The sequence below is a fragment of the Streptomyces sp. NPDC050416 genome (assembly GCF_044458845.1).
Classification (GTDB): Bacteria; Actinomycetota; Actinomycetes; order Streptomycetales; family Streptomycetaceae; genus Streptomyces.
The window spans coordinates 1-55,976 of the sequence record NZ_JBITII010000005.1 but is presented as its reverse complement, the minus strand read 5'-3'; the positions used below and the strand labels follow the sequence as shown (position 1 = coordinate 55,976).

The 55,976-nt window shown below is 71.1% G+C and carries 49 protein-coding genes and 4 pseudogenes (1 of these 53 running past the window's edge); 27 read left to right on the top strand and 26 right to left on the bottom strand.

Going from position 1 to position 55,976, the window contains the following annotated elements; genetic code table 11:
* Positions 1-115, top strand: the final stretch of a protein-coding gene (locus ACIBL4_RS16930; protein ID WP_399410690.1) for a helix-turn-helix domain-containing protein. It extends 800 nt beyond the left edge of the window; the window shows 115 of its 915 coding nt (coding positions 801-915); the start codon falls outside the window, past its left edge; the stop codon is at positions 113-115.
* Between the two features lie 51 nt (positions 116-166).
* Here the strand turns inward: ACIBL4_RS16930 and ACIBL4_RS16925 are convergent, their stop codons facing one another.
* Positions 167-994, bottom strand: a complete 828-nt coding sequence (locus ACIBL4_RS16925; protein WP_399410688.1) for an SAM-dependent methyltransferase — start codon at positions 992-994, stop codon at positions 167-169.
* Positions 995-1,231: 237 nt separating this feature from the next.
* Here ACIBL4_RS16925 and ACIBL4_RS16920 point away from each other — a divergent pair, with 237 nt between their 5' ends.
* From ACIBL4_RS16920 to ACIBL4_RS16910, 3 genes are all read left to right on the top strand, one after another.
* Complete coding sequence (locus ACIBL4_RS16920) at positions 1,232-3,622, top strand: molybdopterin oxidoreductase family protein (protein WP_399410686.1); 2,391 nt, start codon at positions 1,232-1,234, stop codon at positions 3,620-3,622.
* Positions 3,619-4,110, top strand: a complete 492-nt coding sequence (locus tag ACIBL4_RS16915; RefSeq protein WP_399410684.1) for a hypothetical protein — start codon at positions 3,619-3,621, stop codon at positions 4,108-4,110. Before ACIBL4_RS16920 ends, ACIBL4_RS16915 begins: the two co-directional genes overlap by 4 nt.
* A gap of 139 nt (positions 4,111-4,249) precedes the next feature.
* The gene (locus ACIBL4_RS16910) at positions 4,250-5,932 is read left to right on the top strand and encodes a hypothetical protein (protein WP_399410682.1); all 1,683 of its coding nucleotides are present in this window, start codon (positions 4,250-4,252) and stop codon (positions 5,930-5,932) included.
* A 45-nt stretch (positions 5,933-5,977) separates the two neighbouring features.
* On the opposite strand, the gene ACIBL4_RS16905 is transcribed toward ACIBL4_RS16910, so the two are convergent.
* Positions 5,978-6,148 (bottom strand): hypothetical protein, encoded by a 171-nt coding sequence (locus ACIBL4_RS16905; RefSeq protein WP_399410680.1) that lies wholly within the window; start codon positions 6,146-6,148, stop codon positions 5,978-5,980.
* A 376-nt stretch (positions 6,149-6,524) separates the two neighbouring features.
* Between ACIBL4_RS16905 and ACIBL4_RS16900 the strand changes: the two genes are divergently transcribed.
* Positions 6,525-9,686, top strand: a complete 3,162-nt coding sequence (locus ACIBL4_RS16900; protein ID WP_399410678.1) for an RICIN domain-containing protein — start codon at positions 6,525-6,527, stop codon at positions 9,684-9,686.
* 67 nt (positions 9,687-9,753) lie between these two features.
* Here the strand turns inward: ACIBL4_RS16900 and ACIBL4_RS16895 are convergent, their stop codons facing one another.
* Positions 9,754-11,199, bottom strand: a complete 1,446-nt coding sequence (locus ACIBL4_RS16895; RefSeq protein ID WP_399410676.1) for a glyceraldehyde-3-phosphate dehydrogenase — start codon at positions 11,197-11,199, stop codon at positions 9,754-9,756.
* 169 nt (positions 11,200-11,368) lie between these two features.
* On the opposite strand from ACIBL4_RS16895, the gene ACIBL4_RS16890 reads away from it, so the two are divergent.
* Complete coding sequence (locus ACIBL4_RS16890; protein ID WP_399410674.1) at positions 11,369-12,271, top strand: hypothetical protein; 903 nt, start codon at positions 11,369-11,371, stop codon at positions 12,269-12,271.
* Between the two features lie 36 nt (positions 12,272-12,307).
* On the opposite strand, the gene ACIBL4_RS16885 is transcribed toward ACIBL4_RS16890, so the two are convergent.
* On the bottom strand, positions 12,308-13,747 hold the full coding sequence (locus tag ACIBL4_RS16885; RefSeq protein WP_399410672.1) for a CitMHS family transporter: 1,440 nt from the start codon (positions 13,745-13,747) through the stop codon (positions 12,308-12,310).
* Between the two features lie 173 nt (positions 13,748-13,920).
* Here ACIBL4_RS16885 and ACIBL4_RS16880 point away from each other — a divergent pair, with 173 nt between their 5' ends.
* The 6 genes from ACIBL4_RS16880 to ACIBL4_RS16855 all read left to right on the top strand — a co-directional run bounded on the left by ACIBL4_RS16880 (position 13,921) and on the right by ACIBL4_RS16855 (position 21,078).
* Positions 13,921-14,844, top strand: a complete 924-nt coding sequence (locus tag ACIBL4_RS16880; protein WP_399410670.1) for a LysR substrate-binding domain-containing protein — start codon at positions 13,921-13,923, stop codon at positions 14,842-14,844.
* 141 nt (positions 14,845-14,985) lie between these two features.
* A complete protein-coding gene (locus ACIBL4_RS16875) occupies positions 14,986-16,191 on the top strand; it encodes a CaiB/BaiF CoA transferase family protein (RefSeq protein WP_399411544.1) in 1,206 nt (401 codons plus the stop codon).
* Between the two features lie 121 nt (positions 16,192-16,312).
* Positions 16,313-17,221 (top strand): HpcH/HpaI aldolase/citrate lyase family protein, encoded by a 909-nt coding sequence (locus tag ACIBL4_RS16870; RefSeq protein WP_399410668.1) that lies wholly within the window; start codon positions 16,313-16,315, stop codon positions 17,219-17,221.
* A 179-nt stretch (positions 17,222-17,400) separates the two neighbouring features.
* Positions 17,401-17,838 (top strand): Fur family transcriptional regulator, encoded by a 438-nt coding sequence (locus ACIBL4_RS16865; RefSeq protein ID WP_010038222.1) that lies wholly within the window; start codon positions 17,401-17,403, stop codon positions 17,836-17,838.
* A gap of 51 nt (positions 17,839-17,889) precedes the next feature.
* Positions 17,890-20,115, top strand: coding sequence for a catalase/peroxidase HPI (gene katG, locus ACIBL4_RS16860; RefSeq protein ID WP_399410666.1), 2,226 nt, complete (start codon positions 17,890-17,892; stop codon positions 20,113-20,115).
* Positions 20,116-20,298: 183 nt separating this feature from the next.
* Complete coding sequence (locus ACIBL4_RS16855) at positions 20,299-21,078, top strand: carbonic anhydrase (RefSeq protein ID WP_399410664.1); 780 nt, start codon at positions 20,299-20,301, stop codon at positions 21,076-21,078.
* A gap of 46 nt (positions 21,079-21,124) precedes the next feature.
* On the opposite strand, the gene ACIBL4_RS16850 is transcribed toward ACIBL4_RS16855, so the two are convergent.
* Complete coding sequence (locus ACIBL4_RS16850; RefSeq protein ID WP_399410662.1) at positions 21,125-22,540, bottom strand: Tat pathway signal sequence domain protein; 1,416 nt, start codon at positions 22,538-22,540, stop codon at positions 21,125-21,127.
* Positions 22,541-22,667: 127 nt separating this feature from the next.
* Complete coding sequence (locus tag ACIBL4_RS16845; protein WP_399410660.1) at positions 22,668-24,395, bottom strand: VanW family protein; 1,728 nt, start codon at positions 24,393-24,395, stop codon at positions 22,668-22,670.
* A gap of 218 nt (positions 24,396-24,613) precedes the next feature.
* Here ACIBL4_RS16845 and ACIBL4_RS16840 point away from each other — a divergent pair, with 218 nt between their 5' ends.
* From ACIBL4_RS16840 to ACIBL4_RS16830, 3 genes are all read left to right on the top strand, one after another.
* Positions 24,614-25,882 carry a glycosyltransferase family 4 protein gene (locus ACIBL4_RS16840; RefSeq protein ID WP_399410658.1) on the top strand — a complete coding sequence of 423 codons (1,269 nt, stop codon included), beginning with the start codon at positions 24,614-24,616 and terminating at the stop codon, positions 25,880-25,882.
* Positions 25,879-26,715, top strand: coding sequence for a transferase (locus tag ACIBL4_RS16835; RefSeq protein WP_399410656.1), 837 nt, complete (start codon positions 25,879-25,881; stop codon positions 26,713-26,715). Before ACIBL4_RS16840 ends, ACIBL4_RS16835 begins: the two co-directional genes overlap by 4 nt.
* A 161-nt stretch (positions 26,716-26,876) precedes the next feature.
* Entirely contained in the window at positions 26,877-27,539 is a 663-nt protein-coding gene (locus ACIBL4_RS16830) for a YceI family protein (protein WP_399410654.1), read from the top strand.
* A 24-nt stretch (positions 27,540-27,563) separates the two neighbouring features.
* On the opposite strand, the gene ACIBL4_RS16825 is transcribed toward ACIBL4_RS16830, so the two are convergent.
* From ACIBL4_RS16825 to ACIBL4_RS16800, 6 genes are all read right to left on the bottom strand, one after another.
* A complete protein-coding gene (locus tag ACIBL4_RS16825; protein ID WP_399410652.1) occupies positions 27,564-28,064 on the bottom strand; it encodes a molybdenum cofactor biosysynthesis protein in 501 nt (166 codons plus the stop codon).
* 57 nt (positions 28,065-28,121) lie between these two features.
* Positions 28,122-29,132: an MASE1 domain-containing protein gene (locus ACIBL4_RS16820; RefSeq protein WP_399410650.1), complete on the bottom strand. Its 1,011-nt coding sequence runs from the start codon at positions 29,130-29,132 to the stop codon at positions 28,122-28,124.
* A gap of 51 nt (positions 29,133-29,183) precedes the next feature.
* A complete protein-coding gene (locus tag ACIBL4_RS16815; RefSeq protein ID WP_399410648.1) occupies positions 29,184-30,014 on the bottom strand; it encodes a PP2C family protein-serine/threonine phosphatase in 831 nt (276 codons plus the stop codon).
* Between the two features lie 56 nt (positions 30,015-30,070).
* Complete coding sequence (locus ACIBL4_RS16810) at positions 30,071-30,901, bottom strand: DUF817 domain-containing protein (RefSeq protein ID WP_399410646.1); 831 nt, start codon at positions 30,899-30,901, stop codon at positions 30,071-30,073.
* A 27-nt stretch (positions 30,902-30,928) separates the two neighbouring features.
* Positions 30,929-31,444, bottom strand: a complete 516-nt coding sequence (locus ACIBL4_RS16805; protein WP_399411542.1) for a hypothetical protein — start codon at positions 31,442-31,444, stop codon at positions 30,929-30,931.
* Positions 31,445-31,565: 121 nt separating this feature from the next.
* Entirely contained in the window at positions 31,566-32,564 is a 999-nt protein-coding gene (locus ACIBL4_RS16800; RefSeq protein ID WP_399410644.1) for an anion permease, read from the bottom strand.
* A gap of 149 nt (positions 32,565-32,713) precedes the next feature.
* On the opposite strand from ACIBL4_RS16800, the gene ACIBL4_RS16795 reads away from it, so the two are divergent.
* The 4 genes from ACIBL4_RS16795 (at position 32,714) to tpg (ending at position 36,781) form a co-directional block, all read left to right on the top strand.
* Entirely contained in the window at positions 32,714-33,316 is a 603-nt protein-coding gene (locus ACIBL4_RS16795; RefSeq protein ID WP_399410642.1) for a DUF998 domain-containing protein, read from the top strand.
* A 1-nt stretch (position 33,317) separates the two neighbouring features.
* Positions 33,318-33,860 carry an AAA family ATPase gene (locus tag ACIBL4_RS16790; protein WP_399410640.1) on the top strand — a complete coding sequence of 181 codons (543 nt, stop codon included), beginning with the start codon at positions 33,318-33,320 and terminating at the stop codon, positions 33,858-33,860.
* Between the two features lie 98 nt (positions 33,861-33,958).
* Complete coding sequence (gene tap / locus ACIBL4_RS16785) at positions 33,959-36,214, top strand: telomere-associated protein Tap (protein ID WP_399410638.1); 2,256 nt, start codon at positions 33,959-33,961, stop codon at positions 36,212-36,214.
* A 12-nt stretch (positions 36,215-36,226) separates the two neighbouring features.
* Positions 36,227-36,781, top strand: coding sequence for a telomere-protecting terminal protein Tpg (gene tpg / locus ACIBL4_RS16780; protein ID WP_399410637.1), 555 nt, complete (start codon positions 36,227-36,229; stop codon positions 36,779-36,781).
* Between the two features lie 33 nt (positions 36,782-36,814).
* On the opposite strand, the gene ACIBL4_RS16775 is transcribed toward tpg, so the two are convergent.
* A complete protein-coding gene (locus ACIBL4_RS16775; protein WP_399411540.1) occupies positions 36,815-37,810 on the bottom strand; it encodes a phosphotransferase enzyme family protein in 996 nt (331 codons plus the stop codon).
* A gap of 189 nt (positions 37,811-37,999) precedes the next feature.
* Between ACIBL4_RS16775 and ACIBL4_RS16770 the strand changes: the two genes are divergently transcribed.
* Positions 38,000-38,359: a hypothetical protein gene (locus ACIBL4_RS16770; RefSeq protein ID WP_399410635.1), complete on the top strand. Its 360-nt coding sequence runs from the start codon at positions 38,000-38,002 to the stop codon at positions 38,357-38,359.
* A 111-nt stretch (positions 38,360-38,470) separates the two neighbouring features.
* Here ACIBL4_RS16770 and ACIBL4_RS16765 read toward each other — a convergent pair.
* The 6 genes and pseudogenes from ACIBL4_RS16765 to ACIBL4_RS16740 all read right to left on the bottom strand — a co-directional run.
* A pseudogene (locus ACIBL4_RS16765) lies at positions 38,471-38,831 on the bottom strand (ATP-binding protein); the annotation flags it as partial.
* Between the two features lie 110 nt (positions 38,832-38,941).
* Positions 38,942-39,535, bottom strand: a pseudogene (locus ACIBL4_RS16760) (hypothetical protein); the annotation flags it as partial.
* A gap of 164 nt (positions 39,536-39,699) precedes the next feature.
* Positions 39,700-40,092 carry a DUF2267 domain-containing protein gene (locus tag ACIBL4_RS16755; RefSeq protein ID WP_399410633.1) on the bottom strand — a complete coding sequence of 131 codons (393 nt, stop codon included), beginning with the start codon at positions 40,090-40,092 and terminating at the stop codon, positions 39,700-39,702.
* Positions 40,093-40,201: 109 nt separating this feature from the next.
* Positions 40,202-40,744: a nucleotide exchange factor GrpE gene (gene grpE, locus ACIBL4_RS16750; protein ID WP_399410631.1), complete on the bottom strand. Its 543-nt coding sequence runs from the start codon at positions 40,742-40,744 to the stop codon at positions 40,202-40,204.
* A 2-nt stretch (positions 40,745-40,746) separates the two neighbouring features.
* Complete coding sequence (dnaK, locus tag ACIBL4_RS16745; protein WP_399410629.1) at positions 40,747-42,615, bottom strand: molecular chaperone DnaK; 1,869 nt, start codon at positions 42,613-42,615, stop codon at positions 40,747-40,749.
* Between the two features lie 60 nt (positions 42,616-42,675).
* The gene (locus ACIBL4_RS16740; RefSeq protein WP_399411538.1) at positions 42,676-43,032 is read right to left on the bottom strand and encodes a J domain-containing protein; all 357 of its coding nucleotides are present in this window, start codon (positions 43,030-43,032) and stop codon (positions 42,676-42,678) included.
* 123 nt (positions 43,033-43,155) lie between these two features.
* Here ACIBL4_RS16740 and ACIBL4_RS16735 point away from each other — a divergent pair, with 123 nt between their 5' ends.
* The gene (locus ACIBL4_RS16735) at positions 43,156-43,305 is read left to right on the top strand and encodes a hypothetical protein (RefSeq protein ID WP_399410627.1); all 150 of its coding nucleotides are present in this window, start codon (positions 43,156-43,158) and stop codon (positions 43,303-43,305) included.
* Positions 43,306-43,383: 78 nt separating this feature from the next.
* Here the strand turns inward: ACIBL4_RS16735 and ACIBL4_RS16730 are convergent, their stop codons facing one another.
* The gene (locus tag ACIBL4_RS16730) at positions 43,384-43,806 is read right to left on the bottom strand and encodes an Hsp20/alpha crystallin family protein (RefSeq protein WP_399410625.1); all 423 of its coding nucleotides are present in this window, start codon (positions 43,804-43,806) and stop codon (positions 43,384-43,386) included.
* Positions 43,807-44,008: 202 nt separating this feature from the next.
* Here ACIBL4_RS16730 and ACIBL4_RS16725 point away from each other — a divergent pair, with 202 nt between their 5' ends.
* Together ACIBL4_RS16725 and ACIBL4_RS16720 are read left to right on the top strand one after the other, a co-directional pair.
* Complete coding sequence (locus tag ACIBL4_RS16725) at positions 44,009-44,428, top strand: Hsp20/alpha crystallin family protein (RefSeq protein ID WP_399410623.1); 420 nt, start codon at positions 44,009-44,011, stop codon at positions 44,426-44,428.
* Between the two features lie 149 nt (positions 44,429-44,577).
* The gene (locus ACIBL4_RS16720) at positions 44,578-45,417 is read left to right on the top strand and encodes an endonuclease/exonuclease/phosphatase family protein (RefSeq protein WP_399410621.1); all 840 of its coding nucleotides are present in this window, start codon (positions 44,578-44,580) and stop codon (positions 45,415-45,417) included.
* A gap of 25 nt (positions 45,418-45,442) precedes the next feature.
* On the opposite strand, the gene ACIBL4_RS16715 is transcribed toward ACIBL4_RS16720, so the two are convergent.
* On the bottom strand, positions 45,443-46,042 hold the full coding sequence (locus ACIBL4_RS16715) for a dihydrofolate reductase family protein (protein ID WP_399410619.1): 600 nt from the start codon (positions 46,040-46,042) through the stop codon (positions 45,443-45,445).
* A pseudogene (locus ACIBL4_RS16710) lies at positions 46,039-46,852 on the bottom strand (metalloregulator ArsR/SmtB family transcription factor). Before ACIBL4_RS16710 ends, ACIBL4_RS16715 begins: the two are co-directional and overlap by 4 nt.
* 234 nt (positions 46,853-47,086) lie before the next feature.
* On the opposite strand from ACIBL4_RS16710, the gene ACIBL4_RS16705 reads away from it, so the two are divergent.
* Positions 47,087-49,249, top strand: coding sequence for a SpoIIE family protein phosphatase (locus tag ACIBL4_RS16705; protein ID WP_399410617.1), 2,163 nt, complete (start codon positions 47,087-47,089; stop codon positions 49,247-49,249).
* Between the two features lie 64 nt (positions 49,250-49,313).
* Here the strand turns inward: ACIBL4_RS16705 and ACIBL4_RS16700 are convergent, their stop codons facing one another.
* The gene (locus tag ACIBL4_RS16700; RefSeq protein WP_399410615.1) at positions 49,314-50,501 is read right to left on the bottom strand and encodes a type III polyketide synthase; all 1,188 of its coding nucleotides are present in this window, start codon (positions 50,499-50,501) and stop codon (positions 49,314-49,316) included.
* A gap of 277 nt (positions 50,502-50,778) precedes the next feature.
* Between ACIBL4_RS16700 and ACIBL4_RS16695 the strand changes: the two genes are divergently transcribed.
* Both ACIBL4_RS16695 and ACIBL4_RS16690 read left to right on the top strand, forming a co-directional pair.
* A complete protein-coding gene (locus tag ACIBL4_RS16695; protein ID WP_399410613.1) occupies positions 50,779-52,338 on the top strand; it encodes a hypothetical protein in 1,560 nt (519 codons plus the stop codon).
* 217 nt (positions 52,339-52,555) lie between these two features.
* On the top strand, positions 52,556-53,662 hold the full coding sequence (locus tag ACIBL4_RS16690) for an FAD-dependent oxidoreductase (protein ID WP_399410611.1): 1,107 nt from the start codon (positions 52,556-52,558) through the stop codon (positions 53,660-53,662).
* A gap of 115 nt (positions 53,663-53,777) precedes the next feature.
* Here the strand turns inward: ACIBL4_RS16690 and ACIBL4_RS16685 are convergent, their stop codons facing one another.
* The gene (locus ACIBL4_RS16685; RefSeq protein ID WP_399410609.1) at positions 53,778-54,398 is read right to left on the bottom strand and encodes a pyridoxamine 5'-phosphate oxidase family protein; all 621 of its coding nucleotides are present in this window, start codon (positions 54,396-54,398) and stop codon (positions 53,778-53,780) included.
* A 295-nt stretch (positions 54,399-54,693) separates the two neighbouring features.
* Complete coding sequence (locus tag ACIBL4_RS16680) at positions 54,694-55,074, bottom strand: RidA family protein (protein WP_399410607.1); 381 nt, start codon at positions 55,072-55,074, stop codon at positions 54,694-54,696.
* Here ACIBL4_RS16680 and ACIBL4_RS16675 point away from each other — a divergent pair.
* Positions 55,055-55,548 (top strand): annotated as a pseudogene (locus ACIBL4_RS16675) (helix-turn-helix transcriptional regulator); the annotation flags it as partial. The gene ACIBL4_RS16680 and the pseudogene ACIBL4_RS16675 overlap by 20 nt on opposite strands.
* 180 nt (positions 55,549-55,728) lie before the next feature.
* Here ACIBL4_RS16675 and ACIBL4_RS16670 read toward each other — a convergent pair.
* Positions 55,729-55,976: integrase core domain-containing protein (locus ACIBL4_RS16670; RefSeq protein WP_399410605.1), on the bottom strand; the 248-nt coding region annotated here is incomplete at its 5' end.

The window sequence follows — 55,976 nt, the reverse complement described above, 5'->3', positions numbered from 1 at the left end:
CCGCGACGAGACGGAGGAGTACCGGATCGCGCTGGACCGCCTCGCGGACGAGGCGCTCAAGCCCCGTGACTCCCTGGAACTGCTGCGCACGACGATGGCACAGCGCTACGCCTGACACACGAGTGCCGCGCGCGGGACGACCGGCGTCCCGCACGCGGCAGCTGCGTCACTTCTCCAGGGGAATCCGCCCCACACCGCCGAACTCGATCCACTCGTGCGTGAGCTGACGGGGTGCCACCTCGGTGTCCGGGCGCCACGTGGACACCTCCACCAGCCCGGGCTCCAGGATCTCCAGACCCTCGAAGTACGCGGCGACGTCCTGCTCCTCACGCACGCGTCCCCAGTGCCCCTGGGTCGCCTGGTCCATGAAGTTCGTGACGAAGGCACGGACCTCGGGATCCTCGCTGACCAGCTGGCACATCACCATGAAGCTGCCGGGCGCGAGCCGCTCCCGCACGCGGCGGGCCACCGCCAGCGGCCCGTCGGTGTCGCTGTCCGGGATGCAGTGGAACACCGAGTTGAACAGCACGCACACCGGCTCGGAGAAGTCGATCAGCCGCTTGGTGTCGGGGTGGTCGAAGATCAGGTCGGTCTCGCGCATGTCCGCGTGGATGACGCTGGTGCGCTCGTCCTGCTCCAGCAGCGCACGGCCGTGGACCAGCACCATCGGGTCGTTGTCGACGTACACCACGTGGGTCGAGGGGTCGATGCGCTGGGCGACCTGGTGCACGTTGTCCTGAGTCGGCAGGCCGGATCCGTGGTCCAGGTACTGCCGAATGCCGTACTCCTCGGACAGGGTCCGCACGACCCGCTGGAGGAAGCGCCGGTTGTTCAGGGCCAGGCGGCGCGTGCTGGGCACGACCTTGTCGAGCTCCTCGCACGCCGCACGGTCGGCCGCGTAGTTGTCCTTGCCGCCCAGGTAGTAGTCGTACATGCGCGCTGCCGTCGGCACGCTCGCGTCGATCTCGGTGGACAACTGCTTCTCGGAGTGCATCGTTCCCCCTGCGTGATGCCGCGCCAACGAACTGGCCGGACAGGAAGTACATCCTAGGGAGGGGGAGTTGGCGGCTGCCAGCCCAGTGGCGAAGGTGCCCACGATCGAACGACCGGGTGATCGTCTCCCGCGACGGTGCGTGCCCTCTGTGGCATGCTCGTGTACGCAGCGTCACCGGACTTGCGGGGTCACGGCGGGGTACTCGTCACGGGACGTTCTCCTGTGGGAGGTGGGACCATGGACACCTCGGCCGACCGGATCGCGGATCCCTGGGGTGTGCGCACCCCCTACGCCCCCGGCACTCCCTGGCCTTCCCGGACGGACACGCACCTGCGGGCCGGGGTCGACGAGCAGGACGTGGAGCGGTGGGTGCAGTCCGCCTCGCTGCTGCATTCCAACGGCGACGCCATGGACATCGCGGTTCGCGAGGGCCGCATCGTGGGAGTGCGGGGCCGGACCGCGGACCGGGTGAACCGTGGACGCCTGGGCCCCAAGGACCTCTACGGCTGGCAGGCCAACGCCTCCCCGGACCGGCTCACCCGGCCCTTGGTCCGTGAGCACGGCCGGCTCGTGGAGTCCGACTGGGACACCGCCATGGACCGGATCACCACCCGGACCCGGGACCTCCTGGACGACAAGGGCCCGGGGTCGATCGGCTTCTACACCACCGGGCAGCTGTTCCTGGAGGAGTACTACACCCTGGCTGTCCTCGCCCGCGCCGGCATCGGCACCAACCACCTGGACGGCAACACCCGGCTGTGCACGGCGACCGCCGCCGAGGCGCTCAAGGAGACCTTCGGCTGCGACGGACAGCCCGGCTCCTACGAGGACATCGACCACTCCGACACCATCGCCCTGTTCGGGCACAACATGGCGGAGACGCAGACCGTTCTCTGGATGCGGCTCCTGGACCGCCTGGAGGGAAGCGACCCGCCCCGGCTCGTATGTGTCGATCCGCGGTACACGCAGGTCGCCCGGCGCGCCGACGTCCACCTGGCCCCGCGCGCGGGCACGAACGTCGCCCTGCTCAACGCGCTGCTGCACGAGATCATCCGCACCGGCCGCGTCGACCGGGCCTACGTCGACGCGCACACCGTCGGCTTCGAGGAACTCGCGGCCATGGTCGAGGAGTGCACGCCCAGGTGGGCGGCCGGGATCTGCGACGTGCCGGCCGCGCAGATCGAGCGGGCCGCCGAGATCCTCGGCACCGCCGAGCGGCTGCTGTCCACGGTCCTCCAGGGCGTCTACCAGTCCCACCAGGCCACCGCTGCCGCCGTCCAGGTCAACAACCTGCACCTGATCCGCGGCATGCTGGGCCGCCCCGGCCGCGGACTCCTCCAGATGAACGGGCAGCCCAGCGCCGAGAACACCCGCGAATGCGGCGCGGACGGCGACCTGCCGGGCTTCCGCAACTGGCAGAACGACCAGCACGTGGCCGAACTGGCCGCCGTGTGGAACGTGAAGCCCGAGACGATCCCGCACTACGCACCGCCCACGCACGCCATGCAGCTCTTCCGGTACGCCGAGCAGGGCTCGATCCGGATGCTGTGGATCACCGGCACCAACCCGGCCGTGTCCCTGCCCGAGCTGTCCCGCATCCGGTCGATCCTCGCCCAGGAACGGCTGTTCGTGGTCGCGCAGGACGTGTTCCTCACCGAGACCGCGCAGCTCGCCGACATCGTTCTGCCCGCGGCGACCTGGGGCGAGAAGACCGGCACCCTCACCAACGCCGACCGTACCGTGCACCTGTCGGAGAAGGCCGTCGAACCCCCCGGCCAGGCCAGGGCCGACCTGGACATCTTCCTCGACTTCGCCCACCGCATGGACTTCCGCGACAAGGACGACGGGCCGCTGATCACCTGGCACGACCCGGAGTCGGCGTTCGCGGCCTGGCAGCGGTGCAGCGCCGGCCGCCCCTGCGACTACACGGGCCTGAGCTACGACCGGCTGCGCGGCGGCAGCGGCATTCAGTGGCCCTGCACCGAACAGGCTCCCGACGGCACCGCGCGCCTCTACACCGACGGCATCGCCTACGCCCACCCCGACACCTGCGAGAGCTACGGCAAGGACATGGTCACCGGGGCGAGCGTGGAACCCGTGGAGTACCGGTCCCTCAACCCGGACGGCAAGGCCGTCATCAAGGCCGCGGAGTACCTGCCGCCCCACGAGGAAACCTCCGCCGACTACCCCCTCCAGCTGATCACCGGCCGGACCGTGTACCACTTCCACACCCGTACGAAAACCGCCCGGGCCCCCGAGCTGAACGCCGCCGCGCCGGACGTCTGGGCGGAGATCTCGCCCGCCGAGGCGTCGGCCCAGGGACTCGCCGACGGCGACCTGGTGCAGGTCACGACGCCGCGCGGGGCGGTGCGCGCCCGCCTGCGCACCACCGCGATCCGCGACGGCATGGTGTTCCTGCCCTTCCACTACGGCTACTGGGACACCCCGGCCGGCCACCGCCCGCCCGACGACGGCCCGGGCCGCGCCGCCAACGAGACCACCGTCACCGACTGGGACCCGGTCTCCAAACAGCCACTGTTCAAGACCGGCGCCGCCCGTGTCACCCTCGTCGCGCGGCGCGCGAGCGACACCGGCGCCGGGACCGAGGCGGCGGGGAGCAGCACATGACCGGCATCGAAACCACGCTCCGCCTCCTCTACGACGGTGAACGCGACCTGGAGCAGGACCTGCTGGCCGCCGCCGCACGGCACCACACCGACCACGAGTTCCACCATGTGGCGCTCGACGTCGCCCGCTGGTCACGCGAGCACGCCGCCCGCCTCGCGGACGCGGGCCGCGGCCACGGCCTCGATCTGTCAGGACCGCGCGGCAACCCGTCGCCCGGGGCGCTCGCCACGCTCCGGGAGAAGGCGTCGGAAGCCCTCGGCAGGCGCCCCGCGACCGGCCTGCTCCTCCTGCACGACCTGCGCGATCTGCACCTGGCCGCCGCGCGGAACTCCCTGCACTGGGAGATGCTCGCGCAGGCGGCGCAGGCCACCCGGGACGAGCGGCTCCTGGCACTGGTCACCGACTGCCATCCGCAGACGCTCCGGCAGCTGCGCTGGACCAACACCCAGATCAAGATCCTCGCACCGCAGATCCTGACCAGCGTCTGACCGGGCTCACCCCAGGTGGCCTCCCGCCGCTCGAAGAGGCCCCACTGATTAACCTGGAAACACGAGAATTCATCGGTGATCGAGAGTGCGTCCGCAACCGCTATTCTCACGGCTCCCGGCCGCTTTCCAGGAGAAACCCATGGGCGACTATTACGACCTCGGCACGCACAGCCGTCCCGTCACCACCTCCTGCGCCGAGGCCCAACTCTGGTTCGACCGCGGCCTGGTGTGGACGTACGCCTTCCACCACGAGGAAGCCGTCGCCTGCTTCGAAAAGGCGGCCGAGGCAGATCCTGAGTGCGCGATGGCCTATTGGGGCATCGCCTACGCGCTGGGCCCGAACTACAACAAGCCCTGGGAATTCTTCGAGGGCGAGGAACTGGCGCGGACGGTGGAGCGTACGCATGCCGCAGTGGAACGGGCTCATGAGAAGGCCGTCCGGGCCACCCCGGTGGAGCAGGCTCTGATCGGCGCGCTGCGGGCCCGCTACCCGCAGCCGGAGGCCGTCGAGGACTGCTCGGTGTGGAACGAGCCGTACGCGGACGCGATGCGCGCGGTCTACGAACTGGCACCCGGAGACCCGGACATCGCCACCCTGCACGCCGACGCGCTGATGAACCTCACGCCCTGGCAGCTGTGGGACCTGACCACCGGTCAGCCGGCCGAGGGCGCACGGACCTCGGAGGCCAAAACCGTGCTGGAAGGCGCGCTCGCCACCGACACCGGTGCAGGGCATCCCGGGGTCCTGCACCTGTACATCCACCTGATGGAGATGTCCCCGGCACCGGAGCAGGCCCTCACCGTCGCCGACCGGCTGCGCGGGATCGTCCCCGACGCCGGTCACCTGCTCCACATGCCCTCGCACCTCGACGTCCTGTGCGGGGACTACCGCCAGGTCGTCGCGGCCAACAGCGCCGCGATCGCCGCCGACCAGAAGTTCCACCGGCGGGCCGGCGCGATGAACTTCTACACCCTCTACCGGGCGCACAACTACCACTTCAAGATCTACGGCGCCATGTTCCTCGGTCAGTCGCAGGTCGCCCTCGACACCGCCGCCGAGCTCGAAGCCGCCATCCCGGAAGACCTGCTCCGTGTGCAGAGCCCCCCGATGGCCGACTGGCTGGAGGGCTTCCTCGCCATGCGCGTCCACGTACTGATCCGCTTCGGCCTCTGGGCCGACATCCTGGACCTGCCCGCCCCCGCCGACCCGGAGCTCTACGCGGTGACCACCGCCATGCGCCACTACGCTCGCGGCGTCGCCCTCTCGGCCACCGGCGAGGTCGCCGGGGCGGAGGCCGAACGGGAGCTGTTCCGCGCGGCGGTGAGCCGGGTGCCCGAGACGCGGATGCTGTTCAACAACACCTGCCGCGACATCCTCGCCGTCGCGGCGGCCATGCTGGACGGTGAGCTCGAATACCGCAGGGGCGACCACGACCTCGCCTTCGCCGCCCTGGAGCGGTCCATCGAGCTGGACGACGGCCTCCCGTACGACGAGCCGTGGGGCTGGATGCAGCCCACCCGCCACGCCTACGGTGCCCTGCTGCTGGAACAAGGCCGGGTGGCGGAGGCCGAGGCGGTCTACCGCGCGGACCTCGGCCTCGACGACACCCTGCCCCGCCCCCTCCAGCACCCTGGCAACGTCTGGTCCCTGCACGGCTTCCACGAGTGCCTGCTGCGGGCGGGCAAGACCGCCGAGGCGGCTCTCGTGGCCCAGCAGCTGAAGATGGCGACGGCGCTGGCCGACGTCCCGATCCAGGCGTCGTGCTTCTGCCGCCTGGACACCGCGGCCGGTCACCAGGCGGCCGACGGGTGCTGTCACTGACCCGTCGGCCGGCCGAGTGCACCGGATCGCCCCAATGGCCGCCGGTCAGCGACCCGTTGGCGACTGCGGTGCCCGACGCATCAGGACGACGCCGTACACGACGATCCACACCACCCGCATCAGCCAGCCGGCGAGACCGAGCAGACCGAGCGGGTCGGTGTGGTCGATGACCAGCCGGGCGAGCACGGCCGAACCGAACAGCAACGCCGCCGCCACCAGCCCCCACCAGCCGTGCCACGGCCGGATCAGCCCGCCGCGCAGGCCGCCGGCGGACAGGCCGAGGAGCGCGATCGCCAGGAAGGTGCCGTTGAGGGTGAACAGGGCGTCGTGCAGCGCCCAGAGGCTCGTGTCCGCGCCGATCCCGTCCGCGGCCGTCGACCCGAGCGCCAGCCGGATCGCGACGACCCCGGTGAAGACGGCGTTCTGTGGACAATCTGCGGGCGCTCATTATTGGGCTGGCGAGGCGGAGCGCGTCAAGGGGTGTGCGTCGGTCCCCAACTTGCCTTACCTCTTGACGTGTTGATTGCCGTCCTAAAACATTCGGGAAACTCGATTGGTTCTGCGCGGTTCTGTTCGCTCTCGAAGGGAATTCATGTCCAGCAGACATCGCCCCGCCCGGGCACTGGCGGTCGGCATCCCCCTGGTACTCGGTGCGGGACTCATGACCGCACCCCCGGTCGCTGCCGCCGAACCGCCCGGCAGCGCGGTCACGGTACGGATCGACCCGTCCTACCGGCAGCAGGAGTTCGAGGGGTGGGGGACGAGCCTCGTCTGGTTCGCCAACATCACCGGCCGCTATCCGGAACCCATCCGGCAGAAGCTCGCCGACATGCTCTTCGGTGAGGACGGCCTCCGCCTCAACATCGCGCGCTACAACATCGGCGGCGGCAACGCCCCGGACGTCCGCAAGGACTACATGAAGACCGGCGCGACGATGGACGGCTTCTGGAAGGCCCCCGAGGGCACCACCAGGGAGGACACCGACTGGTGGAACCCCGACAACCCCGACCACTGGGACTGGTCCGCCGATCCGGGCCAGCGCTGGTGGGTGGACCGCGTCAAGAAGAAGGTCACCCGCTGGGAGGCGTTCAGCAACTCCCCGCCCTGGTTCCAGACCGTCAGCGGCTACGTCTCGGGCGGCTTCGACGCCAACACCGACCAGATACGGGCCGACCGCGTCGACGACTTCGCCACCTACCTGGTCAAGGTGACCGAGCAGCTGGAGAAGAAGCACCGCATCGAGTTCGACACGATCGCCCCGCTCAACGAGCCCAACACCAACTACTGGGGCACCCAGATCGGCCCCGACGGACAGCCCACCGGCGGCCGCCAGGAGGGCGCGCACGCCGGCCCGGAACTCCAGCAGAAGGTCGTCCTGGCCCTGCAGCGCGCACTGGAGAAGTCGAGGACCCGCGCGACGATCTCCGCGATGGACGAGACCAACCCCAGCACCTTCGTCCGCAACTGGAACGCCTACGACGGCTCCGCCCGCGCCGCCGTCGACCAGCTCAACGTGCACACGTACGGCACCGGCATGCGCACCAGCGCCCGGGACAGCGCCAAGGCCGCGGACAAGCCGTTCTGGATGAGCGAGGTCGAGGGCACCTGGGGGACCGGCACCGACTTCACCGGCATGGAACCGGGGCTCGGCATCGCCACCCGGGTCGTCGAGGACATCCGTGAACTGGAGCCGTCCGCCTGGGTGTTGTGGCAGCCCGTCGAGGACTCCATCCCCCAGGCGGCGGCCGGCAAGAACTGGGGCAGCATCCACATCCCGTTCAACTGCACCGCGAAGGACACCCTGGAGACCTGCCCGATCCGGGCCAACACCAAATTCCACACCCTGCGCAACTTCACCCACCACATCCGGCCCGGCGACCACTTCGTCAAGGCCGACGACCCCTCCAGCGTCGCCGCCGTACGCAAGTCCGGCCGCGGGGCGACCGTCGTGCACGTCAACAACGGCACCACCCCGCGTGCCGTCACCCTGGACCTCTCGCGGTTCAAGCGCGTCGCCCCCGGCGCCACCGTCACGCCCGTGGTGACCAGCGCCGGCGGAGCGCTCGTCCGCGGCACACCGGTGCGGGTGAAGGACGACTCCGCGACGGTGACCGTTCCGGCGAAGTCGGTCACCAGCCTCCTCGTCGACGGCGTGTCCGGCACTGCCGAGGACGCCGCGCTCGTCCAGCCCGGCCACGTCTACCGCCTCCAGGGAGCCCAGAGCGGCAAGTCCCTGACCCCGTCCGCCGACGGCAAGGGCCTCGTCGTCCGTACGGCCGACCCGGGCGCCAAGTCCCAGCTGTGGTCCGTGAAGAAGCTGACCCGCGGCGACGGCAACCGTGACCGCTACGCCCTCGTGAACGCTGAGACGGGCGGCCGTCTCGCCGTACGGGACGACGACGCCGTGCTGGAGGACGCCGACACCCCGGCCGCGCAATGGATCATGTCGACCACCGGGGACGGCACCTGGACCTTCGTCAACGCCGCCACGGGACGGCTGCTCGACGTCGTCGGACAGTCGACGGCGGACGGCGCGCGTGTGTCGGCCTTCCTTCCCACCTCCAACGCCAACCAGCGCTGGGCCGTGACCGACGAGACGGTGCTGCGCACCGAGCCCGCCAAGGCGTTCACCGTCCCCGGCCGCGCGCCCGAACTGCCCGGCACCGTGACGCCCGTCTTCCGGGACGGTGCCCGGGGCGCCCTCCCCGTGCGGTGGACGCTGCCCTCCGAGGCACGCTGGAGCAAGCCCGGAACGGTACGGGTGAAGGGCAGGGCGACCGACGCCCTCGGACGGACCGTCCGCGCCGAGGCGGTCGTCACGGTGGACACCATCGCCTCCACCCTCCCGGCCCGCGCCAAGACCTACACCGGCGGACGGCCCGGACTGCCCGCCACCGTCACCGGCGTCGGACGGCATGGCGGCACCGCCGAGCTCCGGGTGACCTGGGACCCCGCACCCGACGGCGCGTTCGACGACGCCGGAGTGGTGACCCTGCGCGGCACCGCCCACGTGCCCGGCGGCACCGGGGCGGCGGCGACCGTACGCGTCCAGGTCACCGCACCCCGGGAGCGGAACGCCGCGCCCGACGAGGGCGTGACGGTCGGCGCGACCTACACCGAGAGCGGGTACTCCGCCGAGGGCCTGCGCAACGGCAACACGTCCGAGAAGGCCTGGTCGAACTGGAGGTCCGGCGCCAAGAACCCGTCCGACACGATCACCTTCACCCTGCCCGAGGCGCGCGATCTGACCCGGGTCGTGACCCACTTCCACCGCGACGGCGGCAACGTCAGCTTCGCGGAGTCCCTCAAGGTGCAGGTCCGCGGGGCCGACGGCACCTGGACCGACGCGAGCGAGACCGTGCCCGTCGGCACCGAGGGCACACCCGTCGCCGACGTGCCGGTGCGGGCCTCCGGCCCGGTGGCCGGGGTGCGCGTGGTCATGACGGCCCGGCCGGGCGGCTACATCACCCTCGGGGAGATCGAGCTGTTCGCCAGGACACACGGAGTCTCCGCGGACGCCGCCGCCGCGTCGATCGAGGTGGACGGCGTGGCGATCGGCGACTTCGACCCGGACCGGACCGGCTACCGCGTGAGCACCGACCGCCCGGACCGGGCGAAGGTCACCGCCACGCCGCGCGACCCGTACGCGGACGTGACCGTCCGCAAGGAGTCGTCACGCGTGGCCGTCGTGACCGTGAGCAGCGAGGACGGCTCGAAGGCGCGGCAGTACAGGGTCGAGCTGGCCCGCTCCTGACGCATGAGAACGCGGGGCGTGCCAGCCGGACACGCCCCGCGTGGTCCTCAGGGATCAGGCTGAGGGCTCAGACCGCCGGAGCCGGGTACGTCGGGTACTCCACCCCGGACACGTGCTGCACGACACGGATGACCTGGCAGGAGTAGCCGAACTCGTTGTCGTACCAAAGGTAGAGGATGGCGTTGTCGCCCTCGACCTTGGTGGCGCCGGCGTCGACGATCGAGGCGTGACGCGAGCCGATGAAGTCGCTGGAGACCGCGTCGGGGGCGCTGATGAAGTCGATCTGGCGCTTCAGCGGCGAGGTCAGCGACACCTCGCGCAGGTAGTCGAGGACCTCCTGGCGGCTGGTCTCGCGCGCGAGCTGGAGGTTGAGGATCGCTATGGAGACGTCCGGCACGGGGACCCGGATGGAGCTGCCGGTGATCTTCGCCTTGAGGTCGGGCAGCGCCTTGGCGACGGCGGAGGCGGCACCCGTCTCGGTGATGACCATGTTGAGCGGCGCGCTGCGGCCCCGGCGCTCGGACTTGTGGTAGTTGTCCAGCAGGTTCTGGTCGTTGGTGAACGAGTGGACGGTCTCCACGTGCCCGCGCTGGACCCCGAACTCGTCGTCCATCGCCTTCAGCGGCGGCACGATCGCGTTCGTCGTGCAGGACGCGCAGGACAGGATCTGCTCGTCCGGCTTGATGGTGTCGTGGTTGACGCCGTGCACGATGTTCGGGACGTCGCCCTTGCCGGGCGCGGTCAGCACGACCTTGTCGATGCCGGGGCGCAGGTGCGTGGACAGGCCCTCGCGGTCGCGCCACTTGCCGGTGTTGTCGATGAGGATGGCGTCCTTGATGCCGTACGCCGTGTAGTCGACCTCGGACGGGTCGTTCGCGTAGATGACCTTGATCGCGTTGCCGTTGGCGACGATCGTGCTGTTCGCCTCGTCGACGGTGATCGTGCCCTGGAACTGGCCGTGGATGGAGTCGCGGCGCAGCAGCGAGGCGCGCTTGACGATGTCCTGCTCGCCCCCGCCGCGCACGACGATGGCCCGCAGCCGCAGACCGTTGCCCGAACCGGACTTCTCGATCAGCAGCCGCGCCACGAGCCGGCCGATGCGGCCGAAGCCGTAGAGGACGACGTCCCGGCCCTCGCGGCGCTCGATCTTGTTGGCCCCGGTGGCACCGGCGACGGCCTCGGCGGTGAACTCGGCGACGGACAGGCCGCGGTCGTCCTCCCGGTACGTCGCGGCGAGCATGCCGATGTCGATCTGGGACGGCCCGAGGTCGAGCTCGGCCAGGGTCTGCAGGAACGGCAGCGTCTCGGTGACCGAGAGCTCCGCACCGGCGATCTGCCGGGCGAACCGGTGGGTCTTGAGGATGCTGACCACCGACTTGTTCACCAGGGAGCGGCTGTGCAGCAGGACGGTCACGTCCCGCTCCCGGTGCAGCTTCCCGATGATCGGGATCATCGACTCCGCGATCTCCTCGCGGTTCTTCCAGTTGGTGAACGAGTCGTCGTTGACAGTCACAGATCCATCTTTCGAGCTAGGCGGCGCTCATATGTTAAACCGTCGATTTCCGGATCATGAACGGGGTACCTCCGGAGCGTTCCGCCCCGCCGGAATGCCGCGCTCCACGAGCCCCTCGCGGCCTCGCCTGGGATGATCGGAACAGCGCCTCCATGCGAAAGGGACGCTCATGGACTTCGACGCTGTGGCCGACGAGCTGTATGCCCTGCGACCGGAGGAGTTCACGGCCGCCCGCTCATCGGCCGTGGCCGCCGCCCGCACGGCCGGCGACCGTGAACTCGCCGAGCGCATCGGCGCGTTGCGCAAACCCAGCCTCGCGGCCTGGGCAAGCAACCTCCTCGTCCGCAGCCGGCCCGGCGATGTCGAGCCCCTGCTCCGCCTGGGCGAAGGGCTGCGGCAGGCCCACCAGTCGCTGGACCGCACCCAGCTGCGTGAACTGAGCCGGCAGCAGCACGCGCTCATCCGCGCCCTGTCCGCCCAGGCCCGGCAGCTCGCCGCGGAGGCCGGACACCCGATCGGCGAAGGCGTGCAACGCGAGGTCGAGAACACCCTGCACGCCGTCCTGGCCGACCCGGAGGCCGCCGAGGCATGGGCGAGCGGCCGGCTGGCCAAGCCGCTCAGTGCTGCCGTCGGCTTTCCGGCCGCCGCGGCGAGCGCCGTCAAGGAGAGGGCCGTCCCGGACAGCGGCACGGCGCAGCGCCGCCCGTCCGCCGCGCCGGCCCCCTCCCGTCCGGACCGGAAGGCCGGCGAGCAACAGCGGCGACGGCTGGCACAGGCGCGCCGGGAAGCCGAGGCCGCCGACCGGGAGCTGCGGGCGCTCAAGCACGAGGCGGCGGCCGCCGGCCAGGCCGCACAGGAGGCGAAACAGCAGGTGGATCGCCTCCAGCGGCGCGTCGACGAACTCAGCGAGGAGCTGGCCCGCACCAGGGAGCAGCACCAGCAGGCCCGCTTCGCCGAGCGGTCGGCCCGGGAACGGGCACGCACGGCCGACCGCCGCGTCCGCGAGGCGGACCGCAAAGCGGCGACGGCCGCCGCCCAGCTGGAGCGTCTGACCTCATCGGCGGACCGGTAGACGGCTGGTTTCTCTCAGGGGAATGCCGATACTGCGTCAGAGGGAGAGGGCGCCGGTCAGGACGGCAGCGGCGGTCATCACGAGCGTGGTGGCGAAGGCCCAGCGGAAGATGAAGCGCTGGTGCTCGCCGAGCTGGACGCCGCTCATGCCGACCAGGATGAACGTGGCGGCGGTGAGCGGGCTGAGCGGGAACCCCGTCGTCATCTGGCCGAGGATGGCGGCCCGGGCGGCCTCGGCCGGGTCGGTGCCGAAGCCGTGGGCCGTCTCGGCGAGGACGGGCAGGACACCGAAGTAGTAGGCGTCCGGAGTGAAGACGAGACTCAGCGGCATGCCCGTGACGGCCACGAGGACCGGCAGGTGGCCGCCGAAGGAGTCCGGTATCACGGACACCAGCGCCTCGGCCATGTCGTCGATCATCCCGGTCCCGGTGAGGACCCCCGTGAACACACCGGCCGCGAAGATCATGATGGTCACGAGCACGACGTTCTTCGCGTGCCGGTCGAGCAGCGCCTGCTGCTGTTCCCACGTGGGGTGGTTGACCAGGAGAGCCACCGCGAACCCGAGGACGAACAGCACCGGCAGCGGCATGACCTCCAGGATCAGCGCCACGACGAGCACGGCGGTCAGCAGCAGGTTGAACAGCGTCAGCCAGCGCGGCGGGGGCGCGGCGACCCGGACGGCACCCGGCCCGTCACCGGGGATGGGGGGCCTCGCGGGAACCGGTCCGTCGCCGGGCGCGGGAGGCCTCGCGGGAACCGGCCCGTCACCGGGCGCCGGGGCCGTAGCGGCGGCTACCGGCTCACCGGTAGCCGTTGCGGCAAGCGGCTCGCCCGTGCCGGTCTCCGCGCCCGGCCCGGTGAGAGCGCCGAGCCGCCGCCGCTCCCGGCGGCCGATCAGCCAGGACGCCACCAGGACCCACGCGATGCCGAACCCCATCGCGGGCAGCACGGGCGTGAAGACGTCCGAACTCTCCAGCTTCAGCGCCGCCATGGCCCGCACCGTCGGCCCGCCCCAGGGAATCATGTTCATCACGCCCGCCCCCAGGCAGACGACCCCGGACAGCACCAGCGGACTCATGCCCAGCTTCCGGTAGACGGGCAGCAGTGCGGAGACGGTGATGAGGAACGTGGAGGCCCCGTCCCCGTCCAGGGCCACGCACAGCGTGAGGACGGCCGTGGCGACGGTGACGCGCAGCGGATCGCCCTTGGCCAGCCGCAGCAGACCGCGGATCAGCGGATCGAACAGACCCCTGTCCACCATGAGGCTGAAGTACAGCACGGCGAAGGCGATCATGATGCCGGTCGGGGCCACCTTCGACAGCCCGTCGAGCACCATCCCGCCCAACTCGCCCGCGGATCCGCCCGCCAGCGCCGCGAGCACGGGCAGCACCACGAGCGCGACCAGCACCGAGACCCGTTTGGTCATGGTGAGCAACAGGAACAGGGCGATCGTGGCGAAGCCCAGGGCTGCCGGCATGGTGGCTCGCTTTCTCGGGTGGCGGTTCCCGGCGCGGAGAGCGGGGTGTGGCGGGGCGTACGGGGATAGCCGAGAGTGTCCGAGCGCCGCACGATCCCTGTCCAGCATCAAACCGGTATCTGTCCATGCGATCCCCGCATCAATCGGCTCGCTCCGGCGTACGCTTCCCGGCCATGGATGCCACCCTGCGTCAACTCACGGCCTATGCGGCCGTCGCCCGGGCGACGAGTTTCACCGCGGCGGCCGGCCAGTTGGGCGTATCGCAGTCGTCCCTCAGCCGCGCGGTCGCCGACCTGGAGCGCCAGGTCGGCGCCCAGCTCCTCGAACGCGACACGCGCAACGTGCAGTTGACCGCCGCGGGCACCGAGGCGCTGCGGATCGCCGAACAGATCCTCAGCGCCCACCGGGCCGGGATGAACGAACTCGACCGCTTCCTGCTCGGCGAGTCCGGCACCGTCGCCGTCGCCACCCTGCCCTCCGTCGCCGCCGTGCTGCTGCCGCAAGTCATCTCCGGCTTCCGTACGGACCGGCCGCGCGTGGCCGTACGCCTGCTCGACGGACTGGAACGGGCCGTACTGGACCGGGTTCTGTCCGGCGACGCGGACTTCGCCATCACCACCGTCGGCCTGCCGCCCGCGCGGCTGGAGCACCGGCCCCTGGTGCGTGACCGTTTCGTCGCCGTCGTGCGCGAGGACCATCCGCTCGCCGCACGCGACGAGGTCGGCTGGGCGGACCTGGCCCGCGAACCGTTCCTCGCCGTCGGACGGGACTCGAGCGTACGGCGGCTGACGGATGCCGCGTTCGGCCAGGTCGACGCGCACGCCGTACCGGCGGCGGAGGCCGGCAGTGTCGCCACCGTGGGCGGACTGGTCGCCGCGGGACTCGGCGTGAGCGCGCTGCCCGCCCTGGTGCTGCCGCTGCTGGGCACCGGGCCCTTCGTGTTCCGGCCGCTCGTCGAGCCCGTGGTCGACCGGCGCCTCGACATCGCCCTGCGCGCCCGCCGTACCCTCCCGCGCGTCACCGAGCACTTCCTGGAGACGCTCGAGGACTTCCGCGCCCAGGGCCGGGACCTGCCGCCGGGAGTGTCCTGGGCCTGAGCCACCCTCCAGCGCCTCGATTCATGCACCAGTCGCATGGATTGATGGTCTTCTTTTGCTGGACAGGCATTTCTACGCCTCGGCAGTCTGAAAAAGCCGGACCAGTTCAGCCGAGGGGACGCATCCGTGTCGGACAAGGACATGCCGAACACCACCGGGCAGGGCCAGCTGTGCGGACTGAAGGTGGTCGAGTTCGCTCATGTGGTGGCCGGCCCGCTCGCGGGTTCGATGCTCGCCGACCAGGGCGCGGACGTGGTCCACGTCGAACCCCCGGGCGCCGGTGACGCCGCCCGCGCGATGGGGCCCCGGCGCAACGGCGTTCCCCTGTGGTTCAAGGTGGCCGCCCGCAACAAGCGTTCCGTCACGCTCGACCTGCACCACGAGGCGGGCCGCGCGGTCGCCCACCGGCTCGTCGCCTGGGCGGACGTCGTCATCGTCACCCTGCGCGCCGGGCGTCTGCGCCGCTGGGGCCTCGACTGGGAGTCCGTGCACCGGATCAACCCCAAGGCCGTACTCCTCCAGATCTCCGGGTTCGGCGCCACCTCAAGTCAGGCCGACGCCCCCGGATTCGGCAAGATGGGCGAGGCCCGCAGCGGCGTCGTCCATCTGACCGGTTCCCCCGACGGGCCGCCCGTCCACACCGGCTTCTCGCACGGCGACGCCGTGACCGGCCTCATGGGTGCCTACGCCGTCCTCGCCGCCCTCCACCGGCGCGACCACGACCCCGGCTTCGACGGCGAGTGGATCGACCTCGCCTTGTTCGAGCCGCTGTTCCGGCTGGTCGAGTGGCAGGTCATCGTCCACGACCAGCTGGGAACCGTGCCCCAGCGCTCGGGCAACCAGCTGGCGGTCGCGCCCGCCGCCGTGATCAACACCTACCGCACCCGGGACGAGCAGTGGATCACCGTGACCTCGGCGACCCCGCGTTCGGTGCGCAACGTGGCCCGGCTGCTGGGGCTGCCGGAGGAGGAGTTCGCCACCTCGGAGCAACAGCACGCGCGGCGCGGGGAGTTGGACGACGGGCTGCGGGCGTGGGTGGCCGACCGCACCGCGGCCGAGTGCCTGGAGGCCTTCGCCCGTGCCGAGGTGGTGGCCTCCCGGGTGTTCGACGCGGCCGACATCGCCGCCGACCCGGTCTACGCCGAACGCGGCGACATCGTCACCGTGGAGGACCCCGACCTGGGCGACGTCCGGATGCAGGCCGTCATCCCGCACTTCCGGCAACGCCCCGGCCGCATCTGGCGCACCGGGCCGGCGCTGGGGCAGGACAACGACCTCGTGTACCGGGAGTGGCTCGGCCTGAGCGACCGGGAACTGGCCGAACTGGAGAAGAACGATGTCGTCTGATCCCCACAGCGCGGCCATGTCACGCGCGGCCAGGGCCCACAGTGTGAGCACGCCCGAAAGTGCGGCCGGGGCCCACAGTGTGAGCGGGCCCGAATGCGCGACCAGGGCCCACGGCGCGGCCATGCCCGGCACCACGACCGCCCCCCGGCCCCCGCTCCGCTCCCTCCTCTTCGTCCCCGGCCTCCGCACGGACTGGCTGCCCAAGGCGCGCGCGGCCGGGGCCGACGCCGCCGTTCTCGACCTGGAGGACGCGGTCCCCGCCCCCGACAAGCCGCTCGCCCGTGCCCGGGTGGCCGAGGCGCTGGCGGAGGCCGCCGCGGAACCGGCCGGCGGCATGGCCCTGTTCGTCCGCGTCAACCCGCTCGACGACTGGACCGCCGCCGAGGAACTGCGTGCCGTCGTACGCCCGGGACTGACCGGGGTGGTCCTGCCCAAGGTGCACACCGCCGCCGACGTACGGCTCGCGGACCGTCTCATCGGCTGGTGCGAACACGAACACGGCCTGCCGGCCGGTACGACGGCCCTGGTCCCGCTGCTGGAGTCGGCCCGCGCGCTGCACGACGCCTACGACATCGCCGTCGCGGCCCCCCGGGTCGCCCATGTCGGCGCCGTGACCGCACCCGGCGGCGACGTGGAACGCGCCGTCGGCTACCGCTGGAGCCCTCAGGGCACCGAGACCCTGGCCCTGCGCTCCCGCGTCCTGCTCGACGTCCGCGCCGCCGGAGCGCCTGGCCCGGTGACCGGACTGTGGACGGACATCGCCGACCTGGCGGGCCTGCGCGCCTTCGCCGAACAGAACCGGGCCCTCGGATACGAGGGGATGATGGCCGTCCACCCGGCCCACGTCCCCGTGATCAACGAGGTCTTCGCCCCCACCCCCGAGGAATTGGACCGCTGTGCGCGCCTCGTCGCAGCGGTGGAAGCCGCCCAGCGCGACGGCATCGGCGCGCTCACCTTCGAGGGCCGGATGGTCGACGAGGCCATGGCCGAAACCGCACGGGCGGTGCTGGCGCGACACGGACACGGCTGACACCATCCCGCCACCGCGCCGAAGCCCGATCACCGATGCTGTGACTGAGCTCACAGTTCGCCAACAGGCGTGCCGCGCCAAGCCGCACAAGCGCCATATCGGGCCGCACCCGCGCGACACCAAAATTGAACCGTTCGTTTTCTTGAATCATTCGTGTTTGTGCGGCTAGGTTGTCCGCCATGACCGCATCCCGGAACCCGACCGCCGCCGAGGAACTGCGCGGTGCCGGCCTGAGGGTTACGGCCGCCCGCGTCGCGCTGCTCCAGGCCGTGCGGGACGGCGACCACCTCGGTGCCGAGGCGATCGCGTCCGAGGTACGCGGCCGCGTCGGCCACATCTCCGTCCAAGCCGTGTACGAGGGGCTCCACGCACTCACCGCGGCGGGACTCATACGCCGCCTCGAACCACCCGGCAGCCCGGCCCTCTACGAGGGACGGGTCGGCGACAACCACCACCACCTCGTGTGCCGGTCCTGCGGGGCCGTCGCCGATGTCGACTGCGCGGTCGGCCACGCCCCCTGCCTGACCGCGTCCGACGACCGGGGCTTCGCCGTCGACGAGGCCGAGGTCATCTACTGGGGCCTGTGCCCCGCCTGCTCCACCGCCCGCAGTACCTGAGCGATGTGATCCACCCGAGCACCGTGTTCCACCCCGTCCGGAAGGATTTCCATGACTGAGAACCACGACGCGATCGTCACCGACGCGAAGCAGGAGGAGACGAGCGGCGGTTGCCCCGTGGCGCACGGCCGCGCCCTGCACCCCACTCAGGGGGGCGGCAACCGTCAGTGGTGGCCGGAGCGCCTCAACCTGAAGATCCTCGCCAAGAACCCCGAGGTGGCCAACCCGCTCGGCGGGGAGTTCGACTACGCCGAGGCGTTCCAGGCCCTCGACCTCGCGGCCGTGAAGCAGGACATCGCCGAGGTGCTGTCCACCTCGCAGGACTGGTGGCCGGCCGACTTCGGCAACTACGGCCCCCTGATGATCCGTATGGCCTGGCACAGCGCGGGCACCTACCGCATCAGCGACGGCCGCGGCGGCGCCGGCGCCGGACAGCAGCGCTTCGCCCCGCTCAACAGCTGGCCGGACAACGGCAACCTCGACAAGGCCCGCCGTCTGCTGTGGCCCGTGAAGAAGAAGTACGGCCAGAGCATCTCCTGGGCCGACCTCATGATCCTCACCGGCAACGTCGCCCTGGAGCAGATGGGCTTCGAGACCTTCGGCTTCGCCGGCGGCCGCGAGGACGTCTGGGAGCCCGAGGAGGACGTGTACTGGGGCCCCGAGACCACCTGGCTCGACGACAAGCGCTACACGGGCGACCGCGAGCTGGAGAACCCGCTCGGCGCCGTCCAGATGGGCCTCATCTACGTCAACCCCGAGGGCCCGAACGGCAACCCGGACCCGCTCGCCGCGGCCCGCGACATCCGTGAGACGTTCCGCCGCATGGCGATGAACGACGAGGAGACCGTCGCCCTGATCGCCGGCGGCCACACCTTCGGCAAGACCCACGGCGCCGGCCCGGCCGACCACGTCGGCCCCGACCCCGAGGCCGCCCCCATGGAAGAGCAGGGCCTGGGCTGGCGGAGCACCTACGGCACGGGCAAGGGCGGCGACGCCATCACCTCCGGCCTGGAGGTCACCTGGACCTCGACGCCGACCCAGTGGAGCAACGGGTTCTTCAAGAACCTCTTCGAGTTCGAGTACGAGCTCGAGCAGAGCCCGGCCGGCGCCCACCAGTGGGTGGCGAAGGACGCCCCGGAGATCGTCCCGGACGCGCACGACTCCTCGAAGAAGCACCGCCCGAAGATGCTCACCACGGACCTGGCGCTGCGCTTCGACCCGATCTACGAGCCGATCTCCCGCCGGTTCTACGAGAACCCGCAGGAGTTCGCGGACGCCTTCGCCCGCGCCTGGTTCAAGCTGACCCACCGTGACATGGGCCCGAAGTCGCTGTACCTCGGCCCGGAGGTCCCGGAGGAGACCCTGATCTGGCAGGACCCGCTGCCCGAGGCCGAGGGCGAGCCCATCGACGACGGGGACATCGCGGTCCTCAAGACCAAGCTCCTCGAGTCGGGTCTGTCCGTCTCGCAGCTGGTGTCCACCGCCTGGGCGTCGGCGTCCACCTTCCGCGGCAGCGACAAGCGCGGCGGTGCCAACGGCGCCCGTATCCGCCTGGAGCCGCAGCGCGGCTGGGAGGTCAACGAGCCCGACGAGCTGGCCCAGGTCCTGCGCGTCCTGGAAGGCATCCAGCAGGAGTTCAACTCCGGCTCCGGTGCCAAGAAGGTCTCCCTGGCCGACCTGATCGTCCTCGGTGGCTCCGCCGCCGTCGAGAAGGCCGCCAAGGAAGCCGGCTTCCAGGTGGAGGTCCCCTTCGCCGCGGGCCGTGTGGACGCGACGGAGGAGCACACCGACGCCGAGTCCTTCGAGGCGCTCGAGCCGACCGCCGACGGGTTCCGCAACTACCACGGCAAGGGCAACCGCCTGCCGGCCGAGTACCTGCTGCTCGACCGGGCGAACCTGCTGACCTTGAGCGCCCCCGAGATGACCGTCTTGGTCGGCGGCCTGCGGGTGCTCGGCGCCAACTACCAGCAGTCCCAGCTCGGCGCCTTCACCACCACGCCCGGCTCGCTGACGAACGACTTCTTCGTCAACCTGCTCGACCTGGGCACGACCTGGAAGGCGACCTCCGAGGACCAGACCACGTTCGAGGGCCGCGACGCCGCCACCGGCGAGGTCAAGTGGGCCGGCTCCCGCGCCGACCTGGTCTTCGGCTCGAACTCCGAGCTGCGGGCACTCGCCGAGGTCTACGCGAGCGACGACGCGAAGGAGAAGTTCGTGAACGACTTCGTCGCCGCGTGGGTCAAGGTCATGAACCTGGACCGGTTCGACCTGGTCTGACTGGTCTGATCAACCTCGCATGACTGCGCGCCCGGGCCGGGAGGCCCGGGCGCGCTGCTGGATGGCGTTGGTTGCCTGAAGGACCGTCAAAAGCCGTTCAAGGTAAGAACATCACTTACCCAACTCTCACCATGAAACGGCAAGGACCGCGGTCGGGCGCGCGGTCGGGCATACGTTCTGGCCGTGAACTCAACAGCCACCGCCCACAGAGGCACCGGCCCTGAACCGCACCCCTTCGCCGGTCCACGGCCGACCACCGGCGGCACCGTCCGCCGCACTCTTCTGCGCACCGCGCTGACCGGGGCCGCCGCCCTCGGCGCGGGCCTCACAGCCGCCCGCCCGGCCGCCGCCACGAGCGGGCCCGGCACCGGACCACGGCCGAGCACCCCGCAGGAGGCCCTCGCGGAACTGGCCGCGGGCAACCGCCGCTGGCGCGCCTTCCGTGAACGCCACCCGCACGAGACCCCCGCCGTCCGGCGGGAGTTGACCACCGCCCAGCACCCCTTCGCGGTCGTGCTCGGATGCATCGACTCCCGCGTGCCCCCGGAGCTGGTCTTCGACCAGGGGCTGGGCGACCTGATGACCGTACGCACCGCCGGGGAGGTCCTGGACGAGGCCGTGCTCGGCAGCGTCGCCTACGGCGTCCTGGAACTGGGCATACCGCTGGTCGTGGTGCTCGGGCACCAGTCGTGCGGCGCGGTGCGTGCCGCGGTCGAGGCGGAGCGGTCCGGCGCGCACCTGCCCGCCCACATCCAGTACCTCGCCGACCAGATACGCCCGGCCATAGACCACAGCAAGGAAGGGGACGCGCGGATCGACGCCACGGTCGACGCCAACGTCCGCCTCGTCCGCTCCCGGCTGGCCGCGGAGCCCGACCTCGCCGCCAAGGTCGACACCGGCAAGCTGGCGATCGTCGGCGCCCGTTACGAACTGGGCAACCAAGCCGTCCACCGCGTCAGTTGAGAGCAACCCGGCCCGCTGTACGCCACAGCGGGCCGGGCCCGGCCCGTCACGCCCGCAGCGGATTGAAGCGCGCCGCGGCCATCAGGTACCAGGCGGTCGCGCCCGTGTGCCGGTACGGGTAGTAACCGAAGCCGAACCCGGTGTCCAGCGGACTGCTCGCGGACACCAGCCCGGCCCGCTCGGGCAGCGCCTTGCCGCCGACGGTCTGACCGGCGCCCAGCAGCTCCTGGGCCCGCTCGGTCGACGTCAGCAGCCGCCGGGCACGCGCCTCGTCGCCACGCTTCCCGCGGTCCCGCAGGGCGAGCGCGAGATGCGCCGTCCCCTCGAACCACACACCGCTGCGGTCGGGTCTGGGCTGGCCCTGCGCGATCGGCGCGTCCTCGTTCGCCACCAGGCTCGCGGAACTGAAGGTGACGCCCTCGTACGACTGTCCCGCGGGCACCGTGCTGTTCGTGCGGCCGGAGTGATCCAGGACGGCCAGCTCCGCCACGGCCCAGTCCAGCGAGCGGGCGTACCCGCCCCTGCGGGAGCCGAACGCGAGATGGGTCCAGGTCTGGGTGTCCTCCGGGACCGGGGACTTGTTGATGGTCACCCCGTCGTTGGTGCCGGTGTAGAAGAAGCCCCCGGCCGGCTCCCACATCCGGCGCACGAAGGCCTCGGCCCGGGCCCGCCGCTGAAGCCACACCCTCTCGCCGGTCAGCCGGGCGAGCCGGCCGAAGAGGCACACCAGGTCGGTGTTGTGCTCGGTCGACGTGAACGGCAGCCGTTGATTCGCCCCGTCGACCCCGAACTTGTAGCCGCCGAGCGGTTCGGCGCTGCGGCCGGTCCGCTCGATCCACTCGCCGATCCGTACGGCACCGGCGAGGAAACGACGCGCCCCCGTACGGCGGGCGAGGGCGCTCAGCGCGATGCCCGCCCAGGCCATGTCGCCCACGGCCGTGCCGGTGAAGCCGAACTGCGTACCGACGTTGGCGGTGCCGTCCGCCCGGACGAAGCCGTCGGGCTGGAGCGAGCCGTCGTAGAAGGTGTACGGCCCGACGTTGTAGGCCTGCCGGAGCCTGCCGTCGTCGTACGCCGGGTCGTGCGTCTGCGCGTAGAGCAGGGCGTCGCCCAACGCCGTCGCCCTGGCCAGGCTCTCCGGCCTCCGGGCCGCGAGGTGGGCGAGGATCGCCAGGGCGTTGTCGTAGGTGAACGCGGTGCTGAAGAGGCCCGCCTGGTCGGTGTAGCTCTGGGTCAGGCGGATGCCGCCGTGGTCGGGGTAGGCGTCCATGGCGGCGGCGAGAAAGGAGCGTCCTCTGTCCGGGGCCGACAGCGGGCCGGCCTCCGTCGAACCCCCGGCGCCGGACGGACCCGCCGCCAGGGCCCGCCCGGAGCCTGCCGAGGCGATCCCCGCGGCGCTGATGCCGAGGCCGGCACCGATGAGCGAACGCCGGCTCGGCGCCGGGCCTTGTCTGCCAGTCATGGATCTCCTTTGAGAGCGCTCTCAGCACTGGGCGCTCATTGTGCTGGGGCTCTGAGGGCGGGTCAACGCCCCGGCGGCAAAGGAGATTTCCAGAAGAAGGGAAACGGGAAGGCGACCGCCGGGTGGATCACTCGCAGACGATCTCGTCACGCGGCGTGTAGTGCGTACGGAACGGCTCCCGCTTCACTTCCCGTCCGTCGTCGTAGAAGACCCGCTCCACGGTGACGTCGAACCCCTCGAGCGGTGTCTGCGGTACGCACTCCTTGTCGTCGCTCACCTTCTTCTCGGGCTGCTTCACCTCGGTGCGCGGGCCCTTGACCGACTTGATCTCGTCGTACTTCCGGGTGCCGAGGAAGGACACGGTCACGGACGTGTCCGTGGACTCGGCCTGGATGTAGATCGCCTTGCCGGAGTCGTTGGTGAACCTCAGATCCAGGCTGCCCCAGGCGACCGTCGCCTCGCGGCCCTCCGGGTAACGCTCGATGTAGAACGAGTGCGCGCCGTGCTCCACGGGCTTGACCCCGGCGAAGAACAGCGCGTTGTAGACGGTCGTCGCCACGGACGAGACGCCGCCGCCGGACGCCTTCGTGAACTTGTCGTCGAGGATGATGATGCCCTCGACGAAGCCGTTGGCCTCGGTGCGCTCGCCGACGGTCCGGTTGAAGCTCCACGTCTCGTCGGGCCTGACCAGGGAGCCGTTGATGAGTTCCACGGCCCGGCCGATGTTCTTCGTGCGGTACTCCGCCGGTTCGAAGTGGACCGTGAACGAGGACATCGTCTCCGTCAGCCCCAGCTGGGCGGCGTTCTCGCGGGTGACCTCGGGCCGGGTCCGGTCCACGGCCACCTCGCCGCTGCGGTCCGCGCCCGACCTGGTGAGCAGCGGCAGCACCGCCTTGCCCAGTGCCTTGTCGGTGACCTTCTGGCCCACCCTGGCGTCCTCGGCCACCACGGCCTTGCCGCCGTCCGGCCGGAGCTTCGCGTTCCGGGCGGTCGTGGTGGCGTCCTTCAGCGGGCCCGCCACGGCGGGATCGTCGCGCAGCCCCTCGGCGTCCAGCTCCGGTCTCAGTCTTCCGCCGCCGTCCGGCCGCATCGCCAGGTGCTCGCCCAGGACGGCCGGCCCGACCGTGAACCGCTTCCCGCCAGCGGTGAGTGTGACGGGCGCCGACATCGCCGGATCGGCGAACGTGCGCACCGCCCGCCGTACCTCGTCGGCCGTGACCTTCGGCCGGGTCTCGCGGGCGGGCAGCGGTGTGACCGCGCGGGTGTCGCCCCGCAGGCCCCGCAGGAAGGAGGAGCGCAGCGGGCCGACCGCGCCGTTCAGGTCCAGTGCGTACCCCGTGCGGGGTGTGACCACCTCGACCCGCCCGTCGTCGAAGGCCACGGCACCGTCCCGGACCTTCTGGTCGAGCCCCTTCGCCACCTGGCCGAGGGCTGCCCGGGCCTTGTCCTCGTCGAGGCGTACGACCGGCTCGACGGCACCGCCCGAGCGGAAGAACCCGCCGATCACGCTGACCGGCCCGGCGCCGGTGCGTGCCGCCCGGTCGACGGTCTCCTCGGCGTCGAAGGAGAGCCCGGCGCGCCGCGGATCGACCGTGCCCATGCGGTCACCGACCTTCACGCGGATGTCCCGTGCCCCGGCCGCGTCCAGGTGCCGCTCCAGCTTCCGTACCGCCTCCGCGCGGCTCAGGCCCCCGATCTCCACCCCGCGCACCGTCGTACCGGAGTCGATCTCCCCGCCCGTCAGCATCAGCCCGGCGAGATACAGCCCGCCGGCACCCACGGCCAGCGCGCCGCCGGCCAGGGCCAGGGGCGGAAGGGAGGTGACGCGCGGGAGGGGGGGTATGCGGGGGCGCATGGGTCTCCTGGAGATCGATGACGACGGTGCACCCGATGACGCGACGCTTCTGCGGGCAAACACATCAAGCTATGCATATTCGGGCGGCAGACCGGTATGGCCCAGACCACTTATGTCCGAGATCACTCCGGAACCGGCCGGTCCGTGCCCGTATTCCTGCAGGCCACAGAGTGATAACGGCGAACAACTGTCCGGTGGTTGGCGCCGTCTACGCCGACATGAAGATTTCTTTCCTGATTCACAACGCGTATGGAATCGGGGGCACGATCACCACCACGTTCAACCTCGCCGGGGCGCTCGCCGAGCGGCACGACGTGGAGGTCGTCTCCGCTTTACGCCACCGCGAGCACCCCACCCTCGTCCTGGATCCCCGGGTGCGGCTGCGCGCGCTGGTGGACCTGCGCAAGGAGGCGGACCATCCGCTGCACCAGAGACCGGCGAAGGTGTTCCCGTCCGCCGAGTACCGCCACCACCAGTACAGCGAGCTGACCGACCAGCGGATCGGCGAGTGCCTGGAGGCGATCGACACCGACGTCGTCATCGGCACCCGTCCCGGCCTCAACGTGCACATCGCGCGGCAGGCCCCGGAGCGCGTCCTGCGCGTCGGCCAGGAGCACCTCACCCTCGACAACCACCCGCCCGCCCTGCGCACCGCACTGCGCCGCGCCTACCGCCGCCTCGACGTGATCACCACCGTCACGGAAGCGGACGCCGCGGCCTACCGGCGAAAGATGTGGCTGCCGGGCGTCCACGTCGAGGCCCTCCCCAACAGCGTCCCCGACCCCGCGCTGCCTCCCGCCGACGGCACGGCCAAGGTCGTCATCGCCGCGGGCCGGCTGGTTCCGGTGAAGCGCTACGACCTGCTCATCGAGGCGTTCGCCCAGGTCGCCGCGGCCTTCCCGGACTGGCAGCTGCGTATCTACGGCAAGGGCGAGGAACAGCCCAGGCTGCGGGAACTCATCGAGCGGCTCCGCCTGTGGAACAACGTGTTCCTGATGGGGGCCGCCACTCCCATGGAGGCCGAGTGGGCCAAGGGCTCGATCGGCGCGGCCGCCTCCGACTTCGAGCCGTTCGGCATGACCATCGTCGAGGCGATGCGCTGCGGACTGCCCGTCGTCAGCACCGACTGCCCCTACGGCCCCGGCGAGATCATCCAGGACGGAGCCGACGGCCGGCTGGTGCCGGTCGGCGACGCCGACGCCCTCGCCTCGGCCCTGCTGGATCTCGTCGGCGACGACGAACGGCGCCGCCGCATGGGCCGCACCGCCCTGGAGAACGCGCACCGCTTCGCCCCGGGCCCCGTCGTCGCCCAGGCCGAACGCATCCTGGAGGACGCCCTCACGGCCCGGACCGCGGACCGACCGACCTCCACTCCCCGGAACCACCGGAGCAACAGCGCACTGATCGGCCGGAGCCACGCCGCCCGCGACGCGGCCCACGCCGTGGCCGTCGGCGCACTCCGCGCGATACGCAAGGGACGCCGATGACCACGCACCTCGACACCCACCTGCGCACCCACTGCGCGATCGACACGGACGGCCGCATCACCTTCCGCCTCCCGCAGGCCCCGGCCTCCCACCCCCAGCTGCTCCTGCGGCTGCGCCCCAAGAAGGGCAGCCCCGAGACGACGCTCCACGTCCTCGACCTGGAGCCCGGCCGGGCCGACGGCGACCTGCACGCCGTACTGGAACCGCACCCCGCCCTGGACGAGGGCCGCTGGGACCTGTACCTGCTGCCGGAACCGGAAGCCGAACGGCAGCGGCTGCGCCCCGGCCTCAGAGACCTGCGCGCCCTCGTCGACGGCCACCTGCGCGACCGGCCGTCACCGGTCGCCGTCAGGATCCCGTACGTCACGAAGGACGGCTTCCTCGCGCTCAGGACATGGCGGCGCACCGCCCACGCGGAGGCCCGCACCATCGACGTCACGCAGCAGGACGTGACGGTCGAGGCCCGCCTGCACGGCGCCGAACTCCACGAGGACGCCACGGTACGGCTGCGCCTGCGGGGGACCGGCACCGTACGGGAGCTGCGCCCCCGGATCGACGACGACGGCAGGGGTTTCTCCTTCACCGCCGGCCAGGAGGATCTGACGGGGGGCGACGAAGCCCCGGGCCGGATCTGGGACGCCTTCGTCCGGCCCGCCGCCGACGCGCCGCCGGTCAGGATCGGCCGGCTCCTCGACGACGTGGCGGACCGCAAACACGTCTTCGTCTACCCGGCGCTCACGGCGGGCGGAGCGTCCTCACGCCCCTACTTCACCGTCGACAACGACCTCGCGATCGAGGTGACACCGGCCGAATCGCCGAAATGCCCGAAATGAAAATTCCGGGACTTCCGGATGGTTATTTCGTCGGCACCTCGCGACAGGCATGTGTGGATTCTGTGCGAAGCGGCGGCAAAAAGGTCAGGCGCTCCTCCGCAACCGCCGTAAACGCCAAGGGGACTTGCGGCGATAAGCAAACTCAAGTACCTAGATGAATCATGAACCTGTTCAACCGCGTCGTGCCGTCCCGCCGGCAGGCGCCGCCAGTCCCCCCACAGCGTCCCGCCGGCGCACCGGCTTCCCCCACCGCGGTCCTGCCCGACCCCGACCTGGCGAATCTCACCGGTGAATGGGTCGTCGACCCTGCTCACAGCAGGATCGGCTTCTCCGTCCGGCATGCCATGGTGACCACCGTGCGCGGTTGCTTCCTGGAGTACGAAAGCCTCCTCTACTTCGACGCGCGCAACCCCGCCCGATCGCGGGCCGACCTCACGCTGTTCACCGCCAGCGTCGACACCGGGGTGGAACAGCGCGACGCCCACCTGATCGGCCGGGATTTCCTGGATGCCGCGACGTATCCGCGGATGCGCTTCACCAGCACAGCGGTGGAACAGATGGGCGCCGACCTCTTTCACATGTCAGGCGAGCTCACCATCAAGGGCATATCGCGGCCGGTCGTCCTGGAGATGACCTATATCGGACACGTCACCGACCCCTTCGGCTACGAAAGGGTCGGATTCGACGGCACCACCACCATCAACCGCTCCGACTGGGGGCTGACGTACAACAGCAGGCTGGCCGAGGGAGGCGCGATGGTGAGCGAGAAGGTGCGTCTGCAACTCGACATCGCCGCCATCCGCACGCCCCCGGCGGGCGGATGACCGCGCCGGACCCGGCCGCAGGTCTCAGATCCCGGTGTCAACGGGCCCGGCCACGACGCGGAACGTCGCCGGGCCCACCGTGATCACCCCGTCGCTCAGCGGCGTGCACCGCACACCGCCCCGCCCGCGCAGGGCGCGCTGGGCGCCGGGGCCGATGGTCACGTCCATCCAGGCGCACGGCCGGGCCGGCCGGTTCACGGCGAACAGCACCGGCCCGGTGCCGCAGTCGAGGGCGATCGTCGATCCGACACAGGAGTCGATGTCGACGCCGCGGAGCAGGACGTTGCGGCGGGTGTGCCTCAGGTCGGCGTCCGCCGGGAGGTTCTCCGCGGCCATGAAGGTCACCGCCGCGTTCCGGTGCGCCGGCCGGGCGTAGTAACGGTCTCCGACCAGCCCAAGTCCCCGGCGCACCTCCACACGGGGGACGCGCTCGTCGGACGGGCCGGGGGAGAGGCCGTCCGACGGCCGTCCGGCCAGCCGGTGCGCGGGCGACACCAGCAGTTGCAGCACCTCCACCTCGGTCATGGCGTCAACCCTAAGCCGCGGTCGGCCCCACCCGGCGGGTCCACGGGAAGCGTGCGGTCACTCGCCCTGCCTCCGCCCGACCCCACCGTCTTCCAGAGGGGCCCGGCCGTCCGCCGACTCGCCCGCGGTGAGGTGCTCCAGCACCTCCACCAGTTCCTGGCACGCGCGCTCCACCGAACGCCGGGTGTGGATCTGCTCGGTGATCACGGCCGACAGGATCAGGGCCGTCAGGGCCATCGCCCCGTTGAACGCCTGGAGCTTGATCATCACCTCCACCCGGGTCAGCCGCTCGAACGGCCCGGCCCGGTCGGTCGCCGCCACCGTGGTCATGACCGACGCGAAGAGGGCGCACAGCATGCTGCCGGCCAGCTGGAACCGCAGAGCCGCCCAGATCAGCAGGGGATAGATGAGAAAGAGCAGACTGACCGGGCTGTGCGCGGCCAGCGGCACGACACAGCAGACGATCAGCGCCAGGCCCGTGACTTCCTTCCAGCGCGACAGACGCAGCGGCGGACGGACGCGGGACAGCAGGAGCAGCACCGGGGTGACGATCAGCACGCCCATCGCGTCCCCGACCCACCACGCCAGCCACACGGCCCAGAAGCTCGCCCAGTCGAGCTTGCCCGTGACGAGCAGGAGACCGGCGCCCACGGTCGAACTGATCAGCATGGCGGTGAACGCGCCCAGGAACACCAGGGCGAGACCGTCGCGCAGCCGCGCCAGATCGGTACGGAAACCAGCCCGGCGCAGCAGCAGGTACCCCACGACGGGTGCCGCCGTGTTGCCCGCCAGGACACCGAACGTCGACGGGCTCAGGGACGTGAGGGACAGGATCACGAAGAAGGCGCCCAGGGCGATCCCCGGCCAGCAGCGCAGCCCGAAGATCAGCAGGAACGTGACCGAGACGCCGGTCGGCGGCCAGATCGGGGTGACGACCGAGCCCTCGACGACCAGTTCCCGCATCAGGCCGAGCTGCCCCGAGACGTAGTAGCAGGCGGCGACGGCCAGCGTCTGCAGAGCGACGACGGCCGGCGTACGCAGATCCCGGCTACCCACCACAGCAGCCATGAGACACCGAGGCCGCCGCGACGGCGAGGTGAGAGCGGGGGCCCTGCGGCCCTATGGCTGAGCCTCCGGTCCGTCGAGGCCGACGACCAGCACGGCGGCGTCGTCGTCGTGCCCCACCCGCTCCGCGCCCTTGATCAGGGCGGCCGCGAGCGCGTCCACGTCCATGCCCGCCACCGCCGCGATGCCCGCGAGCCGCATCACCTGCTCCAGGCCCTCCTCGAGCGGCAGGGAAGGCCCTTCTACGACACCGTCCGTGAGCAGCACGAACACACCCCCCGTGGTCAGCTCGTACCGCGTCACCGGATACGACATCCCCGCCAGGATGCCCAGCGGCGGCCCGCCCTCGTCCGTGGTGACGCCGGACTTCCCGTCGGCCGTGGCCCAGACGCAGGGCAGGTGCCCGGCCCGTGCGCTCTCCAGCACTCCGGCACACGGGTCGAGCCGCATGAACGTGCAGGTGGCGAACAGGTCGGAGCCCAGCGACAGCAGCAGTTCGTTGGTCCGGGCCAGGACCTCGCCCGGCTCGCTGGTGACGGAGGCCAGGGCCCGCAGTCCGGCCCGCACCTGTCCCATGAAGGCGGCGGCTTCGATGTTGTGGCCCTGGACGTCACCGATGGACAGACCGATCCGGCCGTCGCCCAGGGTGAAGGCGTCGTACCAGTCGCCGCCCACGTTGAGCCCCTGGCACGCGGGCGCGTACCGCACGGCGAGGTGCAGCCGGCGGGCGACGGGCAGGTCGCGCGGGAGCATGCCGCGCTGCAGCGCGATGGCCAGCTCGACCCGGGACCGCTGCATCTCGGCCTGCGCACGCGCCTGAGCCGTGAGCGCCCCGAGCCTGGTCAGCAACTCGTCGCCGTCGTCCGTCGTGCCGGTGCGGGCCATTGATCACTCCGGCGAGGATGGTCACGGTCGGTGATGATCCTCGAAAGGGAAATCACCTAATTTTCGTCCATAGGATGATATGTGGGCGGAGCACCGTCGGCGACTCGCGCTCCCCGCGCCCGCCCGACCGCCGCCAGGACGAAGGTGACGCTGATCAGCAACGCCCAGGCGCCGAACTTCTGCACCCCCACCGGCTCCCAGCCGTGCTCCTGGTACGGGTAGCGCCAGGCACCGACGAGGGTGGCGAGGTTCTCCGCCACCCACAGGAAGAACCCGATCAGGGCGAAAGACAGCGCCAGCGGCATCCGCCGGCGCACACCCCGCACCGTGAAACACACCGACGTCCCCGCCGTGACGGCCAGCAGCAGTCCCGCCAGCACCCAGCGGACGTCGGGCAGCCAGTGATGGCTGAAGAAGTTGACGTAGATGGCCGCGGCCACCACCGCCGTCGCCCGCGGGCGGTAGCGCACGAGCCCGAGATCGAACAGCTGCCAGGCCCGGCACACGTAACTGCCGACGGCCGCGTACAGAAACCCGCCGTACAGCGGAACGCCGGCGAACTTCAGCACGCCCGGCTCCGGATAGCTCCACGAACCGAGCGACACCTTCACCAGCTCGAAGGCCAGGCCGATGACATGACAGACCGTGATGACGGCGACGTCCCGCCCGTTCTCCCAGCCACGCAGCCAGAACACCAGCGTGAGCAGCACGCCGTAGACCACCAGCAGGTCGTAGCGCGCGATGGGCAGGCCGGGCAGCAGCGCGGACACGGCCACGCCGGACAGCAGCGCGATGGCGAACGCGCACGCCCGGGTCTGCGTCCAGGCGAAGTCGAGCAAGTGCCGGACCGGCGCGGCCCAGGGGTCGGTGAAGCGTGGAAGGATCATGGTGCCCTTTAGGACGGGCCCGCGCGCCTACCGGTTGCAGCGACCCTCGCGACCCTCCCCGTCCCGCGTCACGCCGTCCCCGGCCGCGCGATCCCGGGCTTCCGCCACGGCCCTCCGCAGCAGCCCGGCAAGGCGCTGATCCGCGTCAGGTGCGGCGCACAGCACTCGCAGTGCGTGTTCCAGGTACCGCCGCCCCGGGCCACGCCACCACAACAGATCGGCGGCACGGCCCGGCAGCCCGCCCTCAAGGGCCTGGGCCGGCTTCTCGCTCCGCCGGCGGCAGGCACGGCCGTGCCGGGCCAGACGCCGGGAGGCGGGGTGCAGTACGCGCGCCGCGTCCACGACCGAGCCGACGAGCAGCGACGTGTACGCCCTGTCCAGGGGGCGGGCGTCGGCGAGCTCGGCGGCCAGTGACCACAGGGCGTGCCGGGTGGCGTCACCGACGCTGTCGTTGACCACGCGGGCCAGGGCCGCGAGCGCCGGATGCGTACAGGCGGGGCTGTCGGTGAACCCGTCGCCGGCCAGCAACGCGGCGCTCTCCATCAAGCAGGCACCGTCGCCGGGATCCAGATGCGCGAAACGCCCGGGCGCAGGAAGGCCGTCCGGTACGTCAGGGTACTGCCGGGGCGGGGGAAAGGCGATCATGCGGGCCTCCGGACGGGCATCACAGACCGGTGACGGCGTGCAGAAGGAGGTACAGCGCGGCGGCGGGAATCCCGGCGCCGAAGAACGTGAGCACCCAGGCCGTGACGATGGAGCGGGCCACTTGCCAGCGTACGTCCGAGGCACGCCGGGTGGCACCGGCACCCAGAATGGCCGCGGTGATCGTCTGAGTGGTGGAGATCGGCGCCTTCACCAGGAACGCGGTGATGTAGAGGACGGTCGCGGCGGCGGTCTCGGCGGCGAACCCGCGCGGCGGATCCAGGTGCACGATGCGCCGGCCGAGCGTGGTGATGATGCGACGCCCGCCGGTGTAGGTGCCGGCCGCCATGGCGGCCGCCACGGCGGCGATCACCCACACCGGAACGGAGAAGTCGTCCTGCCGGCCCGCCGTGACCAGGGCGAGCACGATGACGCCCATGGTCTTCTGCGCGTCCTGCAACCCGTGCCCCAGCCCCATCGCGGCGGCGGAGACGGTCTGTGCCATACGGAAGCGGTGCGTGGTCCGACGGGGCGTCGAACGGCGGAACGTCCACAGGATGGCCACGTGCAGCAGATAGCCGAGGGTCACACCGACCAGCGGGGAGAGCAGCATCGGCAGGACGACCTTGTCCACGATCCCGGACCAGTGCACGGTGGCCGAAGCGGCGAGCGCGGCACCGACCAGCCCGCCGATCAGCGCGTGCGAGGACGACGTCGGCAGCCCCCGCCACCAGGTGAACACGTTCCAGCCGATGGCCCCGAGGAGCGCGCACAGGACCAGCAGCAGACCCGATTCGCCCTCGGGCGCGCCGATGATCCCGCTGCCGACCGTCTGGGCGACCTCGGTCCCCAGGAAGGCGCCGATGAAGTTCATCACCGCGGCCATGGCCAGCGCCACGCGCGGCGTCAGGGCCCTGGTGGAGATGGAGGTGGCGATCGCGTTGGCCGCGTCGTGGAAGCCGTTGGTGAAGTCGAAGGTCAGCCCCACGATGATGATCAGCACCACCAGGGTGAGCTCCATGACCGATCACCTTTCCGCGGGCAGAGCACCGGACCGCCACGGGCGCCGTCGGCGCACGGGCCCATCGTGCCGCGAAAACCCCGGATGGACCCGCCCGGAGCGGCAGTAGTGGGACAAGGAGGGAGGGTGATCCGTTTTACGGTGTCCTGGTGCGATCTGTTCCGAAATGGGTTCTGCTGTCGTCGGCGTGCGCCCCCGCCGCGCTGATCATCGGCTGGATGGTGGCGGCGGCACTGCAAGGACCCTCCTACGACCCGGCCGCTCAGACCATCAGCGTCCTGGCGGCTCCGGGAGGCTCGGGCTACTGGGTGATGACGGGCGCGTTCGTCACACTGGGCGTCTGCCACCTGCTCACCGCCTGGGGACTGCGCCCGGCCGCGACCCCCGGCCGGCTTGCCCTGGCGGCCGGGGGAGTGTCCGCCCTGGCGGTGGCCATGGTCCCGGCGCCGAGCAGCGGCGGTTCCCTGGGCCACGGCTCGGTCGCCGTCGTCGGCTTCGCCGTCCTGGCGGCATGGCCCGTCCTGGCCGTCCGGACCGGGGACGGCGTCCCATGGGCCCTGCGGCCCTTACCGTCCGTCGGGGCCACCGCGGTGATGGCGATGGGCGCGGCATGGTTCCTGCTCGAGACCCAACTCCACGGCGTCGCCGGAGTCGCCGAACGCGCGGTCACCACCCTCCAGTCCGTCTGGCCGTTCGTGGTGGCCCTCTCCTGCCTGCGCCACTCCGCACGCGGGGCCGTCGACCGTCGGTAGGGTGACCGGCGTGAAGGTGGGCAGCGAGGAAACCCGGCTGATCGTCCTGCGCGGCAACAGCGCCTCCGGCAAGTCGTCCGTCGCGGCCGGCCTGCGCGAGAAGTCCGGCCGTGGCCTGGCCCTGGTCGCCCAGGACAACCTCCGCCGCACCGTGCTGCACGAACACGACCTGCCCGGGGCCGCGAACATCGGCCTGATCGACACCGTGGCCCGCTACGCCCTGGACGCCGGGTTCCATGTCGTCGTCGAAGGCATCCTCTCCGCCGACCGCTACGGCGACATGCTCGGCCGGCTGAGCGCCGACCACCGCGGTCCGACCCGCCACTACCACCTGGACGTACCGCTCGACGAGACCCTTGCCCGGCATGCCACCAAGCCCATCGCCAATGAGGTGGACGAGACCCGACTGCGCGACTGGTACCGGCCGCTGGATCTGCTGCCCGGCGGAGTCGAGACGGTCATCGGCGCCGACAGCTCCCTGCGCGGCCACCGTCGAGCGCGTCGGCAGCACACTCGACCCGACCGGCGCGCGGCCGGGACGTGACGCAGTCGCGAGACGACCGACCAGAGGAACGCCGTACGTACGTGCTTGGTACGCGAAACCGACGCTCCACGCTAGGGTGGCGGAGCAGGAGGTACCCGATGTCGGAGCTGTTCGACGCGGTCGACGCGCTGGTCGCGTCCCGCTCCCCGCTGCCGCCCCCGGCGGAACGCAAGCGGCTGCGCCAGGCCCACGGCCTGACGCTGGACGAGGTGGCCGCCGCGCTGCAAGTGCGGCGTGCGACGGTCAGCGGCTGGGAGGCCGGCAAGACCGAGCCGCGCCCGCCGGAGCGCGACGCCTACGCCCGCATGCTGAAGCAGCTCGCCCAGCTCTACCCCGCCCCCGACGTCGCGACGCACCCGAAGGACACGTCCGTTCCGGAGACGCCGGCCGCCCCCGCCGCACCGGCGCCGTCCGCACCCGAATCACCCACCGAACCACCCCCGCCCCGCGCAGGATCCGCAGGCCCGGCCCCGGAGGATCCCCCCGGGAACGCCGCACCCCGCCCCGCCCGCCCTGCCGCCGTGCCGCGTCCGGCGGCCGCCACGACCAGGCCGTCACCGACGTCGCGCCGCCCCGGCACCAAGAAGGCGGCCCCGGCGCACACCCCGGCGGCCGACACCGACCAGCGGTTCGCCAACGGCCCGCTGCTCGTCATCGACGTGGACGACGGCTCCCGGGTGACCGGGTACGGCATCGGCGGCCTCGTCCTCGACGTCCCCGCCAAGTCGCTTCCCGCACTGGTGGAGTGGGCGCTGAAGGAGGCTCAGCTCGGAGCGGCGAGGCTGCACGGCTCCGGCAGGGACGCCGATCCCCTGCTCGTGCTCACCGAGCGCGCGTGCGAGCGGTACGGGCTCCCGGTGGCGCTGTCGGACGCCGAGCGGCTCACCGGACGCCTCCCGGACGGCCACAAGGTCCTCAAGCAACTCGACCGGGCCGACTGGCAGTTGACCAAGCGAGGGTTCGGGCCGTGGGCGCGGGTCTACCGCCCCGCCCAGGGCCGCCGGCGCCAGTGCGTGCAGCTGTGCATCCCGTCGTGGGGTGCGCTGGATGCCCGCACCTGGGGCCACGCCGCGCAGCTCGAACCGGCGGAACTCGCCCGCGTGCTCGGCACCTACGCGGCCCGCGTGATGACACCGTGCGGCTCGACCGCCGTCACCGGCCTGGAACTGATGACCGCCCTCAACCCGCCGACCCGGGCGAGCGAGGCGGACGAGACCGGGAAGCGGCACAAGGAGCACCGGCCCGGTTCACTGGGCGAGCACCCGATGGACTGCGCCCCGTGCGAGGCCCCGGACGGGCATCCGCTGCTCGCCGGCCTGCCCCGCTTCCACCAGCGGGGCCCGGACGAGATGCTGTTCGAGGAGGCGTACGACTGGGCGCGTGACCTCACCGACGCCGAGTGCATGCAGCGGTACCTGGTCGGCATCGACGTCAACCTCGCCTTCGGCGCCGCGGCCAACGGTGCCGTCGTCGGCCTGGCGACGCCGCCCGTGCACCTCACCGACCCCGTCTTCGACCCGACGCTGCCCGGGTCCTGGCTGGTCGACCTCTCCCACGTCGACCTCTCCCGGGTCCAGGTCGGCAAGCAGTGGCGCCGGCTCGAGAGCGCGTTGCTGCCCAGCCCGTTCACGCCGACCGGCGAGCGCCCGCAGGGCCCTGCCTGGTACGCGACCCCGACGGTGGCGTACGCGGTGGAACTCGGCTACGACGTCGCCCCGACCGAGGCCTGGGTACGGGAGGACAAGGGCAGGTTCCTGGACGGCTGGTACAAACGGCTGCGTGACGCGTACGTCGACACCATGGCCGACCTGGGCGTGGGCGAGAAGCTGCGCACCCGGGAGTTCCTGGAGGCCATGGACGGCTGCAAGCAGCGCGATCCGGAGATGGCGATCGTCCTGGACGCGGTCAAGTCCACGGTGAAGGGCGGCATCGGCAAGCTGCGCGAACGGGCGCGTGGCGGCGGCTGGAAGCCCGGGCAGCCCTGGCCGGCTCTCTCCCGCCCGACGTGGCGGCCCGACATCCGCGCCACCGTCATCTCCCGGGCCCGGATCAACATGCACCGCAAGATGCTCAACCTGGCGGCGGCGACCGGCCGGTATCCGGTGGCGGTCCTGTCGGACTGCGCCGTCTACGCCGCCGACGGTCCCGGCCCGCTCCACGTCCTGCCCTACGACGCCGACGACAAGACGGTGCCGGGCAGCTTCCGGCTCGGGGTGTCACCGGGAATGGTCAAGCACGAGGGCACCCAGACCACCCTGTGGGCCGAAGCGGTGCGTGAGCAGTACGGCCAGGTCCTCAACCTCGCCCGCTACATCAAGACCGGTGAGGTCACAGCCAAGGACAACGGAGAGTAGGGGAGCGGGCCGATGGACACGGTCGGGGACGGCCTCGACGCCGCGCTGCGGAGGGCGTTCACGCGCCCGATCCCCAAGAGCGCGGGCGCGCAGATGCGCTACCTGGTCCGACAGCTCAAGGGCACCAGGCCGGTGGCCGAGTTGCTCGGCATCACCCAGCGCACCGTCGAACGGTATGTGAAGGACCAGATCAAAAGGCCCCGTGCCGACCTCGCGCGGCGCATGGAGCGCGAGGTCACAGCGCGGTGGCAGCCCCAGATCCGGGCCAGGGCCAAACAGACGGCGGCCACCACCGGCGGCATCGTCATCGACACCCGCGCCCGGTTCGGCTACACGGCCGCCCCCGGCTCCACCGACGACGCCCGGCTGCGTCACCTCACCGTCGCCCTGCCCCCGCAGTACGCCGCCCGCCTCTTCGAGACGAAGGAAGCCGGCGGCACGGAACAGCAACTGCGCGACATCGCGGCCGAGGCACTGGGAGAGGTGTACTTCCGCGACAACGGCCGCCGCGCCCACGGCCTCGAAGTTGAGTTCACCGACGTGGAGCACCTCGAGTTCGACCTCTGACGGGGGCAGCAGTCGTCGACGTCTCCTAGCGGATCACCCGCCCACGGTCCGGCCGATGTCGATGACGAGTTGCCGGTGTGCGCGGGCCATGCCGGTCAGATCGTCGCGCAGCTCGCCCAGCCATTGCGGTTGCCGCCGGGCGGGTTCGCCCAGCGCGCGGGTGATGCGCACGAGAGAAGCCGCGGCATGCAGGCCGGCGAACAGCGGCAGGCGCCCCACGTCCTCGTCGTCGAACGGGCGCACGCCGCGGTAGCCGTCGACGAAGGCGTCGAACCGCGCTCGGTGCACGGACGCGGGCCGGCCGGTGTGGTCGGTCAGGTCGCGCACGGCGTAGGCGATGTCGGCGGCGTACCAGGAGAGGGCGGCCTCGTCGAAGTCGTAGGCGACCGGCCCGCCCTCTTCCCAGGCCATGTTGTCCAGCTCGAAGTCACCGTGCACCACACCCCAGCGGTCCTGTCGACGCGGTAACTCGCTCATCACGTCGGCGAGCCGCGCCGTCGCCTCGACCAACTCGTCGTCATCGGCGAACAGTGTGCCGACGGAGGGAAGTTCGCCGAAGGCCTCGGGCAGCCCGGTGTCGAGTCCGGCGGCATCGCGATGCAGACGGGCGAGCGCCTGCCCCCACTGCCGTGCTTGTGCTGCGGTGAGTTCGCTGACGTCGACGTCCGCGCCGGGCGCCGGTTCGACCACCATGGCGTGCACGGCACCGAGACCGGTCGCCACGGTCGTGGTCAGGGCCCCGGACTCGGCGGCGACCGGCCGCACCACCGCCGAGCCGCCGTCGCTGAGCCGTGCCATCAGCTCGGCCACCACGGCCAGGGACTTCGGGCCGCGATACGAGTCGGGCACGAACCGCAGATAACGCCGCCGGCCGTCCTCCGGAAGCACGAATACGTGGGAGGCACTGGAACGCCACCACTTGGCCCTGCCGGCCGCGTAACCCCACCGGGCGGCGACCTGGTCGGCGATCGGGCTCTCCCATGCTTCGGAGACGGTCTGCTTCAGACGATCGATCTCAGTCAAAGGCATCATCGCGAGTCAGTTTTGATCACGCGGTCGGCAGCCACAAGCCGATTACCTTCGGTCGGCCGAAGTCCGAGGTGTAACACAGCATTGTTCGCGCGACGCAGAAGTAGGCAGTAACGAGCCAGTCCGAGGCTGAATCCAACTGCCTGGGGCGACCCTGTAAACCACTCACGCGCGAGATGGGAATTTCCTGTGAACAACACCGACCCGGTTTCCGGATACCAGACATACGACCAGCCTCAGCCCCCGGGGCATGGCCGCCCCGGGCGCGACCAGGCCGCATCGCGGCGCATAGCCCTCGCCGTCTGCACGATCGCCGACGTGGCGGCCGGTTTCCTGGGCCTGTGGATCGTGCTCTACCTGCTCGACGCGAACCAGGGGAATCCCTTTGTCGAGTTCGTCCACAGAATGGCGGACTGGCTGTCCGGATGGGCACAGGACATTTTCACAATGGACACAGAGGGGCTCCGCGTTGTCCTCAATTATGGCCTCCCGGCGGTCATCTATTTGCTGATCGGCCACGGAATCGCTGCCCGGCTCAACCGGGCCTGAGGGGGCGTCGCCGCGGAGCACCGTGAGCGGCCCCCGGTGCCGAGGCGGCAGCCCGCCCCGCCCCGGCACCGGAGAGCCGTGTCACTCCTCGTCGCGCAGCCGGGCCGCCAATGAGAGCAGGCTGATGCCGAACTGGCCGATGAAGTCCGCGCGCTGCTCGGCACGCTTGCTGCTGCGGCCGATCGTGGCGAGGAACGTGTGGACGTCGGCCTCGGTGAGACCGACGCCGTCGTCCTCGACGCGTACCACGGAACCGTCGGCGTACAGGCGGACAGCGAGGGCGCCGACGGACGCGGACGGTTCGAGGCCGTGCCGGGCCGTCAGCGCGTCCACCGCGTTCTGCATCAGTTCGCAGGTAGACGCGGGGGCTGGAGTAGAGGTGATGGGAGAGGAGGTCGACGAGGCCGCCCAGATCCACCTGGAAGGTGCGATCGCCGCCGGCCGGGTTCGTAGCGGTGCAGGGCAGAGTCATCGGGCAGTCCGGAGGGGAGGGAGGGCGAGTGGGAACGGGCCGGTGTGCGCTCAGGCTCGGCGGTGGTGGCGGGCGAACTGCTTCTCGGGCTCGGCGAAATCGGTCCAGGGCAACTGCGACACCCACTCCAAGTGCGCCTCCAGGTCCAGCGGGTCACGGCGCAGGGCGGCGTCGAGCCTGGTCTCGTCGACGGCGCGGCCCAGCGACATGCCCCGGTCGGAGGTGAGGAGACGGCGCCACGGAGTGACCCACTCCGGCCGCAGCTCGGCGGCCTCCAGGAGCTGCTCCTCGGCGATGTCCGACCGCTCGTGGAAGACCCGCCACTGCTCCTGCGTGACGTTCACGGCACGCTCGGCCGTGCGCGCCTCCCAGCCCCAGAGATGTGACGCGCCCCGGATATCAGCAGGGCCGTCGCCCGGTGCTCCTTGTCCTCCTCGACGGCCCGGCCGATCCAGTCCTGCACACCGTCCACGTCGGCCAGCTCACCGAGGACCTGGTGGTCACGGCCGAGGTCGAAGGGCGCCCGCCGCCTTGACCGCCGACCAGTCACCCACGCCGGCCGCCTCCACCAGCGCGAGCACCCGCGCGTCGCCGAGCGCACGTAGCGTGTACATGCCATTCTTCTGCCTGCGCGGGACGGGCAGGGCATGCGGATCCGCCGCCGGTCTCTTCCGCACCCCCCTGCCGAACAACTTGCCGAACATGCCGGGCCCTCCCCTGAGGCCACGTGATCGTCCGGTGCAGCAAAAGCGGCCACACCGACACCGCTTCCACAGGGTTTTCACCGCTGTTTCACGTGGCGAGACCAGGTCGGCAGTCGGCCGGTCGGCGCAGGCCCGACCGGGTCCGCGCCGGCCGGCCGGTCGTGTCAGCCGGCGAGGTCGGCCCTGCCGAACAGGCCGGCGTAGCCGGAAGGAAGCTGGCTGAGGATCTGGTTCAGCTCGCCGCCGCTCACCGCCTCGGCCAGGGTCGTCAGGACGGCGCTGGCGTCCCACTCGGCGGTGCGCGGCCGGGCGCCGATGCGCTCGGCGACCCTGCGGCAGAACTCCTCGATCCCGAAGCTCTCGGCCTGCTGCGGCTTGGCTTCCGCGAGTGTCTGTCCGAGCGGTCCGGGCAGCTGGGAGGCGAGGTCGTCGACCTCGCCGGGGCTGATCCTCTGGGCCAGCACGCTCAACACGGCCTCGGTGACCTTCGCGGCCTCGTCCTGGCTGCCGTACTCGCCGAGCTCGCGTACGCGGGCGAGGTACTCGTGGTGCTGCATCGTTCGTCACCTCCGCTTGCTGGAGCGTCGACGGCATCGGTGCGATGCCCTCCTTCCCGGTACCCAGGTATGCGACGTATGCGCCGGTCACCGCTGGTAACGCTGTCCATCAGCCGCGCGCGATGGGGAAGGGCGGCGCACCACCGGCGGGGGAGGGGCGTACGCCCCGGTCGCCCCCGTCGGCGCTCCTCGCCGGTGGCGCCGGCCCCGCGACCTCCACGTGGGCCGGGCGCAGCAGGTGGTCGCCCATGCGGTAGCCGGGCCGGAGGACCGCCGAGCAGACCAGGCGGTCGCTGCCGGGGGAGGGGTGGTGCGCCACGGCGTCATGGCAGGCGGGATCGAACGGGTCACCCACCTCGCCGAACGACGTGACGCCCAGCGAGCCGAGCTGCTCCTCCAGGCAGCCGGCGATGTCCTCCAGACCCGGCGTGAGCGGCTCGTGCGCACACGCCCGGTCCACAGCGTCCAGCACGGGCAGCAGCGCCCGGAGCACGTTGGCCACCGCGATCTCACGTACGGCCAGGCGGTCCCGCCGGACCCGCTTGCGGTAGTTGTCGTACTCGGCCTTCACCCGCTGAAGGTCGGCGGTCCGCTCCTCCACCAGGCGCCGCAGCTCCGCCAGCTCGGTGTACTGCGGCCCGCTCCCGGTCATCGTCAGCCAGCCTCCGGCTTGTCGTCGTCGACGATCTCCGCGTCCACCACGTCGTCCTCGGACGAGCCGCCGGCCGCACCGTCGCCCGCGGTCGCCCCGCCGGCACCTTCGGGCTGCTCGGCCCGCGACTTCTCGTACAGCGCCGTGCCGATCCGCTGCGCGGCCTGCGCCGTACGGTCGATCGCCTGCCGGATCGCCGTGGTGTCCTCTCCCTTCAGCTTCTCCTTCAGTTCCGCCAGCGCCGTCTCCGTCTCGCTCCTCGCGTCCGCCGGGATCTTGTCCCCGTTGTCCGCGATGAGCTTCTCGGTCGAGTACACGAGCTGCTCGCCCTGGTTGCGGGTCTCCGCCGCCTCGCGCCGCCGCCGGTCCTCCTCGGCGTGCTGCTCCGCCTCGCGGACCATGCGGTCGATGTCGTCCTTGGGCAGGGCCGAGCCGCCGGTGACGGTCATCTTCTGTTCCTTGCCGGTGCCCAGGTCCTTGGCGGAGACGTGCATGATGCCGTTGGCGTCGATGTCGAAGGCCACCTCGATCTGCGGCACACCGCGCGGCGCCGGAGCGATACCGGACAGCTCGAACATGCCGAGCTTCTTGTTGTACGCGGCGATCTCCCGCTCGCCCTGGTAGACCTGCACGGTCACCGACGGCTGGTTGTCCTCGGCCGTGGTGAAGATCTCCGAGCGCCGGGTCGGGATCGTCGTGTTGCGCTCGATCAGCTTGGTCATGATGCCGCCCTTGGTCTCGATGCCCAGGGACAGCGGCGTGACGTCGAGCAGCAGCACGTCCTTGACGTCGCCGCGGAGGACACCCGCCTGCAGCGCGGCGCCCACGGCCACGACCTCGTCCGGGTTGACGCCCTTGTGCGGGTCCTTGCCCGTCAGCTCCTTCACCAGCTCGGTCACGGCCGGCATACGTGTCGAACCGCCCACCAGAACCACGTGGTCGATGTCGGAGACCTTGATCCCGGCGTCCTTGATCGCGTTGTGGAACGGGCCCTTGCACCGCTCCAGAAGATCCGCCGTCAGCTGCTCGAACTGCGCGCGGGTCAGCTTCTCGTCCAGGTGCAGCGGCCCCTCCGCGGAGGCCGTGATGTAGGGCAGGTTGATCGTGGTCTCCGACGAACTGGACAGCTCGATCTTCGCCTTCTCCGCGGCCTCCCGCAGCCGCTGCACGGCCATCCTGTCCTTCGCCAGATCGACGCCGTAGTGGTTCTTGAACTGCTTCACGAGGTGGTCGACGACGCGCTGGTCCCAGTCGTCACCGCCGAGGTGGGTGTCGCCGTTGGTGGCCTTCACCTCGATGACGCCCTCGCCCATCTCCAGCAGGGACACGTCGAAGGTGCCGCCGCCGAGGTCGAAGACGAGCACCGTCTGGTCGTTCTCCTTGTCCAGGCCGTAGGCGAGGGCAGCGGCCGTCGGCTCGTTGATGATGCGCAGGACGTTCAGGCCCGCGATCTCCCCGGCCTCCTTGGTGGCCTGCCGCTGGGTGTCGTCGAAGTACGCGGGCACGGTGATCACCGCGTCGGTGACGTCCTCGCCGAGGTAGGACTCCGCGTCCCGCTTCAGCTTCTGCAGCACCCGCGCGGAGATCTCCTGCGCGGTGTACCGCTTGCCGTCGATGTCACCTTGGCCGGGGAACCGCCAGGAGTGGTCGCCCATGTACCGCTTGACCGAACGCGCGGTGCGGTCCACGTTCGTCACGGCCTGCCGCTTGGCCACCTCCCCGACCAGCACCTCGCCGTTCTTGGCGAAGGCCACGACCGACGGGGTCGTGCGCGCGCCTTCCGTGTTGGTGATGACGGTGGGCTCGCCGCCTTCGAGGACCGAGACCACCGAGTTCGTCGTACCGAGGTCGATACCGACCGCCCGTGCCATCTGGTTTCTCCCTCCTCGCCCGTCACTGTCTCTCATGTGTCCTTCGGGGGCTTCCGGACCTCACCGGGGCGTCCGCTCCCACCGGACGGGACCGGCGCGCAGCGCAGGCTCGGGGCGGGCGGCCCCGAGCAGGACGACGGAGCGCCGCGCGGGCCGTACGGGCGGAGCCGGGGTACGCCCGCGGTCGTGCGCCCGCTCGCAGGACCGGTCGTAGGCCGCCCGCAGGGCCGGGTCGCGCAAGGTCTCGTATGCCTCCCGCACCTCACCGAACCGCTCGGCGGTGGCCGCGTCGACGCGGGTGTCGGGGCGCAGCTCACGCACCCGGGCGCGAAAGGCGGAGGTGATCAGCTCGGCCGTCGCCGAGGGCTCCACCCCCAGCACCGCGTACAGGTCCGCTCGCTGCTCCCGCGCCTGCATCCCGGCCACCTCCTCGCCTCTGCGAGCTGACAGTTACAGATAGTGTGATCTATGACATTGCCAGCAAAAGCGACGAGCCTCCACTCTGAATCCAACAACGGACGTCAAGGAAAGCGGCTCCTCATGGGCGATCATGTGCACGTGCGACTCAGCCAGGGACTGAGCGTGTCCGAAGAAGGCGAACTGATCGAGCACTCCCGCTGCCGCTGCGGCGCCACCTGGACCAAGGTGTTCGACGCCGACGGCGGACAGCCCGAACGGCCTTCCCTGTAGCGCGCGCTCGCCCACCGGTCCCTCGCCCGTCAGGGCCCCGGGCCGGTGCCCGAGGCCCTGGACGGCCCGACTGAGGTGTCAGCCGTTGATTTCCTTGCGGTCGCTGCCGCCGCTGATGGCGATCTTGCGTGGCTTGGCCTGCTCGGCGACCGGGATCCGCAGCTTCAGCACGCCCGCCTCGTAGGAGGCCTCGACCTGCTCGGTGTCGAGGGTGTCGCCGAGGAGCAGCTGGCGGCTGAACGTCCCCGCGGGCCGCTCGGTGATCACCGTGTCGGTGTCGTCGCCGTACGCCGGCTTGCGCTCGGCCTTCACGGTCAGGACGTTGCGCTCGACATCGAGGTCGATGGACTCCGGGTTCACGCCCGGCAGGTCCAGCTCCACGAAGAACGTGTCACCCTCGCGCCAGGCATCCATCGGCATGCCGGCCGGATGCGCGGCCGTGCCCCAGACCCGATCGACAAGCCGGTCCAGCTCGCGGAAGGGATCCGTACGCATCAGCATGTTCATCCCTCCTTCACGGGTTCCGTTCAGTTCGCTCTACATCTGATATACCACACCATCGGAAACTTGATACCCCTCCTATCAACTTCATCCAGTCCGTACTTGTCAATCGATCGCGCGGTCAGCTATATGGAGAAGCGGTTCTCGGTTCGTCGAGTCACATCTGCGACTGCCGACATCAGGAGTGAAAGGAGAAGTGGCCATGCTTGCGCGTACCGGCGCCCTGGGTGATCTCGATCGACTCACGCATCAGCTCGCGCGTGCCGCCGCGGCCGACGCCGTCATCCCGGCGGATGCCTGGCGCGACGACGAAGCTCTCTACGTGCAGTTCGATCTGCCGGGTATGGACCGCTCCAGCATCGAGCTGACCGTGGAGAAGGACACGCTCACCCTGACCGCCGAGCGTCGCTCCCCGGTCCCGGCCGGCGCCAAGGCCGTGCTCATCGAGCGCCCCACCGGCCGGTTCACCCGCCGCCTGACCCTGTCCGACGCTCTGGACTCCGAATCCGCCGAAGCGGCCTACGACAACGGCGTCCTCACCCTGCGTCTCCCGCTCGCGCCCCACGCCAAGCCCCGCAAGATCGCCATCTCCGGCAGCACACCCAGGCAGCTCACGGCCTGACGCATCCACGCGTACGTCCCGGCCCGCCCGACCTCGGCACAGGGGAGGCTCTCAAGGAGGTTGTCAGAAGCACGTGTTGCCGGCGGCACCGTCCCATAACCTCGTGCCTGGATGGGTCAGCTGCCAGGGGGAGCCGCGTTCAGGAGGCGATGGTGTTCGGAAGGGGCATGCGATTGCTCGCGGGTGCCATGACCGTGGCCTGCATGGTCCTCGTCGGCCCCAGTGCGCCGAGCGGTGCCGTCTCCGGCAGGGCACTGTCCGTCACCGCCGTCAGGGAGGCCGTACCGAACCGGGTCATGACCTGGAACATCTGCAACCCGTGCAATGTGAGCAACGTCGGCCGGGCGGCGGAGATCGCGGCGTATGCGCCCCAGGTCATCGGCCTGCAGGAAGCGTGTGTGCGCGACGTCGAGATGATCCGGGAGTACCTCGAGACCCTGCACGGGCTCGTCTACCGCGTCGAGTACGGGACGGTCCTGCAGAACTGGGGCCGTTGCGGGGGATTGCCGTGGAGCCCGGGGGCCTTCGGCCAGGCGATCCTCTCGGCGGCGCCGATGACCGACCGCGTGAGCGTGGAATACCCCGACGGCGGCTCCGAGGACCGTGGGTACATGGCGGTCACCACCACGGTGGGCGGCCGGTCCGTCCGGGTCTTCAACACCCACCTCGCCCAACGACTCCAGGAGGAGGTCCGGGCGGACCAGGTGGGCGTGCTCGCCACAGAGGTCGCCCGACACGATCGCGCCATCGTGCTCGGCGACTTCAACGCGGTGCCGGATGCCTCCGAACTCGGCCCGATGTGGGCGCTGGCCGCGGACGCCGGCCCCGGGTGTCGTCCCGCGCCCGCCGGCACCTGCGAGCCGACCACCGACTGGCAGAGCACGTTCGACTACGTCTTCCTGCGGGGCCTGACCCCGCTCGAGCACCGCGTGCGCCCCAGCCCCTACTCGGACCACCATCCGGTGCACGCCGACCTGGACCCGGCTTGAGCGCACACCGGCACGCCGAGAGGGCTCAGCGGACCCTGTCGTAGACCATGGCGACCTCACCCAGCTCGCCCGTCTCATGACGGGCGAGGCTCCACTTCGAGCTCGGCAGCCCGTCGTCGAAGAGCCGCTGCCCGCCCCCGGTGATCTCGGGGCAGATCAGCAGGTACAGCCGGTCGAAGAGGTCCGCGGCGAGGAGCGCCTTGATGACGCTCGGGCAGCTGTTGACGAGGATGTCGCCCCCGCCGGTGGCCTTCAGTTCGGCGACGACATCGGCGGTCGGGGCGTTCACCATGCGCGTGCGTGCCCAGGGTGCTTCGGTCAGGGTGGTTGACAGGACCACCTTCTCCGTGTCGACCAGCCACTTCGCGTATCCGCGATCGCGCGGATCGGCGTTCTCGTCATCGGCGACCGTAGGCCAGAATCCCAGGAACCCTTCGGCGTTGACCCGGCCGAGCAGCGCCGTCGTCGCGCCCTCCCAGATACGGGTGAGGTGGTTGCGCGCGACATCGGTGGTCGCGTAGGGGACGATCGCCCCGAGGTCCCCGGGTCCGCCGGGGCCGTTGTAGCGCCCGCCGAGGGTGAGTGCCAGGTTCGCTGTCACCTTGCGTCCGGTCGAGCTGGTCATGGCTGTCCGTCCTGTCTCTTGGTGTGGGCTGTCTTCGTGGTGCGCCGAGACGCGCCGACGGTGTCGTGCGCGTCGGCGTCGAGGGCCGCGGCGAGCTTGTCGAGGCTCTGGCCGAAGCCGATCTCGATGCCGGCGATGAAGTCCGCGGAATCGACCGTGCTGTCGGCGATCCGCCAGTGCACGTCGAGGTCCGTGCCGGTGTCGGTGGGCCGCAGCTCCATCTCGACCTGTGCCGTGAAGGCGAGGCCACCGTCGGGAAGCAGCGGGGAGAGCCGGTAGGCAAGGCGCTCCCCGGGGCACAGGTCCTCGACGGTTCCCTCCGCGCGCCCGGCGACCGGGTCGGAGTCGTCGGCGTCGTCCGCGTCGCGGTACTCGTGGACGATCCGCCCGCCCGGCCGCGCCTCGAAGACGAGCTCGCAGACGCGGAGGCCGTCGGGTGTCCACCAGCAGGCGAGGAGGGAGGCCTCACCCCGGCGCATCCGCGGCAAGCCGCTCCGCCTGGACGTTGAGCCCGTAGCGCTCGTAGGTCGCGCCCGGTCCATCGGCCTGGTCCGCGGCATCGGCGAGCCGGCTGAGGGCAGCCGCGAGATCTCGCAGGGCGTTCGGGCGCAGTGCGTAGACGCGGCGCTGGCCGGTGCGCTGGGAGGTGACGATCCCGGCGCGCTCCAGGGTCTGCAGGTGCTTGGTCGTCTGCGGCTGGCGCGCCTCGGCGAGCTGGGCGAGGACCCCGACCGAGCGGGGCCGCTCGGCCAGCAGGCTCACGAGCCGCCAGCGGGCAGGATCGGCCAGTGCGCTGAGGAGTGTGTCCATGGGGTAAGTATTCCTTGCAGCGAATATTCGTGGCAAGGAATTTTGTCTCCCCGGGGATTTTCCGGCTTGAAGACCGAGCTACCTCACTGTCCGTGTTCACCGTGCGATGCGCTGGTGTGGGCGAAGCGGTGCCCGGTGTTATTGAATGAGGTGTGCGGTCGGGGATCTCGGGGCCCAGCCGCACGGGTCCGAGTACTGCCCCGGTGCCTCGCCGGGGATTGCTGAGAGAGCCGTATGGACTCCACACCCTCCCCTTCGTCCTCTTCGGCGTTCGAGCTGGTCAGCAGCGCCCTGGGGCGCTACATCCCGCGCGGTGGAGCAGCGGCCGCCGGTCCCGCCGGCGGGCAGGGCGACGACCGCGCCGCGCGCCGCCGCGCACCTGACACCCCGGCGAACGGACGTCAGGAGCAGATCCTGGGAGCGGTCAACCTCGACAGGGACCTGATCATCACCCGCTGCAATCTGGACGCCCCCGTCTTCGCGGGTCTGGACGCCGCGGCCGGGAGACCGTTCGTCGAACTCCTGCCCCCCGGTGACGTACCGACGGTCACCCGTCGGCTGCGGCAGGTCGTGGAGACCGGTGAGGCGCACGTCGCCCGGATCCAGCGGCTGCGGCGCGACGACGGGTCCGAGCTGGTGGTCTCGATGAGCATCCTGCCGGCCGCGGCGCCCGAGGAGGGCCTGACCGTCTCGGTGATCGCCATGGCGAGGAGGCTGCACCTCTACGCCGCCGAGACCGCGATCGGCACCTCGCTGGACATCGGCGAGACCGCGCAGTCGCTGGCGCAGTCGCTGCTGGCCTGGGGAGACGTGGCCGCCGTCGACCTCGACTTCGCCGTGTGGACGGGGGAGGGAGTCACCGGGCAGGCGAAGGGGCCCATCCGGCTGCGGCGGGCGGCCCTGGTGCCGGACCGGGCGTGGTCCGAGGGCTACGTGACCCCGGGCGACGATCTTCCCGGAGAGGCGAGTCGCCTGCTGGCGCAGGCGGTCCTGCGGGACGACGTCCCGCAGACCATCGTCATCCCCGACCGGGAAGCGATCGAGCGGGTGTTCGGCAGCCCCCGCGTCATGCGTGCCCTGGTTCCAGGTGACCGGTCGGCGGGTGTGGCGTGCATCCCCCTGGTCCTGGACGGCGAGCCGCCCGTCGTCCTGGGCGTGGCGGAGGTCTGGCGGCGGGCGGACTGCCCCTTCCGCGACAGCGAGCTGTTCGACCTGCAGGAGCTGGTGGCCAGGACCGCCCATCACGTCGACCTTGCTCGTCGGCACCAGCGCGAGCACACGCAGGTGCTGGCGCTGCAGCGCCGGCTCCTGCCCCGGACCGGCGGCGACACCGTCCAGATCGCCAGCGTCTACCAGCCCGCCAACCCTGACAGCGCGGGCGTCGGTGGCGACTGGGTGAACAGCTTTCCGCTGCCTGACGGCCGTACCGCGCTGGTGGTCGGTGATGTCGTCGGGCATGGCCTGGGAGCCGCGGCAACCATGGGCCAGCTGAGCATGGAGGCCCGCGCGCTGCTGTCCGCGGGGCTCGCGCCCGACGAGGTGCTGGAGCACCTGGACGAGACCGTGTCGCTGCTGGACGACGCGGAATCCGGGCTGGCGGCCGGCTACAGCGCCCTCGGGTCGACCTGCTGCATCGCCCTCTACGACCCGGTCAGCCACCACGTGGCGCTGTCCAGCGCAGGCCACCTCCCCCCGGTCCTGGTCTCCCCGGACGGGAAGGCGGGCCCGCTCGCGGTCCACCCGCACCCCGGCCTGGGCGCCGAGTTCGCGCTGCGCGAGCCGTTCGACGTCCACAGGTTCGACGCACCCCCGGGCTCCCTGCTCGCCCTCTACACCGACGGCCTGGTGGAGGATCCGGCCGTGTCGATCGACGAGGGCATCGGCAGGCTGACGGACGCCGTGTCCACGGTGCACCCCTGGGACGCCCTGCAGCAGGCCGCACGGCACGTCGTCTCCGTGGTGGCGCCCGCGCGCCAGCGCGACGATGTGACCCTGCTGCTCGCGCGGATGATCGGCTACCGCAAGGGGGACACCGCGACATGGCGGCTGCCCGCCCGTCAGGACGCCCCCGCCCGTGCCCGCGCGCAGGTCTCCGCGCTCCTGAGGCAGTGGCGCACCAGGGACGACACCCGGGACAGCGCGGTGCTGCTGGTCAGCGAGCTGGTCACGAACGCGGTGCGCTTCGCCTCCGGTCCCCTCACGGTACGGCTGATCAGGACCGGTCACGGCCTGCTGTGCGAGGTGGGCGACACCGGCAACGGCAGGCCACGTCTGCGGCGCGGCGGCCTGCTCGACGACGGCGGTCGCGGCCTGGGCGTCGTGCACCGGCTCACCACCCGATGGGGGGTGCGGTGGACGGACACCGGGAAGGTGGTCTGGGCGGAAGTCGCGAAGTAGCGCGGCGAGGGGGCGGCCGGCGGGGCAGGTCAGCCGCCGGCAGGACCGCCGGCGCGGCCTCGCCCTACAGCCACTCCCCTTCCAGGGCGGTGGCGGTGAGCCCCGGTGCCGCCGCGTACAGAACGGCGCGATCACCGGGCTTCAGCCGCCCGGCGTCACACGCCCGCCGCAGGATGTCGAACACGGCGGCACCTCCGCGGTTGCCGCTGGTGTAGCTGTCCCGGCTGTAGTCCAGCAGCCCGGACGGCCAGGCGTCGGGCATCGTCTGCTCCATGTACTCCAGCACCCGGGTCCCGCCGGGGTGCGCGAGCAGAACGTCGGGGTGCCAGGAGCCGGGCTCGTCCTCGTAGCGGACGCGCAGCCACTCCCACATCGCGGTGACCGTCCCCTGCACGGCGCGCGGCCCGCGCCGGTCCATCACGAAGTGGGTGCCGTCCGCCCGCGTCTCCAGGCGGTGCAGATCCTGGGTGCCGGGCAGCGTGTGGTGCCAGGCGGCGTCCAGCCGCAGCACCGACTCGGCCCTCGGGCGGCCCGTGACCACCGCGGCGACCGCGGTGTCCGCGAACAGCAGCCGGACGATCAGCGACTCGAGAGTGTCGTCCGCGGGCTGGTAGGTCGTGCTCAGCGCCTCCGCGATCACGACCAGGACCACCCGGTCGGGGTCCGCGGCCACGAGGTCCGCCGCCAGCGCCAGGGAACGGGTGCCCGCGATACAGGCCCACTGCGTCGCCGGCAGCATCATCACGTCGCTGCGGAGCGGCAGCTTGTTGGCCAGGGCGATGTCCAGACCCGGCAGCGCCGGGGTGGTGGAGTGGCTGGTGATCACGCAGTCGACGTCCGCGGCGTCCAGCCCCGCCGTCTGCAGGGCCCCGCGCGCCGCATGCTCCCCGTAGGACTGCACGGCCTCCCACGCGGGCGCGGTGCGCTCCTGAACGGTCTGCGGCGCGGGTATGGTTTCGAGGGCGGCGATCACCCGGTCGACGTCCTGTTGGGTGAACCCGTCGCCGGCCAGCGCCTGTTGGGCCGGCTCGATGCCGAGAACCCGCAGGCCGCTGCCGTTGCCGGGGGCGACCGCGGTCTCCAGCGGCAGCATCCATCCGCGGGACTCGATGCCCGTACTGGCCGCGATGCCGTCGATCCGCGGCGCCCACGCCGCGCGCGGGTGCCGGTCGCTCACCTCTGCCACGATATGGCTGGTCGTTACGGCGTGCTCGCCGTGTATCACTGCAGGGGAACAGAGGTAAGCGGCCATATCGGGGCACCTTCCAGGGGGAAACAAGGGGCTGACAGGGGAACGTCACTAGTGCTGTGCCGTGGGTCACTTTGGGCTCTAGCGCCCAGAGGATGCCGATGAGTTCCACTTCGGGCGTCGGCATCCGTTTCGAGCATGGACGCCAAAGGGACATTTCCGCTGTGATGCATGCAACTTAGGCGCGTTGGGTTGCGTGATACGGCACACACCCTCAACCGGCAGGGCCAGCCCGCGTTTCCGGGTGCAACCGTCAGGACACCTCGCGCATCAAACGTGTATGAACCCTAAGCGCACGGTGTTCAGGGCGATGCCGGCTGCCGTGGTGCTCGTTTTGGCGCCCAGCGCACCCGGTGCAGTCGCCGCAGGGCACGACGCGCCTGCCGCACCGTCCCCCCTGCCGACTCAGGCGCACGCGACGATCAACGCCGAAGAGCAGATCAACGTGGGACCGGAGGCGCAGCCGGCCACCGTGGACTGGATGTTCTGGGACGGCGGGGCGCAGGTCCCCGTTCCCGTAAACGACTCGCTCGTCATCGACGCGCGTGACCTGGCGGGCATCGCCAGCGTCACGGTCGACGATCCCCGGTGCACAGCGGACGGCCGGGTCGTCACCTGCGTCAACAAGGATGCCTCACAGAGCCGTTCGGTCGAGCTCGCCCTGCGTGCGGACGCGGACGCCGCACCCGGCGCCGGCGGCACGATCACGTACACCCTCACCGCCGACCGTGCCACCGGCGCCACCGCGAAGGCCATGGTGGTCGTAGGCATCCCGCAGCTGGACGTCGGCAAGGTGCCGGACGTGACGCACGCCAGGGTCGGTTCCCGGATCACCGTGCCGCTCCGGCTGCGCAACATCGGCGATCTGGCCACGGACCGGCGCATCATGCTGCGTTGGGAATCGGAGGGCGGGCTGGTCTTCGACCGCAAGTTCTCCAACTGCGCCTACGGCGGGGGCGATGATCCCCGGGAACCCGGCGGCCAGACATCCGTCACGTGCGTCTTCCTGGTCTCCTCGGACTCCGTGCCCGCAGGGGGCACCGTGGAGTTGAGCAGTCCCCTGACCGCCACGGTCGGCAAGCGTGTCCTGACCGCCGTGACGGACTACTCGGTCAGGCTGCTGAAGCCGCGCGAACAACCCGGCGGCGGCAGTCACCGGGGCACCGGGCCGGCGCTCACCCTGGTACGGGCGTCCGGCGGGGGAGGCGGATTCGAGCACGGTGCGGAGGGCCGGTTCACCGTCACCGCCGGCAACTCCGCGGATCTCGCGGTCGATGCCACGACCGAGCCGGCCCGCAGGGCGGGCGAATGGCTCCTGGACATGAACGCCGTGAACCACGGACCGGCCTCCGCGTACGGGATCGACGACAAGGCCGTCGCCGTGGTCGACGTGGTCCTGCCCAAGGGTGTGGTAGCCAGCGGCACCGCTCACATGGAGGAGGAGGACGGCCCTTACGGCCCCTGCCTTGTCCGCGTCGGCGGCACCAAGACCGCCCCCTTCGAGACAGGCCACCGCCACTACGTGTGCAGCGTGCCGTTCGGGGTCGCCGCCGGCAAGAGCCAGTTGTTCGAACTGTGGGTGAAGCCGGGCAAGGGGTACGACGGCGGCAAGGGCAGGGCAACCGTGCGTCCCGGCCCGGCCGGCATCCTTCTTCACGACCCGGACGCCTCCAACGACAGCGTCACCTTCGCCTTCGGCGCGCCGGCCACACCGACCGCGGCGGCATCGTCCGGCGACACGCCGACCGCCGCGGGCCGCACGCTCGTCGCCGCAGCAGCCGGGGCTGTTCTGCTGGGCGCCGTCGTCCTCCTCGTCCGCCGCCGCGGGCGTACCCGCTGAAACGCCGGACCACCGCTGGCCGTTGCCATGCGGCCGCCGGCTCACTCAAGGGCCGGCGTTTCCCCCTGACAGCCTGCTGATCTGCCGTGTCGGTGCCACGTCGGAGCACTGTCGGGGGCTGTCGGTGCGATGTCGGAGGCTCGTCGGTGGCGACTGGCACCTTTCGGGAGACGGCCGCCCGGAGCTCACCGGGAGGCCCGATCCCGAAGGAGCCACCATGCGCACCGCAGTCACGATCATCGGCGCCGGACTCGGCGGACTCACGCTGGCCCGCGTCCTGCACGTTCACGGAATCCCGGTCACGGTCTACGAGGCGGAGTCCTCACCCTCGGCGCGCGCCCAGGGCGGATTGCTCGACATCCACGACTACAACGGGCAACTCGCCCTCAAAGCGGCCCGGTTGATGGACGATTTCCAGGCCATCGTGCTCGAGGGCCGCCAGGCGATGCGGGTCCTCGACCGGGACGGGACCGTCCTGCTCGACCAGCCCGACGACGGCATGGGCGGACGCCCCGAGGTGCAGCGCGGCGACCTGCGGCAGGTCCTGCTCGACTCACTCCCGGCGGGCACCGTGCGATGGGGGCACAAGGTCAGCCGCACCCGTGCCCTCGGCGACGGCCGCCACGAGGTGACGTTCGCCGACGGCGGCACCCTCGTCACCGGCCTGCTGGTCGGCGCGGACGGCGCGTGGTCACGGGTCCGGCCGCTGCTGTCCTCCGCCACACCCGAGTACATCGGTCAATCGTTCGTCGAGACCTACCTGTTCGACGCCGATACACGGCACCCGGCCGCCGCGGAGGCGGTCGGGGGAGGGATGCTGATGGCCCCGTCGCCGGGCAGGGAGATCTTCGCCCACCGGGAGAAGAACGACACTCTGCACGCCTACGTGGGGCTGTCCGAGCCGCAGGACTGGTTCGCCGGCATCGATGTCACAGATGCCGCAACGGCCACCGCGCGGATCGCGCAGGAGTTCGACGGATGGGCGCCGGAACTCACCGCGCTGATCACCGACAGCGACGTCCCCCCGGTCCTGCGCCCCCTCTACGCTCTGCCGGCCGAGCACCGGTGGGACAGGGTGCCGGGAGTGACCCTGCTCGGCGACGCCGCTCACCTCGCGGCTCCCAACGGCGAGGGCGCCAACCTGGCCATGCTCGACGGCGCCGAACTCGGTGAAGCCCTGGCCGCGTACCCCGACGACATCGAGACGGCGCTCACCGAGTACGAGCGGGCCATGTTCCCCCGCAGCGCCGAGTCCGCCACCGAGGAGATGCCCGAGCTCGACGCCCGCGGCCTGATCGAATGGTTTGCCGAGAAGGGCCAGTGAGTCACGCCGACGCCGAACCGAGGACCCGGCGGCCACGACCGGCTTCCGGGTCCGTCGTCGAGCTTGCGGGGAAAGCCATGGGCATCATCCCGGCGGATGCGGACCGCGGCACCTTTCAGCGGGGAGTCAGTCCGCGCTCCCGGGCCGCCGCTCCGAAGTAGTCGCCACCCTTGCGCTTGACGTCGTCGGTGCCCCAGGCCCGTTCGTCGTCGGCAGCGGAACGGTCCGCACTGCCGGTGGTCGGCCGGACCGGTGCTCTGACCAGCCTCGGTATGTGCTTCGAGCAGTGGATGTACGCCTCTTCGACCTCGACCTCCACCCACAGGTGCGGGCGGCGGCCGGGTACGGGATCGACCGGCAGGTCCGGAAGCCTCTGGCGCATGACGTCATCGGTGACCAGCTGTGCGCGGCCGTTGACATGGAGGCCGATGCGGTCCTGGGAAAAGTCGATCATCAGCAGGCCGATGTGCGGGTTCTCCCGGATGTTGCCGAGCGAGGCCATGACGCCGTTCCCGCGGTACTCCGGGTAGGTCAGAGTCGCGTCGTCGAGTACCCGGAGGAACCCCGGCGGACCGGCCCGGAAAGTGCTGTCGCACTCCCCCTGACGGTCCGCCGTCGCGAGGAAGAACATCTCCTGGCGGGCCACGAAGTCCTGCATACGGGGGTTGAGCCGGTCCAGAACCTGCTCGTCGTAGAACCGGTCGGCGCGGCCGACCGTGCCCAACTCGCGTTGCATCTGGTGCTCGCCGTGGCTACCGGGCCGCTCTGCCCGTTCGTCGTGGTGCAACGGTCCTCCTCGACAGGATGTCGCCGGCCTACGTGACTGATTTCGCCACCCGGCAGGCCGAAAATCGCCGCCGGCCTTGGCTGACAGACTAGACCTGACCCGCGAATGACCTACGGGCTGGGGCGAGCCCTCGCGGGTACGGCGCGGTCGGCGGGGCAGGAGGGCCCATGAGCCCGCGGCGGAACCGCGGATCGCGACATGCGGGCATCCACGTTCGGTCTGGCCGCTGTCACGCGACGGCGGTTCACTCGAGCTCGACCAGCTGGCCGGGGATCGCCAGCCGTGTCACCCCGAGCATCGTGGTGGCCGGCGCCACCGCGGCGGCGCCCAACCGCCCCGCCAGCACGCCATAGTGCTGGAAAAGGAGATCGACGTCGGTCGTGTAGACGTTGAGCCGTACGACGTTCGAGAGAGACATGCCGGCCTCGCCGAGTACGGCCTCCATGTTGTCGATGCTCAGGGCCAACTGCCCCGCCATGTCACCGTCATGCAGGGGCTTGCCCTCGTCGCTCATCGCGGTCTGCCCCGAGATGTACAGGGTCCGGGTGTGCCCGGAGACGACCTCCCCCTGGTTGAATCCCAACTCCACCGACCAGGACACCGGGTTGATCGCTGTTCGTTCCACTGCCGCGTCAGCTCCGTTCGCGTCTTCGACCGCGGACACGCCGGCCCGCGAGCTGGAGGTGTCCACCCGCACCGTGCTGCGCGACATCGAGGCGCTGTCCGCCGCCGGCGTCCCGGTCTACGCCGAACGCGGCCGGCACGGCGGTTTCGCGTTGTCACCCGGTTTCCGGACCGAACTCACCGACTGGACCACGACGAGGCCCTCGCCCTGCTGACCGCCGGATCGGGGCGCGGCGAGCGGGTGTTCGGCCTCGGCCCGGCGCTCGCTTCGGCCATGCGGAAGGTGGTCGACGCGCTGCCCGAAGGCCACCGGGCCACCGCGAGCGACGCCGCCCGGCGTTTCCTCGTCGACCCGGAATCCGACCTGCTCGCACGTCGGCTGGTCACCGAAGAAGTACCCGGCACCACCATGATCGAGGTCCGGCGCGCGGTGCTCGCCGGCCACAAGCTGCGCATCCACTACGCGGCCACGGGCGTGCGCCACAGTGAGCACTGTGCATCGTGAAGTTGCTGGTCAGGGGTCTGGTGTGGGCGGGGGCCGGAGTGCTCGTCCTGATCGTGGGCGGATGACTTCGGCATAAAAGTGCTCAGTCGTCACACCCAGCTTCATGCCCGGTCAACGACACCACACAGGCTCCGTCACAGATCTCCGGCTCTAGTTGTATTGACCTGCAGCGTTGTTCACGCGGCTGATGGGTGGCTTGCCTCCGAGTGCGGTGTGGCAGCGGTGGTGGTTGTAGGTATGCAGGAAGTCTGTCAGGGCGTCGGTGCGTTCGGTGTTGCTGGTGTAGGGCCGCAGGTAGGCCCATTCGTCGAGCAGGGTGCGGTTGAAGCGTTCGACCTTGCCGTTGGTCTGCGGCCGGTAGGCGCGGGTGAGCTTGCCGGTCGCGCCGAGGTCGGCCA

Excerpts from the sequence above, each read along its gene's own strand:
- ACIBL4_RS16925 (WP_399410688.1), bottom strand. The coding sequence starts at position 994 with ATGCACTCCGAGAAGCAGTTGTCCACCGAGATCGACGCGAGCGTGCCG.
- ACIBL4_RS16920 (WP_399410686.1), top strand. The coding sequence starts at position 1,232 with ATGGACACCTCGGCCGACCGGATCGCGGATCCCTGGGGTGTGCGCACC.
- ACIBL4_RS16915 (WP_399410684.1), top strand. The coding sequence starts at position 3,619 with ATGACCGGCATCGAAACCACGCTCCGCCTCCTCTACGACGGTGAACGC.
- ACIBL4_RS16910 (WP_399410682.1), top strand. The coding sequence starts at position 4,250 with ATGGGCGACTATTACGACCTCGGCACGCACAGCCGTCCCGTCACCACC.
- ACIBL4_RS16900 (WP_399410678.1), top strand. The coding sequence starts at position 6,525 with ATGTCCAGCAGACATCGCCCCGCCCGGGCACTGGCGGTCGGCATCCCC.
- ACIBL4_RS16890 (WP_399410674.1), top strand. The coding sequence starts at position 11,369 with ATGGACTTCGACGCTGTGGCCGACGAGCTGTATGCCCTGCGACCGGAG.
- ACIBL4_RS16885 (WP_399410672.1), bottom strand. The coding sequence starts at position 13,747 with ATGCCGGCAGCCCTGGGCTTCGCCACGATCGCCCTGTTCCTGTTGCTC.
- ACIBL4_RS16880 (WP_399410670.1), top strand. The coding sequence starts at position 13,921 with ATGGATGCCACCCTGCGTCAACTCACGGCCTATGCGGCCGTCGCCCGG.
- ACIBL4_RS16875 (WP_399411544.1), top strand. The coding sequence starts at position 14,986 with ATGCCGAACACCACCGGGCAGGGCCAGCTGTGCGGACTGAAGGTGGTC.
- ACIBL4_RS16870 (WP_399410668.1), top strand. The coding sequence starts at position 16,313 with ATGCCCGGCACCACGACCGCCCCCCGGCCCCCGCTCCGCTCCCTCCTC.
- ACIBL4_RS16865 (WP_010038222.1), top strand. The coding sequence starts at position 17,401 with ATGACCGCATCCCGGAACCCGACCGCCGCCGAGGAACTGCGCGGTGCC.
- katG (WP_399410666.1), top strand. The coding sequence starts at position 17,890 with ATGACTGAGAACCACGACGCGATCGTCACCGACGCGAAGCAGGAGGAG.
- ACIBL4_RS16850 (WP_399410662.1), bottom strand. The coding sequence starts at position 22,540 with ATGACTGGCAGACAAGGCCCGGCGCCGAGCCGGCGTTCGCTCATCGGT.
- ACIBL4_RS16845 (WP_399410660.1), bottom strand. The coding sequence starts at position 24,395 with ATGCGCCCCCGCATACCCCCCCTCCCGCGCGTCACCTCCCTTCCGCCC.
- ACIBL4_RS16840 (WP_399410658.1), top strand. The coding sequence starts at position 24,614 with ATGAAGATTTCTTTCCTGATTCACAACGCGTATGGAATCGGGGGCACG.
- ACIBL4_RS16835 (WP_399410656.1), top strand. The coding sequence starts at position 25,879 with ATGACCACGCACCTCGACACCCACCTGCGCACCCACTGCGCGATCGAC.
- ACIBL4_RS16830 (WP_399410654.1), top strand. The coding sequence starts at position 26,877 with ATGAACCTGTTCAACCGCGTCGTGCCGTCCCGCCGGCAGGCGCCGCCA.
- ACIBL4_RS16825 (WP_399410652.1), bottom strand. The coding sequence starts at position 28,064 with ATGACCGAGGTGGAGGTGCTGCAACTGCTGGTGTCGCCCGCGCACCGG.
- ACIBL4_RS16820 (WP_399410650.1), bottom strand. The coding sequence starts at position 29,132 with ATGGCTGCTGTGGTGGGTAGCCGGGATCTGCGTACGCCGGCCGTCGTC.
- ACIBL4_RS16815 (WP_399410648.1), bottom strand. The coding sequence starts at position 30,014 with ATGGCCCGCACCGGCACGACGGACGACGGCGACGAGTTGCTGACCAGG.
- ACIBL4_RS16810 (WP_399410646.1), bottom strand. The coding sequence starts at position 30,901 with ATGATCCTTCCACGCTTCACCGACCCCTGGGCCGCGCCGGTCCGGCAC.
- ACIBL4_RS16805 (WP_399411542.1), bottom strand. The coding sequence starts at position 31,444 with ATGGAGAGCGCCGCGTTGCTGGCCGGCGACGGGTTCACCGACAGCCCC.
- ACIBL4_RS16800 (WP_399410644.1), bottom strand. The coding sequence starts at position 32,564 with ATGGAGCTCACCCTGGTGGTGCTGATCATCATCGTGGGGCTGACCTTC.
- tap (WP_399410638.1), top strand. The coding sequence starts at position 33,959 with ATGTCGGAGCTGTTCGACGCGGTCGACGCGCTGGTCGCGTCCCGCTCC.
- tpg (WP_399410637.1), top strand. The coding sequence starts at position 36,227 with ATGGACACGGTCGGGGACGGCCTCGACGCCGCGCTGCGGAGGGCGTTC.
- ACIBL4_RS16775 (WP_399411540.1), bottom strand. The coding sequence starts at position 37,810 with ATGCCTTTGACTGAGATCGATCGTCTGAAGCAGACCGTCTCCGAAGCA.
- ACIBL4_RS16755 (WP_399410633.1), bottom strand. The coding sequence starts at position 40,092 with ATGCAGCACCACGAGTACCTCGCCCGCGTACGCGAGCTCGGCGAGTAC.
- grpE (WP_399410631.1), bottom strand. The coding sequence starts at position 40,744 with ATGACCGGGAGCGGGCCGCAGTACACCGAGCTGGCGGAGCTGCGGCGC.
- dnaK (WP_399410629.1), bottom strand. The coding sequence starts at position 42,615 with ATGGCACGGGCGGTCGGTATCGACCTCGGTACGACGAACTCGGTGGTC.
- ACIBL4_RS16740 (WP_399411538.1), bottom strand. The coding sequence starts at position 43,032 with ATGCAGGCGCGGGAGCAGCGAGCGGACCTGTACGCGGTGCTGGGGGTG.
- ACIBL4_RS16735 (WP_399410627.1), top strand. The coding sequence starts at position 43,156 with ATGGGCGATCATGTGCACGTGCGACTCAGCCAGGGACTGAGCGTGTCC.
- ACIBL4_RS16730 (WP_399410625.1), bottom strand. The coding sequence starts at position 43,806 with ATGCTGATGCGTACGGATCCCTTCCGCGAGCTGGACCGGCTTGTCGAT.
- ACIBL4_RS16725 (WP_399410623.1), top strand. The coding sequence starts at position 44,009 with ATGCTTGCGCGTACCGGCGCCCTGGGTGATCTCGATCGACTCACGCAT.
- ACIBL4_RS16720 (WP_399410621.1), top strand. The coding sequence starts at position 44,578 with ATGGTGTTCGGAAGGGGCATGCGATTGCTCGCGGGTGCCATGACCGTG.
- ACIBL4_RS16715 (WP_399410619.1), bottom strand. The coding sequence starts at position 46,042 with ATGACCAGCTCGACCGGACGCAAGGTGACAGCGAACCTGGCACTCACC.
- ACIBL4_RS16705 (WP_399410617.1), top strand. The coding sequence starts at position 47,087 with ATGGACTCCACACCCTCCCCTTCGTCCTCTTCGGCGTTCGAGCTGGTC.
- ACIBL4_RS16700 (WP_399410615.1), bottom strand. The coding sequence starts at position 50,501 with ATGGCCGCTTACCTCTGTTCCCCTGCAGTGATACACGGCGAGCACGCC.
- ACIBL4_RS16695 (WP_399410613.1), top strand. The coding sequence starts at position 50,779 with ATGAACCCTAAGCGCACGGTGTTCAGGGCGATGCCGGCTGCCGTGGTG.
- ACIBL4_RS16690 (WP_399410611.1), top strand. The coding sequence starts at position 52,556 with ATGCGCACCGCAGTCACGATCATCGGCGCCGGACTCGGCGGACTCACG.
- ACIBL4_RS16685 (WP_399410609.1), bottom strand. The coding sequence starts at position 54,398 with ATGCAACGCGAGTTGGGCACGGTCGGCCGCGCCGACCGGTTCTACGAC.